This is a genomic window from Micromonospora sp. CNZ303 (genome assembly GCF_004345505.1).
On record NZ_SLVT01000029.1, the window covers coordinates 1 to 57671 of the forward strand.

Sequence of the window (57671 nt, forward strand, 5' to 3'; positions counted from 1 at the left end):
CGGCGAGGCGCCGATCTTCGAGTTGGCCGACTTCGGTGTGGTGGGCGACCTGTTCAAGATCGTTCCGCAGGCCGCCGACGAGATCCGCAAGCGCACGTGACACGGCAGTGTCGATGATGCCTACGACGGATCCCTCCCACCCGCTCGTCATGAGGCATCGGGAAAGAACCTGATCGCGGCGTAGCGCGCGACCGGGTGCGGAAGCTGTACGGGGATGCCGAGAATATGGGGGCCGTTCCCCGTACCGGTCGCCGCAGGCGCGGTGACATTCTCGTTGCCGTCCGTCAGCGACGAGTTTCCTGGAGTGGTGCGCATGGACGAGCAGGTACGGGTGCAGGTCATCGCCGCCGACCCGGCGGTACGGGTCGGTGTCGACGAGATGGTGCGGGTGTGCCCGGAGTTGACCGTGGTGGTCGACCGGCCGGACGTGGTGCTGGTGGTGACCGACGAGGTCGGCGACGCGGTGCTGGTCCTGTTGCGCTCGCTGTCCCGCGCCGGCCGGCGGGTGCTGCTGGTGACCGACACGTTGCGGGAGTCGGACGTGGTCGAGGCCGTGGCGGCGGGTGCCGGCGGGCTGCTGCGCCGTTGCGAGGTCCGCCCGGACCGGCTGCGTCCGGCGATCCGGGCGACGGCCGAGGGCAGCTTCACCGTGCCGTCGGACCTGCTGGGGGACCTGCTGACCCGGGCCGACGAGCGGGCGCCGCAACGGCCGGCGGCCCGGCAGCTCACCACGCGGGAGCGGGCGGTGCTGCTCATGCTCGCCGACGGGCACGAGACCGAGGAGATCGCCCGCTCGCTGGCCTACTCGGTCCGCACCGTGACCGGAATCGTGCACACGATCACCCACCGGTGGCAGGTGCGCAACAGGGCGCACGCCGTGGCGTGCGCCCTGCGCGAGGGGCTCATCTGAGCCGGACGCGCCGGGTCAGATCAGCCCCTGCCGGATGGCGTACGCGGTCGCGTGGACCCGGTTGGAGACCTGCAACCGGGCCATGAGGTCGTAGATCATGTTCTTCACGCTGTGTGGTGAGCAGCGCAGTTCCCGCGCGATCCCCGCGTTGTCGTACCCCTCGGCGACGAGTTCGAGCACCCGGAGCTGCTGGGCGGTGAGTACGGGCTTCGACGCGTTCCTCATGATCGTCTCCTGGGCCGTGTGGTGGTGACTACCGACCCAGGCTAGGAACGGCTCGTCGCTCGCTCATCGGGCCGCCGCACCCAGATTGCCGGCCGCCGCCCCCGCATTTTCCGCACCGGCGCCCACGACCCACTGCCGGGCCAACCGCCCGACCGGCTCCTCGGGACGACGCACCGCCGCGGCGAGGGTCCCGCTGAAGCCGGCGGCGAACGAGGCGGCGCGGTCGGCGGTGAACAGCTCGTCGTGGTACTGGAGGCACCCGCTCAGCCGCGTTCCTTCCCCCCGTACGGTGAGCAGCAGGTCGAAGGGGGAGCCGCCCTGGCCGTGCCGGAACGGCTCGGCGGTCACCCCGGGCAGCCGGAGCCGGCCGGTCAGGTCACCGAGAGTCTGGAAGGCGACCTGGACCAGTGGGTTGCGGCCCAGGTCGCGCTTCGGACGCAGCGCCGTCACCAGCCGGTCGAAGGGGAACCCCTGGTGCCGGTACCCGGCCAGCGCCACGTCACGTACCCGCAGCAGCAGGTCGGTGAAGGCCGCCTCGGGCGGGCAGGGCACCCGCAGAGCGAGGGTGTTGGCGAACATCCCGATCCCGTTCTCGGCCGCCTCCGTGTCGCGGTTCGCGGCGAACGTGCCGACCACCAGGTCTTCGCGGCCGGCGAGCTGCCCGATCAGCGCGGTGAACGCGGTGAGCAGCACCATGAACGGCGTCGAGCCGGTGGCCCGGGCCAGCGTCCGCACCGCGGCGGTGGTCTCCGCCGACAGGCCGAACCGGACGGTGGCCCCGCTCTGCCGCAGCCGCGGCGGTCGGGGCAGGTCGGTCGGAAGGTCCAGGGCGGGCGGCGCGCCGGCGAGGTGCCGACGCCAGTAGTCGAGGTCGGCCGGGTCGGTCGCCGGCAGCGGGGCCGACGGCAGCGGCTCGGCGGCCACCGTGTCGCCCCGGCGGCGCCGCACGTACGCCTGGCAGAGGTCGCGCCACAGCACGTCCATCGACCAGTCGTCGGCGACGATGTGGTGGACGATGGCGGACAGGACGTGCTCCTCGGGGGCCAGCCGCAGCAGGGTGACCCGGAGCAGCGGCCCCTCGGCGAGCGCGAACGGCACGGCGGCGAGCCGTTCGACGGCGGCCCGCGCCTCGGCGAGGTCGGCGACGGTGCGCACCTCGACCGGCACCCGGGCGTCCGGCCCGACCTCCGCGTACGGCACGCCGCGCCGGGACCCGAAGGTGGTCCGCAGGGCCGGGTGCCGGCGCACCGTCTCCGCCAGGGCGGCGCGCAGCGCGTCGACGTCGACCCGTCCGCGCAGGCGGTAGGACTCCGTGATCGTGTAGGTGGTCGATCCCGGATCGAGCTGGTCGGCGAACCAGATCCGGTGCTGGGCGGCGCTGAGCGCCCCGGTGGTTGGCCGGTCGGCGTCGGCGTCCGGTGCGCCCGGCGGCTGGCTCTCCCCGGCTGCGGCACCGGTGCCGGCCGCCGCCCGGCCAGCCCCGACGAGGTCGGCCACGGTGGCGGTGAGCACGTCGGCGGGGGAGAGCGACCGGCCCCACAGGTGGCGCAGGCGGGAGCAGACCCGGGCGGCCGCCAGTGAGTCGCCGCCCAGCTCCACGAAGGTGTCGTGCACCCCGACCGGCCCGGCGCCGAGCACCTCGGCCCAGATGCCGGCGAGCCGGCGCTCGTCGTCGGTACGCGGCTCGACCCGCTCGCCGTCGGCGAGCCGGTGCCCGTCGGGCGCGGGCAGGGCCGCCCGGTCCAGCTTGCCGCTCGGGCCGACCGGCAACGCCGGCACGGCCACGAACGTCGACGGCACCATGTGCCCGGGGAGCCGTTCGGCGAGGTGGGCCCGGAGCACCCGGACGCCGGGGACGGCGCCGGCCACCACGTACCCGACCAGCTGCCCGGCGTGCACGGCGGTGGCGGCGGCCCGCACCCCCGGCACGGTACGCAGCGCCGCGTCGATCTCACCCAGCTCGACCCGGTGGCCCCGGATCTTGACCTGGTGGTCGATCCGGCCCAGGTAGTCCACCGCCCCGTCGGGCAGCCGCCGGGCCAGGTCCCCCGTGCGGTACAGCCGGGAACCGGGCGGGCCGAACGGGTCGGGGACGAACCTCTCGGCCGTCAGCCCGGGCCGGCCCAGGTAGCCCCGGGCGAGCTGCACCCCGGCCAGGCAGAGTTCGCCGACCTCCGCCGCCTCGCCGCGCTCGTCCAGGACGTGGGTGCGGGTGTTCGCCACCGCGTGGCCGATGCTGACCGGCTCACCCGCCCGGCAGCGCGACCCGGTCACCTCCACCGCCGCCTCGGTCGGGCCGTAGAGGTTGAGCAGCTCGCAGCCGATCAGCTCGTCGGCCTCGGTCACCAGGTCACCGGTGAGCTCCTCGCCGCTGCACACGATCCGGCGCAGGGTGGGGAGGCGGGCGCCGGTGTCGCGGACCTCGGCGAGGAACGCCCGCAGCATCGACGGTACGAAGTGGATGGCGGTGATCCCGTACCGGCGGATCGTGTCGATCAGGTAGGCCGGGTCGCGGTGTCCGCCGGGGCGGGCCATCACCAGCCGCGCGCCGGCGGCCAGGGTGCCGAAGATCTCCGGCACCGAGACGTCGAAGCCGTACGGGGTCTTCTGGAGCACCCGGTCGTCGGGGCCCAGCGGATGCGCGTCCAGCCCCCAGCGGACCCGGTTGACGATGGCGCGGTGCGGGATCACCACGCCCTTGGGCCGACCGGTGGATCCGGAGGTGTAGATGACGTACGCCGGATGATCCGCGTCTACGGTGACCCGCGGTGCCCGGGCCGGCCGCCCGGGGGTCTCCCGACCCACCGGCAGGGTGGCGACGCTGCGGCCCGCCTCGGCGAGGGCTGGCAGGCCCGGGTCGGCCACCACGGTGTCCAGCCCGGCGTCGGCCACCAGGAGGGCGATCCGCCGGGCCGGGTGCTCCGGGTCCAGCGGCACGTAGGCGGCTCCGGCGGTGAGGACGCCGAGCAGGGCCACCACCAGGTTGCCGCTCCGGGGCAGGCACACCCCGACCCGGGACTCGGGGCCGACGCCCCGGGCGACCAGCAGGTCGGCGAGCCGGTCGGCCCGCCCGACCAGCTCGGCGTAGCTGAGCTGGTCCCGCTCGGTGACCACCGCCACGGCGTCCGGGGTGCGCGCCGCCTGCCCGTGCACCAGCTCGTGCAGGGCCGGCTGGCCCGGGTAGCTCCGGGCCGTGTCGTTCCAGGGTGCGACGCCTGGCTCAGTCGGCATCCGGGTCCTCCGGCGGGGTGGTCAGGAAGTCCGGCAGCCGGGTGCCGAGGCCGTCGCGTTCCGCGGCCCGCCGCACCAGCTCGGCCACGGCGAGGTCGAGCACGCCCAGGCCGAACGGCGAGTAGACGGTGACCCGTTCCGGGTCGTGCCGCCAGCCGGCCCCGTCCAGGATCTCGCCGATGCCGGCGGCGATGAAGTCGCGGTTGCCGGTCTCCTGCTCCGCCAGGTGCAGCGAGGTGGCCGCCCGGCAGACGTGGTCGGCGTCGTCGACGACGTTGACCGCGGTGCGGACGTCCGCCGGGAAGATGTCCCGCAGCGACAGGTGCAGCACGAGTGCCCCCGGCCGGCAGCGCGCCAGCCCCAGGTGCGGTACGCCCGCCGTCGTGGCCAGGCAGACCAGCGGGTGGGCGCCGAGCGCCTCCTCGACGCCGCCCGCGACGCGCACCTTCAGGTCCCACCGCGCGCAGCGCCGGGCGAACGCGGCGGCCCGCCCGGCGTCCAGGTCGAAGACGGTCACCTCGGTCAGGCCGGGCAGCGCCGCGCGGAGGAACCGCAGCACCTCGAAGTTGATCACGCCGCAGCCGATCAGGGAGACGCCACCGGCCGGCGGGGCGAGGGTACGGGCGGCCAGGGCGGCACTGGCGGCCGTCCGCCGGGCGGAGATCGTGGCGCCCTCGATCAGCGCGACCGGGTGGCCGTCGGTCATCGAGTTCACGACGATCGCGGCGGAGGCGCGGGCCAGCCGGCGGTCGACGTTGCCGGGGAACGACGAGATCCATTTCATGCCGGCGACCGGGGAGACGTCGCCCAGGTACGCGGGCAGTCCGATGATCCGGTTGCGGTCGTCCTCGGGGAAGCGCAGGAACACCGAGTGCGGCAGCACCGTACGCCCTCGTGCGTGCAGCACGTAGGCGCGGCGGACCGCGTCCAGGACGGCGTCCTCCCGGTCGGCCAGGATCTGCCGGACCTCGCCGGCGGACACGATCAGCATGACGGCACGTCCATGGTCCGGTCCCTCCACAGGTGGGTGACGTCGCCGAAGTGCCCGGTCACCCAGTCGTCGTCGTAGATCGTGTTGAGGTAGCGCTCACCCCGGTCGGGAAAGATCAGCGCGCAGGTCGCCCCGGCCGGGATCAGGTCGCGAAACTGCTCCAGGGCGGCCACCACCGCCCCGGACGAGCCACCGGCGAGGATGGCCTCCCGGCGCGCCAGCCGGCGGCAGCCGACCACACAGTCCAGGTCGTCGACGTGCATCACCTTGTCGGCCAGCCCGTCCCGGTAGAGCTTCGGCCGGATCCCCGCGCCGTGGCCGGGGATGAGCCGCTTGCGCGGGGGGTGGTCACCGAAGATCGCGCTGCCCGCGGCGTCCACCGCGACGATGGTCAGCGCCAGCTCGTGCCGGCGCGCGTAGTCGGCACAGCCGCGCAGCGTGCCGCAGGAACTGGTCGCGCAGAACAGGAAGTCCAGCGGGGCGGGCACCCCCTCGACGATCTCCCGCATGGTGGTCTCGTGGGCGCGGGGGTTCAACGGGTTGCCGTACTGGTCCGGCCACCAGGCGTTCGGGATGGTCGCGACCAGCTCCTGGACCCGGCGGATCCGCTGCGGCAGGTACTCGCCCGTGGCCGGGTCGGTGCGGGTCACCACCTCCACCTCGGCGTCGAACGCGCGCATGACCGCGATGTTCTGCGCGTTCGTGCGGGGGTCCACCACGCAGATGAACCGGATGCCGAAGTAGCGGCACACCTGGGCCAGCCCGATGCCGAGATTGCCCGAACTGGACTCGACCACCACCGACCGGCCGGGTTGCAGCTGCCCGGCCCGCAGCCGGTCGATCAGCATGCCCAACGCCGAGCGGTCCTTGATGCTGCCGCCCGGGTTGTGCGCCTCCAGCTTCGCCCACAGGGTGAACGCGGCGTCCGGCATGAGCTTGTCGAGCCGGACCAGTGGGGAGCCGCCGATCGTGGTCAGCACCCCGCCGACGTCGGTCTCATCGGCCCGCATGTTCACTCCCGCTACGGGGATCCGTAGCGGCCCGCAGGGTGTTACCGGGAACGGTCGCAGTGCCGGGGATCGCCTCGGCCGGGTCGTCGGTGGTGCCGAGCATCCGGTTGGCCTCGTCCACCATCACCACCCGGGGCGAGTACCCCTTGGCGTCCGGGTCGGCCATCGCCGCGTAGCTGATGATGATGACCAGGTCGCCGGGGTGGATCAGCCGGGCGGCGGCCCCGTTGATCCCGATGACCCCGCTGCCGCGCCTGCCGGCGATGACGTACGTCTCCAGGCGGGCGCCGTTGTTGATGTCCACCACGTGCACCTGCTCGCCGGCGAGCAGGTCGGCGGCGTCCATCAGATCCTCGTCGATGGTCAGTGAGCCGACGTAGTGCAGGTCGGCCTGGGTGACCACCGCGCGGTGGATCTTCGACTTGAGTATGGTGCGCAACACCTTCAGCTCCTCCTTGAGGGCTCGATCGGCAGAAAGTCCGCTCGACGAATCGAGCGGCTGAGCGTCGCCAGGGCGGCGAGCAGGACCATCCAGACGGCCATCGACCACGCGGCGGGTGCCGCCCCGAGCGACTCCAGCAGGAAGCCGCCGACCAGGGAACCGAGCGCGACCGCGCCGTTGGCCAGCAGGCTGACCGCGCTGAGCACCCGGCCCTGGATGCGGTCGGGGGTGATGGCCATCTGGTACCCGGCGACCGCCACGTTCCAGATCGGCCCCACGAACCACATCAGGGCGTACGCGGCGCCGATCAGGTAGCGGTCGTCGGTGAGGGCGATGACGACGGTCATCAGCGCCCACACCCAGTTCGCGGCGATGACGATCGCGCGCATCGGGAACCGCCCGGCGCACCACGTCGCCACCAGTGAGCCGAGCACCCCGCTGGTGCCGGCCACACCGAGCAGCAGGCCGATGGCGGCCGGGGCCGCCCCGGCGGCCTCGAACGCCACGATGATGATCAGGAACAGGACGCGGAACAGCAGGTTGCTGCCGGCGACCAGCAGGGTGGCCGTGCGCAGGAACGGCTGCCCCCACAACCACCGCAGCCCCTGCGTGAGTTCGGCGGCCAGCTTCCCGGGACGGGTGTCGGGGTCGGTCGCGTCGCCCGGTGCGGCCTGGAAGTCGCGGCGGATGAACAGCAGCGTCACCAGGGAGACCAGGTAGGAGACGGTGTCCAGCACGAACGGCCAGATCCGCCCCAGCCCGAACAGCACGCCGCCGAGCGGGGTGCCGGCCATCACCGCGGCCCGCTCCCGTGCCTCGTTGCGCGACAGCGCCGTGGTCACCTGGCTCGGGTGCACCACGTTCGGGATCGCCGCGCCGGCCGCCAGCTCGTACCCGACCGACAGCGTCCCCTCGACGAAACCGACGGCCAGCACGTGCCACAGGTGCAGCTCGTCGACGGCGATCGCGGTCACGATGCTGCCCACCCCCAGGGCCCGCAGCACGTCGCACCAGATCATCACCCGCTTGCGGTCCCACCGGTCCACCAGCGCTCCGGCCGGCAGCTGGAACAGCAGCGTCGGCACCAGCGCCACGAAACCGGCCAGCCCGGCGGCGCCCGGCGAGCCGGTCAGCGCCAGCACCAGCAGCGGGTACGCCACCAGCGACGCGGTCGAGCCGAGCATGGAGACCGCCGAGCCGCTCCACAGCAGCAGGAAGTCCCGGTTGCGGTGCAGCGGCGGGATCCGCTCCCCGACGACCGGAGCGTCGACCCGGCTCACCGGTCGCCACCGATCCGGCGGCGACCGGCGGGTCCCCCGCGCGCGGTCACCGGGCACCCCGGCGGGCGGCGACGTCGGCCAGTCGGCTCCGCGCGGTCAGCCTGGGGACCGCCGGCCGGTCGTCCAGCTTCGGGTAGCCGGGCAGCGCCCCGACCAGCCGGGCGACGGTCGGGTGGTCGAACAGGGCCCGGACCGGCACGTCGACGCGGAGCAGGTCCCGCAGTCGGACCGCGACCCGGGTGGCGAGCAGCGAATGCCCGCCGACCTGGAAGAAGTTCTCGTGCACGCCCACCTCGCCGGTGCCGAGCACCTCGCCCCACACCTGCGCGACCGTCCGCTCGTCGGCGGTGCGCGGCGCCACCCGCACGGGTTCCCGCCGCCCGCCGGCACCGGGTCGCGGCACCGGCAGGGCGTTGCGGTCGACCTTGCCGGTCGGGGTGAGCGGGAAGGCGTCCAGCGCCACGTAGGCGGCCGGGCACAGGTAGTCCGGCAGCGTACGGAGCAGGAACTCGCGCAGCTGTTCGCCGGTCGGCACCGGGTGCCGCCCCCCGCCGACCAGGTACGCGACCAGCTCCTGCTCCCCGCCGTACCGCTGCGGGTGCACCACGGCGGCCCGGACGTGCTCGTGGGCCAGCAGCGCCGCCTCGACCTCGGCCGGTTCGATCCGGTGCCCCCGGATCTTCACCTGGTGGTCGACGCGGCCGAGGATCTCCAGGTGCCCGTCGGCGTGCCAGCGGGCCAGGTCGCCGGTGCGGTACATGCGCGCGCCCGGCGCCGTGGAGTGGGGGTCGGGAACGAACTTCTCCGCCGTGAGGGCGGGCCGGCCCCGGTAGCCCCAGGCCACCCCGTACCCGCCGATGTGGATCTCACCGGTGACGCCGACCGGTACCGGCTCCAGCCGCTCGTCCAGGATGTGGAGCCCGGCGTTCGGGGCCATGCCGAAGTCGACGGGTCGGCCGTCGGGGGCCAGCCGGGTCGTGGTCGACCAGACCGTGGTCTCGGTCGGCCCGTAGATGTCCCACACGGTGGCCCCGGTCGACGCGAGTCGCACCGCCAGCTCGGTCGGCAGCTTCTCGCCGCCGCAGAGCACGGTCGCACCGGCCGGCGGGGACCAGCCGGAGTCCAGCAGCATCCGGTACGTGACCGGGGTGGCCTGGAGCACCGTCGGCCCGGCGCGGTCGATCAGCTCGGCCATCCGCTGCGGGTCGCGGGTCTGCTCCGCGTCGGCGATCACGACCCGGCCGCCGACCAGCAGCGGCAGGTACAGCTCCAGCACCGAGGGGTCGAACGACACGGTGGTCAGGCCGACCACGGTGGCCCCCGCCGGCAGACCCGGCCGGTGCCGCATGGCGGCGAGGAAGTTGCCCAGCCCCCGGTGGTCGATCATCACCCCCTTCGGGGTGCCGGTCGATCCCGAGGTGTAGATGACGTAGGCCAGGTCGTCGGCGGACGGCCGGTCGGGCAGCCGCCGCTCGGGGCGGGTGGCGATCGCCGCCCGCTCGGCGTCCAGCAGCACCGTCCGGATCCCGGCGGTGTCCAGCCGCCCGGCCAGCGCGGTCTCGGTCACCATCACCTGCGCGCCGGCGTCGGCCAGCATGAACGCGGTCCGCTGCGCCGGGTAGTCGGGGTCCAGCGGCAGGTACGCGCCACCGGCGGTCAGCACCGCGAGGAACGCCACGACCAGGTCCGCGCCGCGGCCCAGGTGCACCCCGACCAGGGTCCCCGGCCCGACGCCCAGCTCCCGCAGGTGGTGGGCGAGGCGGTTGGTCCGGCGGTCCAGCTCGGCGTAGCTGAGCACGTCGGCGCCGAAGACCACCGCGTCCGCGTCCGGGGTGGCCGCCACCTGCCGGGCGACCCACTCGGGCAGCGTCCCGTCCGGGACCGGTCGCGGTCCGCCGGCGCCGAGGTCGAGCAGGGCGCGCCGGTCGGGCTCGGGCAGCCCGCACCGGCGCGGGTCACCCGTCGGGTCGGCGACCATCGCCTCCAGCACCCGCCGGTAGGTCCGGGTGAGCAGGTCCAGGTGGCCGTCGGAGATCCGGTCGGTGCCGGCCTCGATGATCAGCTGACCGGGTTCGCTGGACACCGAGAGGCCGAACTCGTTCGGGGTGGTGTCGGTGATCGCCGACCGGTCGATGCCGTCGAGGTCGAGCACGTGCATGTCGGTGTAGTTGAAGAAGACGTCCACCAGCGGCTTCTGCTCGCCCCACTCGCGTTGCATCGCCGGCAGCGGGTAGTGCCGGTGCGGCCAGAGCGCGACCTCCCCGGCGAAGACCCGGCGGGCCTGTTCGGCCCAGGTCGACGCGGTCAGCTCCACGGCGAACGGCACGGTGTTGAGGAACATCCCCCGCACCTGGTCGCCGTCGGTCAGCTCGGGCCGTCCGTTGCAGACCAGCCCGCTGTGGAAGCGCCGCTGCCCGGTCACGACGCCCAGCACGGCCAGGTGCGCGGTGAACAGCAGGCTCTTCAGCGGTACGTCCGCCGTCCGGGCCAGCTCCCGCAACCCCGGCATCAGGTCGGCGAAGGGCAGCCGCACCGCCCGGTACCGGGCCCCCGCACCCGCCCACGCCGCCGGCACGCTGAGCCGCTCGTGGGTGCGTACCCGCGACGCCCAGAACTCCCGGTCCACCCCGGCGGCCACCGCGCGCCGCTCCAGCGCCACCGCGTCGGCGAACCGGACGGCCGGCACCGGGGCGGGCCGGGGATCCTGCCCGTCCCGGATCCGCCGGTGGTACGCCAGCAGCTCCGGGACCAGCGAGTTCTGGCTCCAGCCGTCCAGGACGGCGTGGCTGTAGCTGACCAGCAGCCGCCACCGGTCCTCGGCCAGCAGGTAGGCGTGCAGCCGCAGCAGCGACGGCGTGCCCAGGTCGAAGCGGTCCCGGCGCTCCTCGGCGACCAGTCGGGCCACCGTGGTCTCCACCTCGGCGGCCGGCAGGTCCCGCAGGTCGGTGTGGCCGACCCGGATCTCCGCGCCCGGGTGGATGAGCTGGAGCGGCTCGCGGTAGGAGGTCAGGTCGATCGAGGCCCGCAGGATCTCGTGCCGGTCGGCGAGCAGCCGGGCGGCGGCGCGCAGGGCGGGCAGCGAGAACGCCTCGCCCTCGACCGGGTAGCAGAGGCTGTTCAGGTACAGCTCGCCGGTCGGGTCGGCGAGCATCTCGTACGCCATGCCGGCCTGCGCCATCGACAGCGGGTACGCGTCGACGACGCCCTCGGGCAGTCGGGCCCGGTCCTCCTCGCCGATGAGCGCGAACCGCTCCACCAGGCGGGTGGCTTCGGCCGGCAGCCCGCCCTCCCGGGCGTCGACGGCCGCGGCGAGCTCGGCGACCGTCCGGTACCGGAAGAGGTCCGTGACGGTGAGGTCGAGCCCCTGGTCGCGGAGGTTCCCGACGACCCGGATGGCGCGGATGCTGTCGCCGCCGATGTCGAAGAACCGGTCGTGGATGCCGATGGGTCCGCCGTTCCCGGCGAGGGCCCGGGCGTAGGCGGCCACGATCAGGTGCTGGGTGGGGGTGGCCGGTGGGGTGTGCCCGCCGCTGCGCGCGGCGTGCGTGCCGGGCGGGGGGAGCGCGTTGCGGTCGATCTTCCCGCTGCTGGTCAGGGGGAGTTCGGTGAGCGTGGTCCAGTGGGTGGGGACCATGTATTCCGGCAGCCGCGCGCGCAGGTGGGCGCGCAGCGTGTCGGGGTCGGCGGGGTGGCCGTCGGCGGCGACGAGGTAGGCGGCGAGTTGCCGGTCGTCGCCGGGGCCGTGCGGGTGCACGACGGCGGCGCGGACGCCGGGGTGGTCGGCGAGGGCGGCCTCGATCTCGCCGAGCTCGATGCGGTTGCCGCGGATCTTCACCTGGTGGTCGAGGCGGCCGAGGTACTCGATCGTGCCGTCCGGGCGCCAGCGGGCCTGGTCGCCGGTGCGGTAGGCGCGTTCCCCGTCGCCGGCGGGGATGAAGCGTGCGGCGGTGAGCGCCGGCCGACGATGGTAGCCGCGGGCCAGCTGCACGCCGGTGAGAAGGAGTTCTCCGGGTACGCCGACGGGGACCGGGTTGCCCCACGGGTCGTGGATGTGGGCGCCGGTGTTGGCGACGGGGCTGCCGATGGTGACGGTCTGCCCGGGGTGGACGCGGGCGGCCGTCACGTCGACGGCGGCCTCGGTGGGTCCGTAGAGGTTGTGCAGCTCGACGTCGAGGTGGGCGTGCACGGCGGCGGCGAGGTCGTCGGGCAGCGCCTCGCCGGAGCAGACGACGCGGCGCAGATCGGGCAGGGCGGTGCGGGTGGCGGCGAGGTGGGCGGTGAAGGCGCGCAGCATCGAGGGGACGAAGTGGACGGTGGTGACCCGTCGCCGGTCGATGGTCTCGGCGAGGTAGGCGGGGTCGCGGTGCCCGTCGGGGCGGGCCATGACGAGGGCGGCGCCGGTGGTCAGGGGCCAGAAGAACTCCCACACGCTGACGTCGAAGGTGTGCGGGGTCTTCTGCAGGATCCGGTCGGTGTGGTCGAGCCGGTAGGTGTCCTGCATCCAGCGGAGCCGGTTGACGATGGCGCGGTGGTCGACGAGGACGCCCTTGGGGCGGCCGGTGGAGCCGGAGGTGTAGATCAGGTACGCGGGGCTGCGGTCGTCGGTGGTGACGCCGGGTCGTCCGGCGGGTTCGTCGGCGAGCGTCGGGTCGTCGAGGTGGACCCGTGGGCCGGGGGACCAGTCGTGCTGGTCCGGGGCGTCGACCAGGGTGACGGGGTCGCCGGCGTCGGCGAGCATCCAGCGCAGCCGCTCGACGGGGTGGCCGGGGTCGAGCGGCAGGTAGGCGGCGCCGGTCTTGAGCACGGCGACGAGGGCCACGGCGAGGGCGACGCGGCGACGCGCGCTGACGGCGACGATCCGTTCGGGTCCGGCGCCGAGGGCGATCAGCCGGTGGGCGAGCTGGTTGGCGCGGGCGTCGAGTTGGGCGTACGTCAGCTCCTGGTCGTCGTCGAGCACGGCGACCGCGTCGGGCGTGGTGTCGGCCTGCGCCTCGATGAGCCGGTGCAGCAGGGTGTGGCAAGGGTGCTCGACGGCGGTGTCGTTCCAGGCCGCGAGCTGGGCGGTCTCGGGGTCGGTGAGCATGGGCAGCCGGGTGACCGGGGTGTCCGGGCCGGCGGCGACGGCCGTCAACAGCCGCCGGTAGTGCCCGGCCAGCCGCCGCGCGGTCGCGTCGTCGAACAACGCCGTCGCGTACTCGACGACGGCGGAGAAGGAGCCGTCCGTCTCCTCGGTCACCTGCACGGTCAGGTCGAACTTGGCGGTGTGCCAGAGCGTCGGCACCTGCCGCGCGCGCAGCCCCGCCCCGGCGAAGTCGGCCGCCGTGGCGTTCTGCATCACGAACATGGTCTGGAACAGCGGGTTGCGCGACAGGTCCCGCTCCGGCGACAGCGCGTCCACGATCCGCTCGAACGGCACGTCCTGGTGCGACTGCGCGTCCAGCACCGTCTCCCGGACCCGGGCCAGCACCTCGACGAAGGTCGGCTCGCCGGACAGGTCGGTGCGCAGCACCAGCGTGTTGACGAAGTACCCGATCAGGTCCTGGACCTCGGGGCGGGTACGCCCGGCGACCGGGGTGCCCACCGCGACGTCGGTCTGCCCGGTGTAGCGGGCCAGCAGCACCTGGAACACGGCCAGCAGCACCATGAACGGGGTCGCCCGGTGCCGGCGCCCGATCGAGGCGAGGGCGCGACCGAGGTCGGCCGGCACGGTGAACGGCAGCGTCGCGCCCCGGGGGTCCTGCACGGGCGGGCGGGGCCGGTCGGTCGGCAGCTCCAGCGGCGTGAGGCCGGCCAGCCGGTCGCGCCAGTGGTCGAGCTGCCCGGTCAGGCCGGCCGCCCGGTCGCGCTGCCGCACCGCGAAGTCCGCGTACCGGCTCGGCAGCGGGGCGAGCGGGGACGGCTCGCCGGCGACCAGCGCCGGGTAGAGCGCGCCGAGTTCCCGGGCCAGCACGCCGACCGACCAGCCGTCGAACGCGATGTGGTGGGCGACCAGCACCATGACGTGCTCGTCCTCGGCGAGCCGGACCAGCCGGACCCGCAGCGGCGCGTCCCGACCCAGGTCGAACGGGGTGTTCGCCTCGTTCCGGATCAGCGAGTCCAGCCGCTCCCGCCGCTGCGCCGCGACGCAGCCGGTCAGGTCGACCACCGGCAGCTCGACCGGCTCGGGCGGGCCGACCACCTGGCTCGGCCGGCCGTCCACGACCCGGTAGCGGGTCCGCAGCACCTCGTGCCGCCGGACGACCTCCCGCCAGGCGTCGCGGAGGGCCACCGGGTCCAGCGGGCCGGTCAACCGCCAACTGAACGGCACGACGTACTCCGCGCCGCCGGGCCGGATCTGGTCGAGCAGCCACACCCCCTGCTGCGGGTAGGACAGCGGCAGCGGGCCGGTCAGCCGTTGCGGCGCGCTCGGGGTGGCCGGCGACCGGTCCGGGGCCCGCCCGGCCAGCAGCGCCTCCACCAGCGCCCGACGACGGGCGTCGGTCGAGGTCGGGGACGGGTCCTCGGGAGTCGTCATTCCTTGCCCACCTGCGCCAACATCGTCTCCAATTCGGACTCGGTCATCCCCGCCACCCGTTCCTCGACAGCCCGCTGGAGCACCGTCGCCAGCTCCGCCACGGTCGGTGCCTCGAAGACCGCGCTGACCGGCAGGTCGACCGGGAACCGTTCGTGCAGCAGCGCGACGACCTGGGTGGCCAGCAGGGAGTGACCGCCGAGGTCGAAGAAGTCGTCGTGTGTCCCGCAGCGGTCGACGCCCAGCACCTCGGTCCACACCTCGGCGACCGCCCGTTCGGTGGGGGTACGCGGCGCCACCGCCGGTCCGTCGGTGACCGGGCCGGGCGGGGCGGGCTCCGGCAGCCGCCGGCGGTCGACCTTCCCGCTGCCGGTGAGGGGCAGCTCGTCGAGGGTCACCCAGCTCTGCGGGACCATGTGCTCCGGCACCCGCTCGGCCAGGTACGCGCGAACCGCCCGGTGGTCGGCCGGCTCGGTTCCGGCCGGCAGCAGGTACGCGACGAGCTGCGGGCCGCCGACCGCGCCGTGGTGCACGTCCACCACGGCGGCGCGGACGGCGGGGTGCTGGCCGAGCACCGCCTCGATCTCGCCCAGCTCGATCCGGAAGCCCCTGATCTTCACCTGCTGGTCCCGCCGGCCCAGGTACTCGATGCTGCCGTCCGGCAGGTACCGGGCCCGGTCGCCGGTGCGGTACATGCGCTGTCCGGGCCGGTCGGCGAACGGGTCGGGGACGAAGCAGGCGGCGGTCAGTCCCGGCCGGCCGAGATAGCCCCGGGCGAGCTGGATCCCGGCGAGCACCAGCTCCCCGGGCGCACCGACCGGCACCGGCCGCAGCCCGCCGTCCACGATGTACGTGCGGGTGTTGGCCACCGGCCGGCCGATGGTCACCGCCTCGCCGGGCAGGCAGCGGGTGCTGGTCACCTCGACCGCCGCCTCGGTCGGCCCGTAGAGGTTGACCACCTCGCAGTCGAGCCGGTCGTGCGCCGCGGCCACCAGGTCGGCGGGGAGCGCCTCGCCGCTGCACAGCACCCGCCGGATCGACGGCAGGCTGGTCCGGCCGGCGGGCAGCACGTCCAGGAACGCGCGCAGCATCGACGGCACGAACCGGATCGAGGTGACCCGCCGTTCGGCCACCACCCGGGCCAGGTACGCCGGATCGCGGTGCCCGCCGGGACGGGCCGTCACCAGCGTCGCCCCGGTGGTCAGCGGGGAGAAGAGCTCACACACCGAGACGTCGAAGCCGTACGGCGTCTTCTGGAGCACCACGCCGCCGTCGGCGCCACGGGCGTCCGGCATCCAGCGCACCCGGTTGACGATCGCGCGGTGCTCCACGACCACGCCCTTCGGGCGGCCGGTGGAGCCGGAGGTGTAGATGACGTAGGCGGCGTTGGCCGGACCCACGACCGGCTCCGGAGCGCCGTCCGGCAGCCCCCGGTGGTCGTCGTCGATCCGGATCGGGGCGCCGGTGGCGGCGGCCAGCGGCTCGTGGTCGACGCCCGGGCCCGTGACGACGGTCGTCGCCTTCGAGTCGGTCAGCAGGTAGCGGATCCGGTCAGCCGGCTGGTCCGGTTCCACCGGGAGGTAGGCGCCGCCGGCCTTGAGCACCCCCAGCAGCGCCACCACCAGGTCGACCCCCCGGTGCAGGCACACCCCCACCACCGACTCCGCGCGCACCCCGGCCGCCCGCAGCCGGCGCGCGAGCCGGTCGGCCTCGCGGTCCAGCTCGGCGTAGCGGACGGTCCGCTCGTCGGACACCACGGCGATCGCGTCCGGGGTACGCCGTACCTGCTCCTCGAACAGCTCGTGCAGGCACGGGTCGGTCGGGTACGCGACCTCGGTGTCGTTCCACCCTGTCGGGACCCGGTGCCCGTCGGCCGCGGTCAGCTTCGCCATGGCGGTCACGACTACCGGCCCGCCGCCTGCTCCATGCGCCGGCGCAGGCTGAGCGGGCGCATGTCGGTCCACACCTCGTCGATCCGCTTCAGGCACTCCTCGCGGGTGCCCTCGGTGCCCTCCGCGCGCCACCCCAGCGGCAGCTCCCGATCGCCCAGCCAGATCGAGTACTGCTCCTCGTCGTTCACCACGACCCGGTACGCGCGCTCATCGGTGTTCTCGTCGGACATGCCGGCTCCTCCTCGGGAAAGGGCAGCCGTGTCGTACGACACGACACTGGTCCCACTGCCGGTCACACCCTGCCGGGACGCCGATCGCCGTACGTAGAGAAGAACCGGCAGAAAAACGCGTACGAGCCTTGCCGGGGATTCTCTTTCTGACCCGTGCCTCAGCGGAGAGGCTGAGCCGTGCCGCGTGACCGGCAGCCCAGAGGCCGACAGGAGAAGCGATGAGTACGCCCCGGATGACGGTGCCGCCGCTGCCGCGCGGGTCGGCCGAGAAACCGCTTCCGTTCGTCCTGACCGCCGGTGCACCGGGGGAGCCGATCGGCGGGCGGCTGGCCGCCGACCGGGCCGCGATCCGGGCCCGGCTGCGTGAGCACGGGGCCGTCCTGCTGCGCGGGTTCGACGTCGGCGGGGTGGCCGGCTTCGAGGGGGTGGTCCGTGCGCTCTCCGGTGAGCCGCTGGACTACGCCGAGCGCTCGTCGCCCCGCAGCACCATCCACGGGCGGGTCTACACCTCGACGGACTTCCCGCCGGCCGAGGAGATCTTCCTGCACAACGAGAACTCCTACCAGGCCGACTGGCCCATGGCGCTCTACTTCTACTGCCTGCGTGCGCCGACCACCCTGGGCGCCACCCCGCTCGCCGACACCCGCCTGGTGCGCCAGCGCATCGACCCGGCGGTGTGTGCCGAGTTCGTCGCCCGGGGCTGGCTGGTGGTGCGCAACTTCCACGAGGGCTTCGGCGTGCCCTGGCAGCGGGCGTTCAACACCGACGACCGGGACGAGGTGTCGCGCTACTGCGCCCGCAGCGGCATCGAGGTGGAGTGGACCGGCTCGGGGCTGCGTACCCGCGCCCGCCGCGACGCCGTGCACCGGCACCCCGGCACCGGCGAGCTGCTCTGGTTCAACCACGTGACCTTCTTCCACGTGACCACGCTGGCCGAGGAGGTCTGCGCCGGGCTGCGGGAACTGTTCGACGAGACCGAGCTGCCCACGAACACCTACTACGGCGACGGCGGGCGCATCCCCGACGACGTGGTGGCCCACCTGCGGGACTGCTACCGGGCGGCCCAGCGGCGCTTCGACTGGCAGCGCGACGACGTCCTGGTGGTGGACAACATGCTCGCCGCGCACGCCCGGGAACCGTTCACCGGCGACCGCAGGATCGCCGTGGCGATGGCCGAGCCGTACCGCGCGGCGCTCGCGGCGGCCGGCGCGGCCCCGGGGTGACCGTCGGCGGTGTGCCCGGGACCCTCGCGCACACCGAACCAACTCCCCACGGCATCGCAGCGATGCCCGGCCCGGACACGGAGGCGAAGGACCCATGGCAGACGGCGACAGCCGGTACGTCGGCACCGGCGGGGCGGTGCTGTCCGATCACGAGGGCGGCCACGCCGTGTCGTCGGCGCAGGAGCAGCTCTGGTTCGTCGACCAGCTGCGCTCCGGTGCCAGCGAGTATCTCCTGCACCAGGCGGTACGGGTGCGCGGCCCGCTCGACGCCACGGCGCTGCGGGCCGCGCTGAGCGGGATCAGCGCCCGTCACGAGATCCTGCGGACCCGGTACGACACGGTGGACGGACGTGCCGTGCAGGTGATCGACCCGCCCGGCCCGGTCGACGTCGACCTCGTCGACCTGGGCGACTCGCCGGCCGGCGACCGGGACGGCCGCCTCGACGAGGTGCTGGAGGCCACCCTCGACGCCCCCTTCGACCTGCGCAAGGACGCACCGCTGCGGGCCCGGCTGATCCGCTGCGCGACCGACGACCACGTCCTGCTGCTGGTGGTGCACCACATCGCCTTCGACGGCTGGTCCTGGGGCGTGCTCGCCAGGGAACTGCACACCCTCTACGGGGCGTTCGTCGCCGGCCGGCCCGACCCGCTGCCGCCGCTGCCCGTGCAGTACGCGGACTTCGCCGCCTGGCAGCGCGAGAACTGGCTGTCGGGGCCGCACGTCGACGCCCAGGTCGGCTACTGGCGGGAGCGGCTGTCCGGGCTCGGCCCGCTCGACCTGCCGACCGACCGGCCCCGGCCCGCGCAATGGCGGGCCGCCGGCGACGGCCTCACCTTCACCGTGCCGGCGGACCTGGCGACCGCCCTGACCCGGCTCGGCGCGGACCGGGGCGCCACCCCCTTCATGGTCTTCCTCGCCGCCTTCCAGCTCCTGCTCGGCCGGTACGCCGGTCAGAGCGACGTGGCGGTCGGGGTGTCGGTGGCCGGGCGGCACGAGGTCGAGCTGGAGGACCTGATCGGCCTCTTCGTCAACACCGTCGTGCTCCGCGCCGACCTGGCCGCCCCGGCGTGCTTCCTCGACCTGCTCGACCAGGTCCGCGGCACCACCCTGGACGCCTACGACAACCAGCAGGTGCCGTTCGACCGGATCGTCGCCGAGCTGTCCCCGGAGCGGGACCTGTCCCGCAACCCGCTGTTCCAGGTGGGCTTCGGGCTGCACAACGCCGACCGGGCCGCCTTCGCCCTGCCCGGCCTGACCGTCACCGAGCAGCCCACCTCGTGGACCTCGGCCGCGTTCGACCTCTCCCTGCAACTGGTGGGACGGCCGGACGGCTCGTACCACGGGGAGGTGGTCTTCCCCACCGCGCTGTTCGACGGCCCCCGGGCGCACCGCATGGTGGCCAACTACCTGCACCTGCTGGCCGCCGTCGTCGCCGCCGGCCAGGCCCCCCTGGACGAGCTGGACCTGCTGGCCCCCCGGGAGCGCCGCGAGGTGCTCGGCGAGTGGGGCCGGGGCGCCGACCGGCCCGCGGGCCCGGGGCTGCCGGAACTCTTCCTCGCCCAGGCGGCGGCGACACCCGACGCGACCGCGCTGGTCGCCGACGACGGCACCGAGATCGGCTACGCCGAGCTGGCCGGCCGCGCCCGGCAGCTCGCCGCGCACCTGCGCACCGTCGGCGTTGGCGTGGGCGCCCCGGTCGGGGTCGCGGTGCACCGCGGACCGGACCTGGTGACCGCGCTGCTCGGGGTGCTGCTCGCCGGCGGCGTCTACGTGCCCCTCGCCCCCGACCAGCCGGTCGACCGGCTGGAGTTCATGGCGGCCGACGCCGGGGTGTCGGCGCTGGTCACCGAGTCGGCCCTGCGGGGCCTGCTGTCGGCCCACGACGCCCCGGTGGTGCTCGTCGACGCCGCTTACGACGCCGAGGGCGGCACCGCGACGGTGTCGCTGCCGGCCACCGACCCCGACGCCGCCGCCTACGTCATGTACACCTCCGGATCGACCGGCCGGCCCAAGGGCGTCGTGGTCACCCACGCCGGCATCCGCAACCGGGTGCTGTGGTCGGTCGAGCAGTACCGGCTCACCGCCGCCGACCGGGTGCTCCAGAAGACCGCCCTCGGCTTCGACGCCTCCATGTGGGAGTTCCTGGCGCCGCTGGTCAGCGGCGGCGCGGTCGTCCTGGCCGCCCCGGACGCCCACCGCGACCCGGGCGCGATGCTGCGGGCGATGCGGGCCCACGACGTGACGGTGCTGCAACTGGTGCCGTCCGTGCTGCGGGTGCTGCTGCACGAGACCGACCTGTCGGGCTGTGCCGCGCTGCGGCTGGTCTGCTCCGCGGGGGAGCCGCTGCCGGCGGCGCTCTGCGAGCAGCTTCGGGCCCTGCTGCCCGTGGAGGTCTGGAACACCTACGGCCCCACCGAGTGCGCCATCGACGCCACCGCCTGGCGTTACCGGGGTGACGAGGGGACCGGGACCGTGCCGATCGGCCGGCCGCTGCCCGGCTGCGGCGTCCTGGTCCTCGACGCCGACGACCGGCCGGTGCCGGTCGGGGTGGCCGGCCAGCTCTGCCTCGGCGGGGTCGGCCTGGCGCGGGGCTACCTGGACCGGCCCGCCCTGACCGGGGAGAAGTTCACCCCCAACCCGTACGGCGGCCCGGGGGAGCGCCTGTACCGGACCGGGGACCTGGCCCGGTGGCGCGACGACGGCAGCCTGGAGTACCTGGGCCGCCTCGACCACCAGGTCAAGCTGCACGGGGTACGCATCGAGCCGGGCGAGGTCGAGGCGGCCCTGCGGCGGCACCCGAGCGTCGACGCGGCGGTGGTGACCCTGCACCGGCCGCCGTCGGGCGACGCCGAGCTTGTCGCGTACGTGGTCCCCGCCGCCGGTGCCCGAATCGATCAGGACGGGCTGCGCGACGCGCTCGCCGACCGGCTGCCCGCCGCGCTGGTCCCCTCCACCGTGATCAGCCTGGACGCCCTCCCGCTGACCGCGAACGGCAAGCTGGACCGGACGGCGCTGCCGGCGCCCGACGGCCCCCGCCCCGGCGCCGACCGGCGGTACCTGCCGCCGGTCACCGACACCGAGCGGACCGTCGCCGGGATCTGGGCCGAGCTGCTCGGCGTCGAGCGGGTCGGCCGGGACGACAACTTCTTCACCCTCGGCGGCCACTCCCTGCTCGCCATCCGGGGCGTGCTCCGGGTGCGCCGGGCACTCGACGTGGAGCTGACCGTCGGGCAGCTCTTCACCGCCCCCACCGTCGCCCAGCTCGCCGCCCTGGTCGACGAGGCCCGCCCCGGCGCCGGGTCCACCGACGAGCCGGCCGACGCGGCGATCCGGCCGGTGGCGCGGGACGGGAAGCTGCCGCTCTCCCTCGGCCAGCGCCGGCTGTGGTTCCTGGACCAGCTCGAACCGGGCAGCCTCGAATACCTCATCCCGATCTCGATGCGGCTGACCGGTCCGTTGGACGTGGCGGTGTTCCGGCGGGCGCTGGACGAGGTGGTCAACCGGCACGAGATCCTGCGTACCCGCTACCACTCGGTCGACGGCGAGCCGGTGCAGGTGGTCGACCCGCCGGGACCGGTCGCGTGGGAGCTGGTCGACCTCAGCGGCGCCCCGGACGTCGTCGACGGTGCCGAGGTGCTGCTGCGGGTCGCGGCCGGCCGGCCCTTCAACCTGGCCACCGAACGCCCGATCCGGGCCCAGGTGATCCGGGTCGCCGCCGACGAGCACCTGGTCGCGCTGGCCATGCACCACATCGCGTTCGACGTCTGGTCGATGGACATCCTCCTGCGCGAACTCGACACCCTCTACCGCAGATACGCGCGGGGCGGCGCGGCCACCGCACTGCCCGACCTGCCCGTGCAGTACGCGGACTTCGCGGCCTGGGAGACGGCCCGCCAGGACAGCCCCGAACTGGACGCGCAGCTCGCCTACTGGTCCCGGCAACTGGCCGGGTCCACCCCGCTGGAGCTGCCCACCGACCGGCCCCGCCCGGCGCTGCGCGACCCCGCCGGCGACAACGTCGTCGTCGACGTGCCGACCGACGTCGGGCGGGCGCTGGCCGAGCTGGGCAACCGGGAGGGCGCCACCCTGTTCATGGTCCTGCTGGCGGCCTTCCAGGTCATGCTCGGCCGGTACGCCCGGCAGCACGACGTGGCCGTCGGCACCCCGGTCGCCGGCCGGACCCGGCAGGAGACCGAGGATCTGCTCGGCTTCTTCGTCAACAACCTGGTGATGCGCGCCGAGCTGGTCGACGACCAGCCCTTCCCGGTCCTGCTCGACCAGGTGCGCCGCACCGTGACGGACGCGTTCCGCAACCAGGACGTCGCCTTCGAGCGGCTGGTCGACGCGCTGCGACCGGACCGGGACCTGTCCCGCAATCCGCTGTTCCAGGTGATGTTCGAACTGCAACACCTGGAGCGGATGACCGCCACCCTCGGCCCGACCACCATCGCGCACGTCGACAGCTCCTTCCCGGTGGCCAAGTTCGATCTCACCCTCTCCGTGGAGCAGCATCCGGACGGCCGGCTGCGCTGCTGGTTCGAGTACGCCACCGCGCTCTGGGACCGTCCCGGCATCGAGCGGATGGCCGGGCACTACCTGCACCTGCTCGCCCAGGTGGCGACCGCGCCGGGAACCGCCCTGCGTGACCTGACCCTGCCCACCGCCGCGGAGCGCGCGTACCTCCTCGGGCCGTTGGCCGGCGAGCCGGTCGCGCCCGCCGGGCCGTTGCGCGCCGCCGATCCCGCCGGGTCGTTGCGCGCCGCCGAGGCCGCCGGCGCCGGCGTGGTGGAGCGGTTCGGTCGGCGGGTCCGGCAGCACCCGGACGTCGTGGCGGTGGAGTTCGACGGCCGGCGGCTGACCTTCGCCGAGCTGGACACCCGGGCCAACCGGCTCGCCCACCACCTGCGCGGGCTCGGGGTGCGCCCGGAGGTCCCGGTCGCGGTCTGCCTGGAACGCGGCCTGGAGGTGGTGGTCACGCTGCTCGCGGTGCTCAAGGCGGGCGGGGTGTACCTCCCGGTCGACCCGGACCACCCCACCGAGCGGCTGCGGTTCATGCTCGCCGACGCGGGGGCCGCGGTGGTGGTCACCGAGCAGGGCTTCGCCGACCGGGTCGCCGCCGACGGGGTGACCGTGGTCGCCGTGGACGCCGACCGGGCGGTGATCGCCCGTCGGGACGGCACCGCGCCGGACCCGTCGACCGGAGCGGACGACCTCGCCTACGTCATCTACACCTCGGGCTCCACGGGGCGGCCCAAGGGCGCGATGATTCCGCACGGCGCGTACGCCCACCACTGCGAGGTCATCGCCCGCGCGTACGACATCGCACCCGGCGACCGGGTGGTGCTGCTCTCCGCGCTCACCTTCGACGTGGCGATGGACGGCATGATGGCCACCCTGCTGGCCGGGGCGACCCTGGTGGTCAGCGACCCGGTCTTCTGGAGCCCGTCCGAACTGCCGGACCGGCTCGCCCGGCACCGGATCACCCACATGGAGATCACCCCCGCCTACTACCGGGAGGTGATGGACGCCCTGCCGGCCGGCGACGACCGGCTGCGGCACCTGAAGCTGATGAACGTCGGCAGCGACGTGGTCACCGTCGCCGACGCCCGGCGCTGGGCGGGCACCGGGCTGCCCGGCCGGTTCCTGGTCAACTACGGCCCGACCGAGGCCACCGTCACCTGCCTGCTGCACCCGGTCACGGGCGACCCGCCCGGCGAGCGGAACGAGGCCCTGCCGATCGGCCGCCCGGTCCCCGGCACCCGGACCTACGTGGTCGACGAACACCTGGACCCCGTCCCGGTCGGGGTGCCCGGCGAGCTGCTGCTCGGCGGGGAACGGCTGGCCCGGGGCTACCTGGGCCGGCCCGCACTGACCGCCGACCGGTTCGTGCCCGACCCGTTCGGTGACGGCCCCGGCGGACGGCTCTACCGCAGCGGCGACCTGGTCCGGTACCGGCCGGACGGGACGATCGAGTTCCTCGGCCGGATCGACCAGCAGGTCAAGATCCGGGGCTTCCGGATGGAACTCGGCGAGATCGAGTCGGCCCTGGCCGAGCACCCGGCGGTCCGCGCGGTCGCGGTGGTGGCCCGCGAGACCCAGCCGGGGGAAAAGTGCCTCGTCGCCTACCTGGTCTGCCGGCACGGCACCCCGCCGGCGGTCGGCGAACTCCGGGCCCACCTGCGCGACCGGCTGCCGGACTACATGGTGCCGGCCCAGTGGATGGTGCTGGACGCGCTGCCGTTGACCACCAGCAAGAAGGTCGACCGCCGGGCACTGCCCGCCCCGACACCCGTGCGCGCCGACCCCGGCCGGGCGTACGCGGCACCCCGTACCCCGTTGGAGGAGGCCGTGGCCGACATCTGGGCCACCGTGCTGGAGGTCGACCGGGTCGGCGTCCACGACGACTTCTTCGACCTCGGCGGTCACTCGCTGCTCGCCACCCGGGTGCTCGCGCACCTGCGGCAGGGCTTCGACCTCGACCTGCCGCTGCGCCTGCTGTTCGAGCGGACCACCGTGGCCGACCTCGCCGACGCGGTGCAGACGGCCATCGAAAACGAGATCTCACGGCTTTCCGACGCCGAGGTGGCGGAACTGCTGAAGGAGGGCAACCTGTGACCGCCAGCCACACCCCGAGCGCGTCCCCGCGACAGGAACTGCTCCAGCGGCGCCTGCGTGGTGCCGGTCGGGCCCGCCGCGCCGACACCATCGCCCCGGCGCCCCGCACCGGCCCGCTGCCGCTCTCCTTCGGGCAGCACCGGCTCTGGGTGCTCGACCAGTTGCAGCCCGGCGGCACCGGCTACCTGATGTCCGTCGGCCTGCGGCTGCGCGGCACGCCGCACGTCGACGCGCTGCGCCGGGCGTTGACCGAACTGGTCGCCCGGCACGAGATCCTGCGGACCCGGTACGTCGTCGTTGACGGCGAGCCGGCACAGGTCGTCGACCCGCCCGCCCCGGTCGAGGTGACGGCGACCGACCTCGGCCACACCGACCGGGAGACGGCCCGGCAGCGCCTCACCGCGCTGCTCGGTGCGCCGGAGCCGGTCGACCTGGCCGCCGGCCCGGCGCTGCGGGCCCGGCTGGTCCGCCTCGCCAGGGACGAGCACGCCCTGGCGCTCACCATGCACCACATCTCCTCCGACGGCTGGTCCGAGGGGATCATCCTGCGCGAACTGGCCGCCCTGTACGACGCGTTCGTCGCCGGCCGGCCCTCCCCGCTGGCCCCGCTGCCCATCCAGTACGCGGACTTCGCGCTCTGGCAGCGGACCCGCTCCGCCGAGGAGCGGCTGGACCGGCAGCTCGACCACTGGCGGGACCGGCTGGCCGGGCTGACGCCGCTGGAACTGTCGACCGACCGGCCCCGGCCACCGGTGTGGAACCCGGACGGCGGGCTGGTCACGTTCACGGTGCCGGCCGCCCTCGCCGGCCGGCTGCGTGACCTGGGCCGGGCGTCGAACGCCACCCCGTTCATGGTGCTGCTGGCCGCGTTCCAGGTGCTGCTGGCCCGCCACACCGGGCAGACCGACGTCGCGGTGGGCACCCCGGCCGCCGGTCGGGACCGCCTGGAGACGCACGGCCTGGTCGGGCTCTTCCTCAACACGCTGGTGCTGCGGACGGACCTGTCCGGCGAGCCGACCTTCGTCGAGGTGCTGGCCCGGGTCCGGGAGGCGGTGCTGGACGCGCAGTCGCACCAGGACGTGCCGTTCGAGCGGATCGTGGACGCGCTGTCCCCGGAGCGGGACCTGTCGCGCAACCCGCTGTTCCAGACCATGTTCCTCTTTCAGGAGAGCGGTTCGGCCGGCTTCGAGGCGGGCGGCCTGGTGGGGGAGGAGCTGTCCGTTGGCCCGATTACGGCGAAGTTCGACCTGACGCTCGGGCTGACCGAGGAGGCGGACGGCTCCCTCTCCGGCGGGGTGGACTTCCCGACGGCGTTGTTCGACGACGCGACCGTGCGGCGGCTGGCCGGGCACTACCAGCGGTTGCTGAGCGCCGTCGCCGCCGACCCGGACGCCCCGGTCACCCGGCTGCCCCTGCTCACCGACCCCGAGACCGCCCAGCTCGCGGCCTGGAACGACACCGCCGTCGAGTATCCCCGGCAGACCCTGACCGGTCTGCTGGACGCGCAGGCGGCCCGTACGCCCGACGCGGTCGCGCTGCGCTTCGACGGCGCGGAGCTGACGTACCGCCGGCTGCACGCCGAGGCCGCCGCCCTCGCGCGGCGCCTGCGCCACGCCGGGGTGGGACCGGAGTACCTCGTGGCCGTCTGCCTGCCCCGCGGCCTGGACCTGATGCGGGCGCTGGTGGCGGTCCTGAAGGCCGGCGCCGCCTACCTGCCGCTGGACCCGGACCTGCCGGCGCGGCGGCGCGCCTTCATGGTGCGCGACTCCGGTGCCCAGCTCGTGATCGACGAGGACTTCCTGGCCGCCGAGGACGACACGTCCGCCGACGGCGACCCGCAACCGTCGGCGGAGATCACACCCGGGCACGCCGCCTACCTCATCTACACCTCCGGGTCGACCGGCCGGCCCAAGGGCGCCCTGATCGAGCACGGCGCGATCGTCAACCGCCTGCGGTGGATGCAGGACGCCTACCGCCTCGACGCCTCGGACCGGGTGCTGCAGAAGACGCCGGTCGGGTTCGACGTGTCGGTGTGGGAGCTCTTCTGGCCGTTGATCACCGGCGCGACGCTGGTCCTCGCCCGCCCCGGCGGGCACCGCGACCCGGCGTACCTGGCCGACGTGATCCGTACGGAGGAAGTCACCACCGTCCACTTCGTACCGTCGATGTTGCGGGCCTTCCTGGCCGAGCCCGTCGGCGCGCTGCCGTCCCTGCGGCGGCTGATCTGCAGCGGCGAGGCGCTGCCGCCCGACCTGGCCGAGCGGGCGCACGAGCGGATCGGCTGCGAGCTGCACAACCTGTACGGCCCCACGGAGACCGCGGTCGACGTCACCGCGACCCGGTGCGAGCCCGGCGAGCCGGTCACCATCGGCCGCCCGATCGCCAACACCACCGCCCACATCGTCGACGCCGCCGGTCAGCCCGTCCCGGTCGGCGTGCCCGGCGAGCTGCTGATCGGTGGCGTGCAGCTCGCCCGGGGCTACCTCGGCCGGGCCGCGCTGACCGCCGAACGGTTCGTCCCCGACCCGTTCGGCGCCGCGCCGGGGCGGCGCCTGTACCGCACCGGTGACCTGGCCCGCTACCGTCCCGACGGCAGCATCGAGTACCTCGGCCGGATCGACCACCAGGTGAAGATCCGCGGCCAGCGCGTCGAGTTCGGCGAGGTCGAGGCCCTGCTGTACGAGGCTCCCGGCGTCACCGCGGCGGCGGTGGCCGTCCACGACGAGCAGCTCGTCGGCTACCTCGTCGGGCCGGAGACCGTCGAGCGGGTGCGCGCGTACCTGGTCGACCGCCTGCCGGACGCGATGGTCCCGGCGCGCTGGACGATCCTGCCCGCCCTGCCGCTGACCGCCAGCGGCAAGGTGGACCGCCGCGCCCTGCCGGCACCCGACCCGGTGCCGGTGGCGGGAGGCGGCGGCCACGTCGCCCCCCGCGACGGGACCGAGGAGCGGATCGCCGACGCGTTCGCCGTGGCGCTCGGCCTCGACACGGTCGGCGTGACGGAGAGCTTCTTCCTGCTCGGCGGCGATTCGATGCGGGCGATCCGGATGGTGGGGCTGCTGCGCGCGGCCGGCCTCACCGTGTCGGTCCAGGACCTGTTCACGCACCAGAGCGTGGCCGAGCTGGCGGGCGTGGCCGCGCGGACCGGGCCGGGCGAGGAGACCGAGCCGACCGTCGGCCGGTTCGCGCTGGTGGGCGACGCCGACCGCAGCCGGCTGCCGGACGGGCTCGTCGACGCCTATCCGATCACGCAGAACCAGGCGGGCATGCTCTTCGAGATGCTCTCCGGCGGCGACCGGCCGGTCTACCGCAACGTCTCCTGCTACGCGATCACCGACCGGCAGCCCTTCTCCCTGGACGCGCTGCGGGAGGCCGGCCGGCTGCTCACGGACCGGCACGAGATCCTGCGTACGTCGTTCGACCTGTCCCACTACTCCGAGCTGATGCAGCTCGTCCACGCGTCGATCGACCTGCCCATCGGCTACGACGACCTGCGCGGGCTGCGGCCCGACGAGCAGGAGGAGGCCGTACGCGCACACCTGCGGGCCGAGCGCGTCCGGCCGTTCGACATCACCACGGCGCCACTGCTGCGCTACCACGTGCACCAGCTCGGCGACTCCGAATGGCGGCTGACCCACTCGGAGAGCCATGCGATCCTCGACGGCTGGAGCCACACCTCCACGGTGGCGATGCTGATCTCGCTGTACCGGACGCTGCGCCGGGGCGAGCGGCCCGCCCTGCCGCCACCGCCGGCGGTGCGCTTCGCCGACCTCGTCGCCCGCGAGCGCGCGTCCCTCGCCTCGGCGACGGACCGTGGCTTCTGGGCGGCGACCGTGGCCGGGTCGGACCGGCTCGAACTCCCGCCGGAGTGGGGCACCGGGTCGGACGCGCCGGCGAACGTCGTCGAGGTGCCGTGGGCCGACCTGCGTCCCGCACTGCGCCGGCTCTCCGCCGCCGCCGGCACCTCCCTGAAGAGCGTGCTGCACGCCGCGCACCTCAAGGTGCTGAGCATCGTCACCGGCCGGCAGCGCTTCTTCACCGGCCTGCTCTGCAACGGCCGGCCCGAGCGGCTGCGCGGCGACGAGGTCTTCGGCATGTACCTCAACACCGTGCCGTTCGCCGCCGACACCTCCGCCCGCACCTGGCGCGCCCTGGTCCAGGCCGTCTTCGCCGGCGAGGCACGCCTCTGGCCGCACCGCCGCTACCCGCTGCCGGCCATGCAACGCCAGTGGGGAAACGGCTCGCCACTGCTGCGGGTCGGCTTCTCGTACCTGGACTTCCACGTGCTCGACGGCCCCGCCGAGTCGGTCGAGATGGTCGACGACTTCAGCCCGAGCAGCGTCGGGCTGGACGTGTGGACCTTCCCGGGGGTCCTGCGGCTGGGCGCCCGGCCCGCCGACATCGACCGGCCGTACCTCGAACTGCTGGCCCGGACCTACCGGCACGTGCTGGAGGCGATGGCCGCCGACCCCGACGGCGACACGGACGTCGGGCTGAGCGCCGCCGACCGGGCCTGGGCGGTCGAGGCGTACCAGCCCGTCGAGCCGTTCCCGGCGACCCCGTTCGTCCACGACCTCGTCGCCGGTCGCGCGGCCGCCGCGCCCGCCGCCGTGGCGGTACGGCACGGCGACGCCACGCTCACCTACGGACAGCTCGACGACCGGTCCGACCGGCTCGCCGCGCGCCTGGGAGAGCTGGGCGTCCGGCCCGACACGGTCGTCGGCATCCACCTGCCCCGCGGGATCGACCTCGTCGTCGCGATGCTGGCCGTCCTCAAGGCCGGCGGGGCGTACCTGCCGCTCGATCCGGCCTATCCCGCCGAGCGGGTCGGCGACATGGTCCGCGACGCGGCGCCCGTGGTCGTGCTGACCGACGGCGACCTGGCCCCGCGCCTGCCGTGCACGACCGCGACGGTGCTGGTCGCCGACCTCGCGAACGGCCGGCCCCGGGCGGCCTACCCGCCGGCGGTACGGCTCAGCGGGGACAACCTCGCCTACGTCATCTACACGTCGGGCTCCACCGGACGACCCAAGGGCGTCGCGGTCACCCACCGCGCCGTGCTCAACTTCTGCCACGCCCAACGGCGGGTCCTGCAAGCGCGGCCCGGCGACGAGGTGCTCCAGTTCGCCTCGCCCAGCTTCGACGCGTCGGTCTGGGAGATCCTGCTGGCCCTCGCCAACGGCGCGGCGCTGGTGCTGCCCCCGCCGGACGCCGACCCCGGCGACCTGCGTCGCCACGCGGCCGAGCTCACCCACATGACCCTGCCGCCGCCGCTGCTGGACCGCCTCGACCCGGCCGACTTCCCGCGCCTGCGGGTGCTGGTCACCGGTGGCGAGGCGTGCACGGCCGAGCAGGCGGCGCGCTGGGCCGACCGGGTCCGCGTCCTGCACGCGTACGGGCCCACCGAGACCACCGTGGTCGCCACCATCGCCGAGCTGCGGGCCACCGACACGGCGCCGCCGCCAATCGGGCTCCCGCTGGACAACGTGCGCGCCTACGTCGTCGACGACGAACTGCGCCTGCTGCCCCCCGGCGTACGCGGGGAACTGGTCCTCGGCGGGGCGGGCGTGGTGCGCGGGTACCTGAACCGGCCGGCGCTGACCGCCGAGCGGTTCGTGCCGGACCCGTACGCGTCGCGACCGGGCGAGCGCGTGTACCGCACCGGTGACGTGGTCTCCCGGGACCCCGACGGCACCCTGCACTTCCACGGGCGCCGGGACCACCAGGTCAAGGTCCGCGGGTTCCGGATCGAGCTCGGCGAGATCGAGCACGCCCTCGCCGCCCACCCGGCGGTCGCCGCCGCCGTGGTCGCCGTGCACCGGGCCGGCACCCCGGACGCCTCGCTCGTCGCCTACACCCGCCCCGCGGCCGGGACCGCGGCGTCCCCGGCCGAGCTACGCGACCACCTGCGGGAGCGGTTGCCGCAGCACCTCGTCCCGCACCACTACCTGGCCGTGGACGACTTCCCGTACACCCGCAACGGCAAGGTCGACCGGGCCGCCCTCCCGGCGCCGGACGGCTCGCGGCCGGTGACGGACGTCGAGTACGTCGCGCCGCGCTCAGACGTCGAGAGGCACATCGCCACGGCCTGGAGCGAGGCGCTCGGCATCGAGCGGATCGGTGTGCACGACGACTTCTTCGCCCTCGGCGGTCACTCGCTGGCGATGATGCGACTGACCGCGACACTGCGCAGCCGGCACGGCTACGAGCTGACGTTCGGCTCGTTCGTCGAACACCGCACCGTCGCCGGGTTGGCCGCGACACTTCAGGACCCGGCGGCGACGGCCGGCGCGATGATGTGGCTGCGGCGCGGCGGCGACGGCCGGCCCCCGCTGTTCTGCGTGCACCCCGGTGGCGGCAGCGCCCACTGGTACCTGCGCCTGGCCCCGCACCTGCCCCCGGAGCAGCCGGTGGCGGCGTTCGAATGGCCGGGCCCGCACCCGGGGGACACGCCCACCACGGCGCAGATCGCCGAACGCTACGGCGACGAACTCCGCCGGGCTCAGCCGCACGGGCCGTACCGGCTGTTCAGCTGGTGCGGCGGCAGTGGCATCGCCAGCGAGATGGCCCACCGGCTGGTCGAGGACGGGCAGGAGGTGACGCTGATCCTGCTCGACCCGGGCCTGGACATCCACACCCGCGCCGACGCCTGGAACGAGCTCGCCCTGATCCGCCGCCTCGAACTGCTGCTGCACGAGGTGGGCGCCGGTGGCGACGGGGCCGACACGCCACAACGCCGCCGGGAGATCCTCGACCTGCTCGAACACCTCGTCGACGACATCGACGAGGAGACCGGCATCGCGCTGCCCGAGCGCGGCGTGGGGGACTCGTGGCCGCGCCAGGTACGGATCTGGCGCGAGGTCATGGAGGTGGACGTCGAGTACCGGCACCGGCCCTGGCCGGGTCGGCTGGAACTGATCGTCAGCGACGAACTCGCCGACGGCCAGCACGAGGTCACCTCCGGCCAGAGCTACCCGGACTACCTGGCGCGCTGGGAGGAGCTCTGCACGGGCGGCGTGCGGGTGCACCGGGTGCCGGGCGACCACTTCAGCGTCATCAAGCCGCCGCACGTCACCACGCTCGCCCGCGTCATCGCCGACGTGCTGGGTGAGGGCTGACCGTCTGTCACGGATGCCGGCCGCGCCCGCCGTGCGCGGCCGGACGAGAGGAAGAACTGGATGAGTACCCACACGAGCCCGCCACCCCTACGGGTAGCCATCGTGGGCACGGGCAACATCGGCACGGACCTGCTGTTGAAGGTCGAGGCGTCCCCCCTGCTGGAGTGCGTCCTGTTCGCCGGGCGCCGCGCCGGATCGCCCGGGATCGAGCTGGCCGAGCGGCACGGGGTGCCGACCAGCGTGGACGGCATCGACGCGGTCACCGCCCGCGCCGAGCACATCGACCTGGTCTGCGACGCGACCTCGGCCGACGACGCGACCCGCCACTGGTCGGCCCTCGCGTCCACCGGGCTGCCGTTCGTCGACCTCACGCCGGCGCACCTCGGGAAGTTCTGCGTACCGGCGCTCAACCTGGACGACTGCCTCGACGAGCAGTACCTGAGCATGGTCACCTGCGGGGGACAGGCGGCGGTCCCGATGGCCCACTGCATGGCGGAGGCCGCGGACGGCATCGACTACCTGGAGATCGTCTCGGCCAGCGCCTCGGCCACCGTCGGGCCCGCGTCCCGGGCCAACCTGGACGAGTACGTGCACACCACCGAGCAGGCGACCATCGAGTTCTGCGGCGTGCGACGCACCAAGACCGTGCTGGTCATCAACCCCGCCGAGCCCGGCATCGTCATGCGCAACTCCATCGCGGTGACGACCGCCGAACGGATCGACATGGACGCCCTGCGCGCGTCCGTCGCCATGATGGAGAAGCAGATCAGGTCGTACGTCCCCGGCTACCGCGTCGTCGTCCCGCCGGTGGCCGTCGGGGACCGGATCACGATCACGGTGGAGGTCGAGGGCCGGGGCGACTGGTTCCCGCGCTACGCCGGCAACCTCGACATCATCACCTGCGCCGCCCTCGCGGTCGCGGAGGCCCGGGCGGAACGGCGGCGGTCATGAGCGGCGCACCGAAACTCAGCATCTGCGACACGACCCTGCGCGACGGCAACCACGCGGTCGGCCACCAACTCGGTCGCGCGGACATCAGCGCCTACGCGCGGGCGGCGGAGGCGGCCGGCGTGGACGTCGTCGAGGTCGGCCACGGCAACGGCCTCGGCGCCTCCTCCATCCAGGTCGGCATGGCCGCGCTCAGCGACGCCGAGATGCTGCGGGCCGCCAAGGCCGAGCTGCGCACGGCCCGCCTCGGCGTGTTGTCCATCCCCGGGTTCGCCAGCGTCGAGCGCGACCTCAAGCCGGCGCTGGACCACGGCGTGGACGAGGTCCGGGTCGGCGCGCACTGCACCGAGGCGGACGTCACCCGGCAGCAGGTCACGATGCTGCGGGCGATGGGCGTCGCCGTCAAGGGGATGCTGCTGATGAGCCACATGGCCTCCGCGGCGAAGCTGCTGGAACAGGCCCGGCTCATGCAGGGCTACGGCGCCGAGGCGGTCATCCTGATGGACTCCGCCGGCGCGTACACGCCGGAGAAGGTCCGCGAGAAGGTCGGTGAGCTCGTCGAGCACCTCGACATCGCGGTCGGTTTCCACGCGCACAACAACCTCGGCATGTCGGTCGTCAACAGCATGACGGCGATCGAGGCCGGCGCCACCATCGTCGACGTCACGGCGCGCGGCTTCGGCGCGGGCGCGGGCAACGCACCGATCGAGCTTGTCGCGGCCAACCTGCACGTCGGGCAGGTCGAGACCGACATCCAGCTCTTCGGCGCGCTGGACGCGGCCGACGTGGCGCAGGAGCGGTTCGTCAAGCACGTGCCCACCAACGACAGCGTCACCATCGCCAGCGGTATCGCCGGCGTGTTCTCCGGGTTCGCCGCGCCGGTGCGGCGCGCGAGCGCCCGCTTCGGCGTCGACCCCCGCAGGATCCTGCTGGAGCTGGGCAACCGCCGGGTGGTGGCGGGCCAGGAGGACACCATCATCGAGGTCGCCATGTCGCTGGCCGCCGAGCAGAGCCATTGAGCCGGTACGCGCGCCCCTCCGGGCCCGTATCACCTGACGTAGGAGGACCAATGCAACGCCATTCCTCGCTCGACGAGGCGGCCGACCTGGCCGGTGTCGCCGCGCTGCTGCAGATCGGCGCGGAGATCGGGGTGGACCGGCTGCTGGACTCGGGCGCCACGTTCGACGCCGCCGAGCTGGCCAGGACCGCCGACCTCCCGCGGGCCGGCGTGGAGGACTACCTCGCCGCGCTGGTCGCCGCCGGGCTGGTGGTCGGCACGGACGTGCCGAACCGCTTCCGGGCGGCCGAGGACTACCCGGACCGGCGGTACGCGGCCGGCTACGTGTCCTGGGCCATGAGCGCCAACGGGCCGTTCCTCGCCAACGCCCGGGAGTTCCTGACCGACCGCGACGCGGCGGCCCGGGTCCACCGGCGGAACGGACGCCGGGTGGCGGTCAGTTCGAGGTGGATCGGCGAGCGGGCGTTCTATCCGCCGATCGTCGACCGGGTCGCCTCGGCCGGCGCCTCGCACGTGGCCGACCTGGGCGCCGGCGCCGGCGGGCTGCTCATCGAGCTCCTGGGGCGGGACCCGGGGCGTACCGGCGTGGCGCTCGACAGCAGCGGCGCCGCGTGTGAAGCCGCGCGGGAGGCCGCCACCGCCGCGGGGGTGGCCGACCGGCTGCGGGTCGTCGAGCGTACGGTCCAGTCCCTGGCGGACGATCCCGGCCCGGTCGAGGGCGCGGACGCCGTGCTGGCGTGCTTCGTCATGCACGACATCGTGGCGGACGAGTCGGTGGCCAAGGACGTGCTGGGCGCCTGCCGCGACGCGCTGGCGCCGGGCGGGTTCATGGCGGTCGCCGACGCGGTCTCCTACGCGCCCGACCCCGCGGAGCGGAGGTTCAGCGCGCTCTTCACCTACCTGCACGCCAGCTTCATGCGGGTGACCCTGCCGACCGAGCGGCAGTGGCTGGACACGTTCCGGTCCGCCGGCTTCTCCGAGACCGCGTGCGTACCGCTCGGCGTGCCCGGCGGTCGGCTCTTCGTGGCGGCCAGGTAGTGGCCACCACGCTGTCGCTGCACCGCGCGCTCGCGGGGGAACTCAGGACGGCGGCGCGGACCCTGCGCGCCGTGCCGCCGATCTCGGCCCGGCATCCGCAGCTCGACCTGGCGGACGCCTACGCCATCCAGAGCGAGCTGCGCGAGATGGACCTGGCGGACGGCGCGGTCCTGGCCGGGCTGAAGATCGGTGCCACGAGCGAGGCGATCCAGTCGATGTTCGGCATCGACCATCCCGACTTCGGCTACCTGACCGACCGGATGGTCCTCGACGACGGTGCCGACCTCGACCTGGGCCGGTTCATCGCGCCGAAGGTCGAGGGCGAGATCGCGTTCCGGTTCGCGCAGGACGTCGCCGGCCCGACCGTGACCGCGCACGACGTGCTGGCCGCGACCGCGGAGGTCCTGCCGGCGCTGGAGGTGCTCGACAGCCGGATCCGGGACTGGCGGATCGGCCTCGTGGACACCGTCGCCGACAACGCGTCGTCGGCGTTGGCCGTCCTCGGCGCCGGCGTGCCGCCCGGCACGACGGACCTGGCCGACGCGTGCATGGAGCTGCGTAGCCGCCACGGCGTGCAGGCGGGTCGGGGCTCGGCCGTGATGGGCCATCCGGCCGAGTCCGTGGCCTGCCTGGTGCGCATCCTGTCCGGGTTCGGCACCGGGATCAGGGCCGGGCAGCTCGTGCTCTCCGGTTCCTGGGCGGCGGCGGTGGACCTCGTGCCGGGGGACACCGTGCGGGCCTCCTTCGGCCCCCTGGGTCAGGTCGCGCTGACCACCCGCGGCTGACGTGCCCCCAGGCCCCGGCACCGCCCGCCGGTCGGGGAGCACGCACCCGACCGACCTGTTTCGACGACGAGACGACTACGACCGAGGAGACCCCGGACCGATGACCATGCTGGTGGACGAGACGGTACCGCCGCACAAGGCGGCCTACGACTTCTCCCTCTTCGAGGCGATGGAGTCGGAGGTGCGTTACTACTGCCGTAAGTTTCCGGTGGTGTTCGACCGGGCCCGGGGCGCCGAGCTCTACGCCGAGGACGGTCGGATGTTCACCGACTTCTTCTGCGGCGCCGGCACCCTGAACTACGGCCACAACCATCCCCACCTCAAGCGTCGCATCACGGAGTACCTCGCGAGGGACGGCGTGATGCACGGCCTGGACATGTACACCGTGGCGAAGCGGACCTTCCTGAGCCGGCTCCGCGAGCGGGTGCTGGCCCCGCGCGGGCTGGACCACAAGGTGCAGTTCTGCGGGCCGACCGGCACCGACGCGGTGGAGGCGGCGCTGAAGGTGGCCCGCCGGGCCACGGGACGCCGCGGCGTGGTCTCCTTCACCGGGGCGTACCACGGCATGTCCCGCGGGTCGCTGGCGGTCAGCGGTGGCCGCCGGGCCCGCGCCGCCGGGCAGGTGGGTACGGCGGACGTGACGTTCGTGCCGTACGAGGACGGTCCGGCGGGGCCGTTCGACTCGATCGGCTACCTGGAGCGGATGCTGTCCGACCCGTCGTCGGGGCTGGACCTCCCGGCCGCCGTGATCGTCGAACCGTTGCAGATGGAGGGCGGGGTGTACCCGGCGTCGGCCGACTGGCTGCGCCGGCTGCGCGACCTGACCACCCGGTACGGCGTCCTGCTCATCTTCGACGAGATCCAGTCCGGGTGCGGACGGACCGGCACGTTCTTCTGCTTCGAACACGCCGACGTGGTGCCGGACATCATCACCGTCTCCAAGGCGATCGGCGGGTACGGGCTGCCGCTGTCGATGGTGCTGTTCCGGCCGGAACTCGACGTCTGGTCGCCGGGGGAGCACACGGGCACCTTCCGGGGCAACCAGCTCGCCTTCATCGCCGGCGCCGCCGCCTGCGAACTCTGGGGCCAGGACGGTTTCCGGACCACCGCCGCGGTCGGCGCCCGGCGCCTGGAGCGCTTCGGCGCCGACCTGCGCGACAGCGAACCGGCGCTCGCCGTCCGGGGCCTGGGCATGGTCCTCGGCATCGACCTGCGGGCGGCCGGCGGCGCCGAGCGGGCCGACCGGATCCAGCGGCGCTGCTTCGAGACCGGGCTGATCGTCGAACTCTGCGGACGCGACGACGAAGTGATCAAGGTGATGCCGCCGCTCACCATCGACCTCGCCCGGCTGGAGCGGGGCCTCGCCGTCCTGCACCGGGCCATCCGGGCCAGCTGACCGCCGCCCGCCGCCGCGACCGTTCCTGGAGGAACCCGATGGACCGTCGTCCCCGCCGTCACCTGCTGTCCATCAAGGACCTGAGCGACGCCGACCTGCGGCACCTGGTGGCCCGCAGCGCCGACCACGCCGCCGGCCGGGTCGGGCCCGCCGACCAGTTGCGCGGCCTGGTCACCGCGGTCTACTTCCGCCGCACCTCGACCCGGACCCGTACCGCCTTCTCCAGCGGAGCCCTGCGGCTCGGCTCCCAGCTGATCAGCTACGGCCCCGGGGACCTGCAACTGAACACCGGCGAGACGGTCGAGGACACCACCCGGGTGCTGTCCGAGATGGTTGACCTGTTCGTCGCCCGGACCGCCGACCCGGTCGCCGAGCTGCGGGCGTTCGCCGGGCAGGACCGGATGGGGGTGATCAACGCGATGAGCGCCGAGGAGCACCCCACGCAGGCGCTGGCCGACCTGAGCACCATGACCGAGCGGTTCGGCCGGGTCGACGGGCTGCGGGTGCTCTACGTGGGGGAGGGCAACAACACCGCCGCCGCGCTCGCGCTGGCCCTCAGCCGGTTCACCGCAACGCGGCTGCACCTGCGCACGCCGCCCGGGTACGGCCTGGACCCGGACGTCCTCGCCGCCGCCCGGGCGGCCGCCGCGCGGACCGGCTCGGCGGTCGCCGAGGCGCACCACATGGCGGACCTGCCGGAGGTCGACGTCGTCTACACCACCCGCTGGCAGACCACCGGCACCACCAAGCCGGACCCGGACTGGCGGCGCGTCTTCGCGCCGTTCCGGGTCGACGGGGCGCTGCTGGCGGCGAGCCCGGAGGCGGTGTTCATGCACGACCTGCCGGCGCACCGGGGCGAGGAGGTCACCGCCAGCGTGCTGGACGGTCCCCGCAGCATCGCCTTCGCACAGGCCAGGCACAAGATGTCCAGCGCCCAGGCCGCGTTGGAGTGGTGCGCCGGGTGAGCCGCGTAGCGGATCGTCCCAGGTCACCGGCGGTGCGCCGGCGCCGCCGAAATATGGGTACCGGTTACCCATGTGACCCCCTGCGGGCCGCCGGCACGATATCGGCGTGGACAGATCGGGGACGCGAAATGCGGCGGCGGCGGGCGGTGCGGGCGACGCCTGGTGGGCGCCCGGCCTCACGCTGGCCGAACGGGTACGGGCAGCCGACGACGGCGGGTCCGTCGTCGCCGGCCCCGGGTCCGAGCACGCCGTGCGGCGGTTGCAGGACTGGCGTTCGGCGTACGAGCTGGGGACGACGGGTCAGTTCGCGCACCGCCTGGCGGCCCTGAGGATCGACGAGCGGCAGTTCCTGGCTCTCCTCGACCGACCGCCGGCGGCGCTGGCGGCCGGGGCGGCGGCGCCGGGCTGGGCCGAGTTCACCGAAAGGGTGCTCCGCCTCGCCCCCGACGGCGCCTCCGAGCCGACCCCGGGCGCCCCGTGGTCCGACGCGTTCGCGGGCGTGCTGGCGCCGTTCGTCGCGGCGGCCTGCGCCGACCTGCGGCAGCGGGTACGGGCTCCCGGGACGCCCACGGTGGTGGACCTCGCCGCCGTGTACGCCGGTTTCGCCGACGCGCTACGCGCCAGGCTGGTCGCGGTGGCGTCGCGTACCTTCGTCCTGGAACTCAACGTCGCCCGCGCCGCCGGCCGGCTGGCGGGTCCCACGCCCGAGCACCGGTTCGCCGCCTTCGTGGCCGACCTCGCCCAGCGCGAGCGGCTGACGCGGGTGATGACGGACTATCCCGTGCTGGCGCGGATCCTGGCGACCGCCTGTCGGCACGCCGTCGAGGCGGCGGCCGAGTTGCTCGACCGGTTCGTCGCGGACCGGGCGGAGATCGTCCGGCGGTTGTTCGACGGCCGCGATCCGGGCCCGCTGGTCGGGGTGGACGTGGCGGGGGACTCGCACGGGCACGGGCGGGCGGTGGCGCTCCTGCGCTTCGCCTCCGGCGCCCGGGTGGTCTACCGGCCACGCTCGGTCGCGGTCCACGTGCACTTCAACGAGGTCCTGGACTGGCTCAACGGGTTGCTGCCGGAGCTGGAGCTGCGCACGTTGACCGTGCTCGCCCGGGGTGGCTACGGGTGGATCGAGGTCGTCGACCGTGCCGCCTGCTCCGACGCCGCCCAGGTGGGCGCGTTCTACCGCCGGCAGGGGGTGCTGCTCGCGCTGCTGTACCTGCTGGGCATGACGGACATCCACCACGAGAACCTGATCGCGTGCGCCGACCAGCCCGTCCTCGTCGATGTCGAGACGCTGCTGCACCCCGACCTGCCCGTGCCGACCGCCGCGCCCGATCCCGCCGCCCGGGCGCTGCGGACGTCGGTGTACCGCACCGCCCTGCTGCCGCAGCCGCTGATCGGCGAACGCGGCCTGCTGGACATCTCCGGCCTGGGCGGCGACCCCGGCGCGCAACAGCTCCGGGAGGTCGTCGAGTGGGCCGCGGCCGGCACCGACACGATGCACCTGGTACGTGGTGCCGCGCCCGTGCGGGCGGCCGAGAACCGCCCGACGCTGGACGGCGTCCCGGCCGACGCCGCCGGGTACACGGGCGAGCTGCTCGCCGGCTTCCGCGCCGGGTACCGCGCCATCGCCCGGCGGGCCGGCGACCTGACCGGCCCGGACGGCCTGCTCCGGCGGTTCACCTCCGACGAGCTGCGGGTCATCGCCCGGTCGACGCGGACCTACACCGTGCTGCTGAGCGAGTCCACCCATCCCGACGTGCTGCGTGACGCGCTCGACCGTGACCAGATCTTCGACCTGCTCTGGGCGGCCTCGGTGGACGACCCGGTACGCAACCGACTGGTGTCCCGCGAGATCGAACAGCTCTGGGACGGCGACGTCCCCCTGTTCACCTGCCGCCCCGACGACCGCGACCTGACCGGTGGCGACGGCTTCGGATTCGTCGACGTGCTCGACGAACCGGTGCTGACGACCGCGCTGCGCAGGATCGCCGCCATGGGTGCGGTCGACCAACGCGACCAGGAGTGGATCGTCCGGGCCGCGCTCGCCGGCCGGCTCGGCGGGGCACGCCACGAGTGCGCGGAGCCGGTCCCCGTCCGGTGGGAGGCCACGGCACCGGACCCGGGCAGGCTGCTCACGGTCGCCTGCGGGATAGCCGACAAGATCATCTCGGACGCCTACGACGACGGCGTGTTCGCCAACTGGCTCGGCCTCGAACCGGTGGACGGCGGGCACAGCACGATCATGCCGCTGGGCGCGGGGCTGGGAAACGGATACCCGGGCACCGCCCTCTTCCTCGCCGAGCTGGCCCGGCTGACGGACGTCGACCGCTACGCCGAGGCCGCCCGCCGGGCGGTGCGCCAACTTCCCGTGCTGCTCACCGCGATGCAGGCCCGGCCGCACCTGGCGAACACGGTCGGCAGCGGCGGGTTCACCGGCCTCGGAGGGATCGCCTACGCGGCGGCCCGGCTCGCCGACCTACTGCGGGACGACGCGCTCGGCGACTCCGTCGAGCCGGCGGTACGCCTCGCGGCGATCGCCGCCGCGACGGACCCCAACCCGGGCGTGCTCGACGGGCTGGCCGGCTGCCTCGCCGCGATGCTCGCCGTCAACGAGCTGACCGACCTGCCGCTCGCCGCCGAGACGGCCCGCGACTGCGCGAAGCGGCTGCTGGCGGCCGTCCCCGCGCTGCCCGCGCAGCCCGGCTTCGCCACCGGTACGGCCGGGATCGGCTGGGCCCTGCTGCGGTTCGCGCAGGCGGAAGGCGACGAGCGCTACGCCGAGGCCGGCAGCGCGATGCTGGCCCGTGCCGCCACCGGCCCGGTCCCGGACCCGTCGGCGCACTCGTGGTGCCACGGCGTCCCCGGAATAGCGGTCGCCATCGCCGACCAGGGCCGGCTGCTGGCAGACCCCGCGCTGGCCGCCTTCGTGGACCGCGCGGCGGCCGCCGTGTCGAGATCCGGGCTGGTCGACGACCACAGCCTCTGCCACGGGGAGCTGGGCAGGCAGGAGATGCTGTCGGTCGCCGCCGCGCGCGGTCGCCGGGCCGCCGCCAGCGTCCGCTCCGACCAGACCGGACAACTGGTCGCCGCGCTGGACCAGGCCGGCCCGAGATGCGGTGCCGCCGGCGGCGTGAGCGTCCCCGGCCTGCTGGACGGCCTGGCCGGGATCGGCCACGGACTGCTCCGTATCGGCTTCGCCGATCGAGTGCCCTCGGCACTGCTGCTGCATGCCGAGCCGACGACATCCGACGCGGTGTCGAGAACCAGATAGGGGGAAGATATGCGGAACGACCTGACTGTTCCTCGACCGGCGGGGGCGGCCGAGGAACCCGAGCCGGCCGACACGCACCCGGCGGGCGACATCAAGTTCAGCTTCCTGTGGCACGTCGGGAGGCGCTCGGGCATCCTGACCGGCCTGATGATCGCGGCGCCCGCCATCGCGGCCATCATCGACACCGGTGGCACGGGCGGTCACTCGTCGGAGTGAGCCCGGTCGGGAGCGGCACCCTTCCGTGTCGTTTCATCGACAGCGGGCGCCCGTGTTCGACGCGGTAACGCGGGTGCCGCTCACGTTAGCCTGCGGGCATGCGCTTCTCCTCGCCGGTGGTGATCGGACGTGACGCCGAAATCCGCGCCGTCAACGCTCGACTGACGGCCACGCGGTCCTCGTCCGGCGGCACGGTCTTCCTGATCGGCGAGGCGGGGATCGGCAAGACCCGGCTCGCGGAACACTGCGCGCACGCGGCGGCGGAGGCCGGTATGGAGCTGCTACGGGGCCGTAGCAGCTCCACCGGCCCCATCGTCCCGTTCCGCCCGTTGACCGAGGCGATCTTCTCGCTGTCGCGTACGGGCCGGCTGCCGGACAACACCGAGCTGGCGCCCTACCGCCCGGCCCTCGCCCGGCTCGTCCCCGAGTGGCGGGACCCCGCGGTGCCGGAACGGGTGGCCTCGATCGTCGAACTGGCCGAGGCGGTCCTGCGGCTCGTCACCGCCGTGGCCGACGGCCGGGGCTGCGTCCTCATCCTCGAGGACATCCACGACGCCGACGCCGAGACCCACGCCGTCGTGGAGTACCTGGTCGACAACCTCGCCGACCTGCCCATCCTGCTGGTGGCCACCATGCGGCCGGGCAGCGGCCCCGCGACCGAGCTGGCCTGGGCCGCGGCCGTGCGTCGCTCCGCGACCGTCGTCGAACTCCACCCCCTGGCCGACCAGGAGGTCCACGAACTCGCCGCCGCCTGCCTCAACACCGACGCCCTGCCCGCCGAGCTGACCGACCGGCTGGTACGCGACAGCGAAGGCAACCCGTTCGTCGCCGAGGAACTGCTCAACAGCATGATCGGCGCGCGCGCACTGGTCCGCGACGGCGACGGCTGGCGGTTCACCGACGACCCGGCCATCGCGTTGCCGAACACCGTCACGCTCAGCGTGACCCGCCGGCTGGCCGGCCTCGATCCGCAGGCGCGGACGCTGCTGCACACCGCCGCGGTGCTGGGTCGGCGCTTCCCCGTGGCCGCGCTGCGGGCGGCGACCGGTCTCGACGAGCGGGCCATGCTGAGCCATCTGCGTTCCGGCGTGGACGTCGAGGTCGTCATGCCCGACCGGTCGACGCCCGACTGGTACTCCTTCCGCCACGCGCTGACCGCCGACGCGATCCTGGCCACCCTCACCCCCGCCGAACGGTCCGCGCTGGCCAAACGCGCCGCCGACGCGCTGGAGTCGGCGTACGCCGGGCTGCCCGGGCACTGGTGCCAGCTCGCGGCCGAACTCAGGCAGACCGCCGGGGACAACCACGCCGCGGGCCTGTTGTTCGCGGAGGCGGGCCGGCGGGCACTCGGCGACGGCGCCACCACGTCGGCCGTCACCCTGCTCGACCGCGCGTACCAGCTGATGTCCGACCCGCCCGACCCCGAGGCGCGCGCCGGCATCCTCGAGTCGCTGCTCAACGCCCTGGCCGAAGCCGGCCACGCGAACCGGGCGTTCGCCCTGGTCGACGACGCGACCTGGGTGAACGCCGTGACGCTCGGCGTCGAGCAGCACGTCAGCATCCGGACCCGGCTCGCCTGGGTCGCGGTCACGACCGGGCGGTGGGCCGACGGCGCGTCCCAGGTGCGCATCGCCCGGGCGGTCCTCGGCAGCAGCCCGCCGCCGGAGCCGGCGGCCCGGGTGGACGTGGTCGAGGCGCACCTGATCTTCGGCGACGGTGACGGCTGCGGCCGGACCACGCAGGCCGAGCAGCTCGTCCTCCAGGCCCTGGCGGTGGCCGAACGGGTGCCGATGGCGGAGACGGCGTGCCAGGCGCTGCAACTCCTGGCCATGATCGCCCGGAGCCGGAGCTTCGACGAGGCGGAGTCCTACCTGACCAGGATGCTGGCGATGGCCGAGGAACACCGCCTGCCCCTGTGGCGCATCAACGCGCTGTTCCGGCTCGGGGTCAACCAGAGCATGCGCACCGGCGAGCAGACGCTGCTGCGCCAGGCGGAGCAGGCCGCGCAGCTGTCCGGCGCCATCATGATCGGGCAGAGCATCGAGGGCGTGTACGCGATCCGGGCCGTGATGCAGGGCGACTACCCGACGGGCGACGAGCTCGCCGCCCGGTGCGCCGCGGCGACCGCCCGGCTGCGTAACATCGACGACCAGCAGTTCGCGCTGGTGACGGCCGCCGCCTCCGCCGCCCACCGGGGACGGCGGCGACTGATGGAGCAGCGGCTGGAGGAGTTCCGGGCGGTCGGTGGGGGAGAGTCCGGGCACGTCCCCCTCGCCTACGGCTTCTGTGAGGCCGTCTGCGCGCTGCTGGAGGAGGACCGGCCGGCGGCGATCCGGGCCCTCGACCTGGCGCGCGCGTGGGAGGACGACCACCCGAACACCTACTACATGACGGGCCGCTTCGGACTGCGACCGCTGCTCGACGCGCTGGCCGGGTCGCTGGACCGCACCGGCATGGAGGCGGTGGCGCTGGCCCCGGGCGCGACCCTGCGCTGGAACCGGCAGTTCCTGCACCTGGCGAAGGCGGTGGTGTACGGGCGTGCGGGGCAGCGCGAGCGGGCCGACACGGAGGTCGCGCTGGCCCTGGAGGCCGCGGCGCCGTACCGCATGTCGTACCACCTGGGGCTGCGTCTGGTCGCCGAGGCCGCGCTCGCTGACGGGTGGGGCGAGCCCGTCGCCTGGCTGAGGGCGGCGGAGGACCACTTCCACAACGTCGACGCGCCGGTGATCGCCGGGGCGTGCCGGGGCCTGCTCCGTCAGGCCGGCGCGACGCTCGGGCAGCGGCGCTCCGGCCACGACCGCATCCCGGCCCGGCTGCGCGCCGTCGGGGTGACCGTCCGCGAGCACGAGGTGCTCGTGCTGCTCGCGAAGGGCCACGACAACCAGGACCTGGCCTCGCTGCTGCACCTCTCGCCGCGTACGGTCGAGAAGCACGTCGCCAGCCTGCTGCTCAAGACCGGGCACGCGAACCGCAGGATGCTGCGCGACAGCGTGGACGAGCTGCTGCGGCCCGACAGCCGCTCCGGGAGCAGTCGGTGAACGACCCCGACCGCCCACCGGACGGCCGGGGCCGCGTCGGTCGAAGGTACGTGGGTTGAACCTCAGAAAAACTTGATCCGTTCCAAAATACTGGACTATGTTCGACACGTGACGCCCGACTTCGAGACCCAGCTGCGGGCGGTCTCGTTGCGCGTGACGCGGCCCCGGTTGGCGGTGCTCAGGGCGCTGCGCGACCACCCGCACGTCGACACCGACACGGTGATCGCCCTGGTGCGGGCGGACCAGCCCACGGTCTCCCACCAGGCGGTCTACGACGTGCTGCGCGCGCTCACCGACGCCGGCCTGGTGCGGCGCATCCAGCCCGCCGGGGCGACCGCCCGCTACGAGTCCCGGGTGGGCGACAACCACCACCATGTCGTGTGCCGCTCCTGCGGCGCGATCGCCGACGTCGAGTGCGCCGTCGGCCATGCACCCTGTCTCACCGCCTCCGACGACCGTGGCTTCGTGGTCGACGAGGCGGAGGTCGTCTACTGGGGCACCTGCCCCGACTGCGCGACCGAACGCACCGTTCAGTGAACCGCCGGTCCGGAAGGAAGCAGATGAGCGACACCCAGGACAATGGCCCCGTCAGCGCGCAGGGCGTGGACAAGAAGGAGGCGGCCGGTTGCCCGGTCGCGCACGACTCCGTGACCGCGCACGGCAGCGAGAGCGAGAACCCGGCGATCGACTCGCCGACGCCGAAGACCGGAGGCCGTCCGCGCACCAACCGGGACTGGTGGCCCAACCAGCTCGACCTCTCGGTGCTGCACGCCCACTCGTCCAAGGGCAACCCGCTGGGGGAGGACTTCAGCTACGCCAGGGAGTTCGCCAAGCTCGACGTCGAGGCCCTCAAGCAGGACATCGTCAAGGTCCTCACCACCTCGCAGGACTGGTGGCCGGCCGACTTCGGCCACTACGGCGGCCTGATGATCCGGATGAGCTGGCACGCCGCGGGCACCTACCGCATCCACGACGGTCGTGGCGGCGCCGGCGACGGCGGCCAGCGGTTCGCCCCGCTCAACAGCTGGCCGGACAACGCCAACCTCGACAAGGCCCGCCGGCTGCTGTGGCCGGTGAAGCAGAAGTACGGCCAGAAGATCTCGTGGGCCGACCTGCTCGTGCTCGCCGGCAACGTGTCGCTGGAGTCGATGGGCTTCAAGACCTTCGGCTTCGCCTTCGGTCGGGAGGACGTCTGGGAGCCCGAGGAGATCTTCTGGGGCCCGGAGGACACCTGGCTCGGCGACGAGCGCTACGTCTCCGAGAAGGAGATGGCGCCGGAGGTCGGGGCGACCGAGATGGGCCTGATCTACGTCAACCCGGAGGGCCCGAACGGCAACGCGGACCCGCTCGCCGCGGCGCACTTCATCCGCGAGACCTTCGCCCGGATGGCGATGAACGACGAGGAGACCGTCGCCCTCATCGCCGGCGGCCACACCTTCGGCAAGACCCACGGCGCCGGCATCGCCGACGACCACGTGGGCCCCGAGCCCGAGGGCGCCCCGCTGGAGGCGCAGGGCCTCGGCTGGCTGAGCACCTACGGCAGCGGCAAGGGCGCCGACACGATCACCAGCGGCCTGGAGGTGACGTGGACCGACGTGCCCACGCAGTGGAGCAACCGGTTCTTCGAGATCCTCTTCGGCTACGAGTGGGAGCTGACCACGAGCCCCGGCGGCGCGAAGCAGTGGGTCGCCAAGGACGCTGAGGCGATCATCCCGGACGCCCACGACCCGTCGAAGAAGCACAAGCCGACGATGCTCACGACCGACCTGTCGCTGCGCGTCGACCCGGCGTACGAGAAGATCTCGCGCCGTTTCCTGGAGAACCCCGACGAGTTCGCGCTGGCGTTCGCCAAGGCCTGGTACAAGCTGCTGCACCGCGACATGGGGCCGGTCGAGCGCTTCCTCGGGCCGTGGGTCCCGGAAGCCCAGCTGTGGCAGGACCCGGTGCCTGCCGTCGACCACGAGCTCGTGGGCGACGCCGACGTCGCCGCCCTCAAGGCGAAGGTCCTCCAGTCCGGCCTGACGACCGCCCAGCTGGTCTCCACCGCCTGGGCGTCGGCCGCCAGTTTCCGGTCCACCGACAAGCGCGGCGGCGCCAACGGCGCGCGGATCCGTCTCGAGCCGCAGCGCGGCTGGGAGGTCAACCAGCCCGAGCAGCTCGCGACGGTCCTGGAGTCCCTCGAAGGCATCCGGCAGGAGTTCAACTCCGCCGGCGGCGCGAAGATCTCGCTCGCGGACCTGATCGTGCTGGCCGGCTCGGCGGCCGTCGAGAAGGCGGCGCGCGACGCCGGCGTCGAGGTGACCGTGCCGTTCCGGCCGGGCCGCACCGACGCCACCCAGGAGCAGACGGACGTCGAGTCCTTCCGGGTGCTCGAGCCGCGCGCCGACGGGTTCCGCAACTACCTGCGTGCCGGCGAGAAGACCCAGCCGGAGGTGCTGCTCCTCGACCGCGCCTACATGCTCAACCTGACCGCGCCCGAGATGACCGTCCTCGTCGGCGGCCTGCGCTCCCTCGGGGCCAACGTCGGCGGCACGCGGCACGGCGTCCTCACCGACCGGCCCGGCGTGCTCACCAACGACTTCTTCGCCAACCTGCTCTCCCCGGGCACCCGGTGGAAGGCGTCGGAGTCCGCCGAGCACGTCTACGAGATCCGGGACCTGGCCAGCGATGAGGTGAAGTGGACCGCCACCGCGGTCGACCTCATCTTCGGTTCCAACTCCCAGCTGCGGGCCCTCGCCGAGGTCTACGCCAGCCAGGACGCGCGCGACAAGTTCGTCACCGACTTCGTCGCGGCCTGGACCAAGGTCATGGAACTCGACCGGTTCGACCTCGCCTGACCCTGCTCTGGACGACGAGCCCCGGTCGATCGCTGGTGGATCGACCGGGGCTCGTCCTCGTCGGGCCCGGTAGACCGGCGGGCGTCACCGCTGGTCCTGTCCCGTCGACGGCGGAGACCGGGCGGCCCCTAGCATCACGGGGTGCGTGTGAAGTCACTTGCCGCCCTGCTCGTCCTGTCCGTCGCCGGGGCGGGCCTGCCCGCCTGCGGCAACTCCGCCTCCGACGGCGGTGCGCCGCCAGTCCCGACAGCCGCGGCGACGCCGGCCGGTGGGGCCGAGGCGAGCAGCCCCGGGGCCGCCCCGACGGCCCGTTCCGGACTCGGCGGGCCCGCCGCGAGCGCCAGCCCGGGGCCCTCGACGAGGGCGGCGGCGCTGAAGGCCGGCAACCCGGACGGCGGCGCGGCCGTGCCGGCGGAGGCGCGCGCCGTCGACACGTCGCGGCGGACCCGGACGATCGGCAGTGGCACCGCCGCCAGCTGCACCTCGGCCGCGGTGGTGAAGGCGGTCGCGGCCGGCGGCGTCATCACGTTCGACTGCGGGCCGCAACCGGTGACGATCAGGATGACGGCCACCGCCAAGGTCCGCAACGCCAACGGGCCCAGGGTGGTGCTGGACGGCGGGGGCAGGGTCACCCTCAGCGGCCAGGGGCAGCGGCGGATCCTCTACATGAACACCTGCGACAGCGCGCAGGGCTGGACCACCTCGCACTGCCAGAACCAGGACCACCCCCAGCTCACCGTGCAGAACCTGACCTTCGCCGACGGCAACTCCACCGGCGAGCGCACCGAGGGCGGCGGCGGTGGGGCGATCTTCGTCCGGGGCGGCCGGTTCAAGGTGGTCAACTCGCGCTTCGTCCGCAACCGCTGCGACCGGACCGGCCCCGACCTGGGCGGCGCGGCCATCCGGGTGCTCAGCCAGCACGAGAACAAGCCCGTGTACGTGGTGGGCAGCACGTTCGACGGCGGCGTCTGCGCCAACGGCGGCGCGCTGAGCAGCATCGGCGTCACCTGGGCGGTGCTGAACAGCGTCCTGCGCGACAACCGGGCGGTCGGCACCGGGGCCAATCCGGCCAGGCCCGGCACACCGGGCGGCGGCAGCGGCGGGGCGATCTACTGCGACGGCAACGAGTTCACCGTCCGGATCGCCGGCACCATCATCGAGGGCAACGAGGCGAACGAGGGCGGCGGGGCCGTCTTCTTCGTCAGCAACGACCGCACCGGCACCATGCGGATCGAGGACTCCACCCTGCGCCGCAACCCGAGCAACGGCTTCGAGACGCGCGGCTTCCCCGGCATCTTCTTCCTCGGCGCCCGCAACCCGACGCTGACCGGTTCCCGGCTGAGCTGACCCCCACCGCTCCGGGCCGGTCGACGAGGGTGGGCACGGCGCGGGCCCGGTCCTAGGATCGGGTCATGGGACGGACCGACCGCGCCAGCCGGGTGATCGCGGCACCACCGGCAACCGTCTACGGCGCCCTGCTCGACCGGGAAGCGCTCGAGGCGTGGCTGCCGCCGGACGGCATGCGCGGGCGGATCGAGCGATGGGATCCCCGGCCCGGAGGCGGGTTCCGGATGGTCCTGACCTACCTCGACGCCGCCGACGGCCCCGGCAAGACGTCGGACGCGACGGACGTCGTCGACGTCGGGTTCGCCGCCCTGGTGCCACCCGAGCGGGTGGTGCAGCGGGCGGTGTTCGAGGCCGACGACCCGGCGTACGCGGGCACCATGACCATGACCTGGCACCTCGCCGCCACCGGTGCGGGGACCGAGGTGACCGTCACCGCCACGGACGTACCACGCGGTGTCGACCAGGCCGACCACGAGGCCGGGATCGCCTCCTCGCTGGCCAACCTGGCGTCGTACGTCGAAGCGGCTCACTGAGGTCGTCGCGGGGGAGGATCGCCGTGCTCGGTGCTCACCGGCCGGGTCGGTAGGCTCCGACAGTGGAGAGCAGTCGAGGGCGGAACGTGGTTCAGATGTTGTTGGATGCTGCGGAGAACGCCTCGCCGGTCGAGGCGGTGGAGGCGGTCACGCGGGAACTCGGCGCGGCGCTGGGGGCCCGTACCATCGCGTTCCTCATCGCGGACCTCAGCGGCCGGGCGCTGGTCCGGTTGACCCACGTGCCGCTCGACGGCGCCGGTGCGGGACGCCGGGACGGTGACGAGGCCGCCACGGTGGTGCCGTTCGACGGTGGCCCCGCCGAGCAGGCGCTGCGCACCCAGGCGGTGCAGGTCCTCGCGCAGCCCGACGGGTGGACGGTGCTGGCCCCGGTGACCGAGCGCGGCGAGGCGATGGGCCTGCTCGAGATGGTCCTGCCGGACGAGCCCGATGCGCGGACACTGGAGGAGATCGCCCGCACGGCGCACGTGCTGGCGTTCGTGGTGATCGCCAACCGGCGGTACACCGACCTTTTCGAGTGGGGGCAACGGACGACGCCGTTCACCCTGTCCGGGGAGATCCAGCGCCGCCTGCTGCCCGCCTCGTTCACGTGTGAGGCCAGCGCGTTCACCCTGTCCGGCTGGCTCGAACCCGCCGCCAGCATCGGCGGGGACACCTTCGACTACAGCCTTGCCCGGGATGTGCTGCACTTCAGCGTCACCGACGCGATGGGCCACGGGGTGGCCAGCGCGCTGACGGCCACCCTGGGCGTGGGCAGCCTGCGCAACAGTCGCCGCCGCGGGGCTGGTCTGGTGGAGCAGGCCGCCGCCGCGAACGCCGACGTGGCCGCGCACGCCAGCGTGCCCGGCAGTTTCGTCACGGCGGTCCTCGGCCGTCTCGACCTGCGCACCGGAGCGTGCGCGCTGCTCAACGCCGGGCACGTGCCGCCGCTGCTGGTGCGCGACGGGGACACCCGGGCGCTGTCGCTACCGGCCAACTTCCCTCTGGGGATGTTCGCCGAGACCGGTTACCGCGCAGGCGAGATCACGCTGCGGCCAGGCGACCGTCTGGTGGTGGTCACCGACGGCATGCGGGAGCGCGATGCCGCCAGCCTGGACCTTCCGGCCCTGTTGCGGTCGATCGCCGGTCTGCACCCGCGCGAGGCCGCCCGGGCATTGGCCGATGCCGTGCTCGAGGTCAGCGGGCCGACCCTGGCCGACGATGCCACGCTGTTCATCCTCGACTGGCACGGCGGGCACCGCGACGACCGGCGTACCAGCGCCGGCGCCGACCAGGCACGTGCCAGCGGCGCGCTGCCCGACTGACTACCGGCTCGTCGCGTCGTGCCCGGACGGCAGATCGGCCTCGGCCGCCTGCACGCTGTCGTAGATGTCGACAGCGCGGTCCACCGACGTGACCGTCAGGACGCTGCGCACGGCGGGCTGCACCGCGGCGAGGCAGAGCCGACCGCCGACGTCACGCAACGCCTTGAACATCACCACCAGCGCGCCCAGCCCGCTGGAGTCCATGAACCCCACCCCGGCCAGGTCCACCACCACCTGGCGGTCACCGGCGTCGACCAACCGTTGCAGGCCCTCACGCAACTGCGGGGACGTCGCCAGGTCCAGCTCGCCGCGCACCTCGAGCACGGTGCAACCCCGGCCCGGCCGGACCGACAACAGCAGTGCCACAACAGCCTCCCCACGCCGATGATCCCCGCTCACCCTATGCTGCCCAGGTACGGACCGCCGACGGCCGGCGTCCGTCGCGCCGACACGCCCGGCCGTTTCACCGCGGCCACTCCGGGTAGTGCTGATCACCACGGAAGCGTCCCGCCCCGAGATGTGGCACAGTAGTCCGGCGCGGTCACCCAGGGGGAGGAGGAACTGCGCGATGCGCGTTACCACGACGTTGTCACTCCCGCGTCGACCGTCCTCGGTGACCCGCGCCCGCCACGTACTCACCACCCTGCTGAGCCTCACCGACGCCGCCGAGGACTCCCGTGGTCACCTCGCCGTGCTGATCACCGAGGCGTGCACCAACGCGGTACTGCACGCGGATCCTGACAGCGCCGTCGACATCACCATCGTGATCGACGACGACGTCTGCCTGCTCGAGATCGGCAACCGCGGCAGCATCCCCGACGGCGCCGGGCTCGACGCCGCACTGCCCGCCCCGCTCACCGTCGGCGGTCGCGGACTGCCCCTGATCACCGCGCTGGCCGATACGGCCGCCTTCGTCGCCGGGCCGTCGGACCGGGTGCTGCTCCGCGTCACCAAACACCTCACCGGCGTACGGCCATCGCCGGTCCGGTGACCGTCGTCGACGGCCCGGCCGCGGCCCGCCGGATCGCCCGGGACATCGTCGACCGGCGCGGCCTGACCGTCGTGGGCCGGTAGGACCCGCCGTACGGGGAGGCCACGTCGGGTGGCGCCGGTCGGACCACCACGGGACGCGGACCGTCCCGACCCCGGTCGGGTTGGTGACCTCATGCTTGCCGTGCGTGACCGGATGGTCGAGGGTCGAACCCTGCTCACATCCGTCCACGTGTGCCCGAGGAGTCCCATGCAGCCGTTCGACCTGACCAGTGGCGACCAGATCCTCCGCCAGCCCGCGCTGGCGAACAACGTCAGCGGGATGAACCTCTCCGTACGCACCGATCTCGGCACCCGCGTGGAGGCGTGGCGGGCGGCGCCCACCGTCACCGGTGACCAGCGGTTCTTCTGCCACGGCTACTCGCTGGGCACCTTCGGGGCGCACAGGTACACCGTCTGGGGCGACTTCCTGCCGCAGGTGCTGGCCGACGAGTACCAGACACTCGGGCGGATCGACAACGCGCGCAACGTCGCGGCCAGGGACGTGCTGGTCTGGTGGCTGGGGGGCACGGACGCGTACCACTCCGCCGTGGTGGAGCAGCCGGCGTTCCTGCCCAGCGGCGCCCTGGACCCGGCGCACACGAGGGTCAGCTCGAAGACCGGCACCGGCCCGCTGTGGATCGGCGTGCTGGCCGACGACGTGAAGCAGCAGTACCGCTCCGCGGCGTACATCGAGGTGTACCGCCGCAACCAGTGAGGCACGGCGCGGGGCGGTCGGACCTCCGGCCGTTCCGCGCTCCTCGTCCAGATAGAGGTGCGCCGATTGACAAAGTTTGGAATCCAAACTTAATCTGCGGTTCGCGATCGGGTGCGGCCGCGTTCGTGGTGGCGCCCGCCGCGAGCCCGTCCCAGCGGCACCCCAGGCGAGGAGCGTCATGGCCGAGATGCGAGGCACGACGAGAAGACCCCGATGGCGGCTGAGCCTGTTCACCAGCGCCCTCACCCTGCTGTTGGTGAGCCTCGGGCTGACGTTCGCGGTCAGCGCGCACGCGGCGGCCGGCTGCCGGGTGGCGTACTCGGCCAACCAGTGGCCCGGCGGCTTCACCGCGAACGTGGCCGTGACCAACCTCGGTGACCCGATCAACGGTTGGCGGCTGACCTGGACGTTCCCCTCCGGGCAGCAGGTGACCTCGGCGTGGAACGCCAACGTGACCGCCGCCGGCGCCAACGTCACCGCCACCGACGTCGGCTACAACGCCGCCATCGGCACCAACGCCACGGTGTCCTTCGGCTTCAACGGCTCCTGGTCGGGCGCGAACACCGCCCCCACGTCGTTCGCGCTGAACGGCGTCACCTGCACCGGTGGCGTCGGCCCCACCACCGCGCCACCGACCACCGCTCCACCCACGACCCCGCCACCCACCACGCCGCCGCCGACCGGTGACCCGATGGCCTACGTGGCCGCGATGCAGCCCGGCTGGAACCTCGGCAACACCTTCGACGCGGTCGGCAGCGACGAGACGGCCTGGGGCAACCCGCGGGTCACCCAGGCGCAGCTGGACGCCATCCGGGCGCAGGGCTTCAACAGCATCCGGATCCCGGTCACCTGGAGCAACCACCACGGCCCCGCGCCGGCTTACACGATCGACGCGGCGTGGCTCAACCGGATCAAGGAGGTCGTCGGCTGGGCCCTGGACGACGGCTTCTACGTGATGATCAACATCCACCACGACTCGTGGCAGTGGATCAACGCGATGCCGACCGACCGGACCACCGTCCTCAACCGCTACAACGCGCTGTGGACCCAGATCGCCGCCGCGTTCCGGGACGCCTCGCCGAAGCTGCACTTCGAGAGCGTCAACGAGCCGCAGTTCGCCAACAGCTCCGGCGACGCCCAGAACGCCCAGCTGCTGCACGAGCTGAACACGTCCTTCCACCGGATCGTGCGGGGCTCCGGCGGCAACAACGCCACCCGGATGCTCGTCCTGCCCACCCTGCACACCTCGTCGGACCAGGCCCGCATCGACGAGCTGACCAGCACCTTCACCCAGCTGGGCGACCGCAACCTGATCGCCACCGTGCACTTCTACGGCTACTGGCCGTTCAGCGTGAACGTCGCCGGGGGCACCCGGTTCGACGCCACCACCCAGAAGGACCTGACCGACGCGTTCGACCGGGTGCACAACGCCTTCGTCGCCAAGGGCATCCCGGTGGTGATCGGCGAGTACGGCCTGCTCGGCTTCGACCGGCACACCGGCACCATCCAGCAGGGCGAGAAGCTCAAGTTCTTCGAGTTCCTCGGCTGGTACGCGAAGACCAGGAAGATCACCACCCAGCTCTGGGACAACGGGCAGCACTTCAACCGGCTCACCTTCCAGTGGAAGGACCCGGAGCTGTTCACGCAGATCAAGTCGAGCTGGACCACTCGCTCCGGCACGGCCTACGCCGACCAGGTGTACGTGCCGCGTACCGGCTCGATCACCGCCAGGACGCTCGCGCTGAACCTGAACGGCACCACCTTCCAGGGGCTCTACCAGGGCGGTACCGCCCTGGCGCAGGGCACCGACTACACCGTGTCGGGCAGCCAGCTCACGCTCACCGCGAGCGCGCTGACCAGGCTGGTCGGCAGCCGGGCGTACGGCGTGAACGCCACCCTGCACGCGCGGTTCTCCGCCGGGGTGCCGTGGCGGATCAACGTGATCACGTACGACCCGCCGGTGCTGTCGAACGCGACGGGAAGCACCACCTCGTTCGCCGTGCCGACCCAGTTCCGGGGCGACCAGCTCGCCACCATGGAGGCGAAGTACGCCGACGGCAGCAACGCCGGCCCGCACAACTGGACGTCGTTCAAGGAGTTCGACGTCGCCTTCGCCCCCGACTACGCCGGCAACCGCATCACGCTGACCGAGGCCTTCTTCGCGGAGGTCAACGACGGCGCCCGGGTGACCCTCACCTTCCACTTCTGGAGCGGCACGACCGTCACCTACCACGTCACGAAGTCCGGCAGCGGCGTCACGGGCGTCACCGCCGCCGCGGCCCGGGTGGGCTGACCCGGCAGCGGTCTGCACGCGCAGCGGGCCGTGGCCGCCAGGCGGTCACGGCCCGTTCCGCGTACCCGATGGGATCATCCGCTACGGTCCGCGCCGGCGGCGTGGGCACGGGCGGGGTCGCTGAAGGTGCTGACGCCGGGGACGAGCAGCGTGACGGCGCTGGCCGCGGCGGTCAGGGCGGCCGCCGCGACGAGGGTGGGCTGGATCCCGAACGCCGCGACCGCCGGCCCGGTGAGGGCGTAACCGACGGGCAGCAGGGCGAACGCGCTGAGCTGGTCCAGGGCGAGGGTCTTGCCCAGCACCTCGGCGGGGATCTCGCGTTGCAGGGCGGACAGCCAGTAGAGGAAGTAGATCTCCACGACGAACCCGCCGACCGCGAAGCAGAGCGCCGTGACGGGCAGCGGCAGGGCGAAGGCGAGGCTGGCGGGCAGGGCGGCGTAGGTGGTGAGGGCGAGCATGCTGACCGTGCCGGGCCGCCGGGGCCGCCATCGGCCGGCCAGCACGATGGCCGGCAGGGCGCCGGCGGCGGCAGCGGCGAGGACGAGCCCGTAGGCGAGTTCGCCGCCGAGGCGGTCCGCGGCGATCAGCGGCAGCAGCGTCAGGCTGGGTGCGGTGCCGGCGAAGAGCTGGACCGCCACGGCAGCCATGACGGCGGCGACCCAGGGGCGGCGCCGGACGGTGGCGATGCCGGCCGCGGCGTCGGCCAGGACGCTGGTCCGGGGCCGGTCTCCGGCGGCGACGTCGCGCACGCCCAGCACCGCGAGGGCGCCCGTCGCGAACAGCAGGGCCGCCAGGCCCAGCGCGGCGTGGATGCCGATGGCCGTGACGATCGCGGCCCCGGCGAGCGCACCGAGAAGGGTCGCGGAGCGCTGCACGGCGGAGACCATGGCGTTGCCGCGTTCCAGCAGGCCGGCGGGGAGCAGCGCCGGGACCAGGGAGCGCATCGCCGGCCGGGAGAGGGACTCGGCCACGCCGGACAGCGCGGTGACGACGCCGAGCGCGGCCAGGGGCAGGTCGTCGAGGGCGAACAGCGTGCCGAGGACGATGGCGGTGCGCATCAGGTCGGCGGTGAACAGGATCCGGGGCCGGGAGACGCGGTCGGCGAGGATGCCGCCGGCGAGCAGGCAGACCACCAGGGCGATCGCCCGGCCGGCGAGGATGACGGCGATGGTGCCGGCACCGGCCCCGCGCTGTACGGCGTACAGCGCGAACGCGACCGGCAGGATCTGGTCGGCGACGGCCCCGGCGGACTGGCTGGCCCACACCCGCAGGAACAGCGGATGCTGGCTCAGCTTCCGCCCGGCGACGGTGGCGGGGCTGGTGGGCGCGCTCACTCCGGGTCGGCGGTCGGGTCGGCAGGTGACCGGTGTGAGCTGGCGGCCAGGCGGAACGGCGGTGGATATCCCGGCCCGGTGGGACGGGTGCCGTCGTCGGGTGCGGGATTGCCGGCGGAGAGCAGGTAGGTGGCGAACTCGTGGTCGGGATCCACGCCGAGCATCGCCTCGACGCCGCTGTCGTGGAACGCCACGGTCTGGAACGGCGCCAGGCCGAGCGCCGTGCAGGTCAGCGCGAAGGTCTGACCGTAGTGGCCGGCGTCGAACATCCACAGCCGGTAGGCCCGGGGGTGGCGGTACTTCCAGGACAGGCGGGCGGCGACGGTGGTGGTGAGGCAGGTGAAGGCCCCCTGGTAGGAGGGTTCCTGCTCGTACGCCAGGGCGGCGATGCGCGCGCGGTCGACGGTGGCGTCGAGGAGTTCGAGGCGGTGCACCTCGGGCGCGTAGTGGTAGAGGCCGGCCGGGACGCCGGTGACGTCGTGGACGGCCACGTAGCACTCGACCTCGTGCCGGCCACCGGCGGAGGCGCTGACGCGTCCCTGCTGCGGGCCGAACGCGCCGCCGTCGAGGAACCGTTGGGGCGCGAAGGTGCAGGACAGGACGGTGGCGAGCGCGTCGATGCCGACCGGGGTGCCGGCGAACGCGCGGTGGGTGCGCCGAGCGGCGAACACCTCCTCCACGGGCGTACGCAGCGGCAGGGCACGTCGGGGAAGGTGCACGGCCGGGGCGTCCGGGTACCGCTTGAACGGTGCCGGAGGTGCGCCGTCGGCGGCGATCCGCGCGGCGGTGGCGTCGCGTTGCGGCGAATCCACGAGGTAGTTGGCGTCGCGGGCCTCGGTGTGCATGCGCGACGCGATCGGCCCCCAGTGCTGCCAGACGGGCGGGGTGCAGGCGTCGTCGGTGTCGGCGACGAGGATGCCGACCTCGCGGAGCTTGTGGACCGCCTGGACTGCGGCGTCGGCGGCCTCGCCCTCGAACTGGGCGGCGACCTCGTCGACGTCGGTGAAGTCGTCGAGCCGCTGCAACAGGCTCAGCAGGTCGGGGGTGACCCGCAACCACCGCCGTTGACCGGGCAGGGCGACCATCAGCGCATCGCTGTCCCAGCGGCAGACGAGCTGGTCGCGGCGACGTACCCGCATTCCGATGCCCTTTCCATGACGAAGCACGACGAACGGAATGGTGCCGGACCCGCACGCGGGTCCGGCACCGGGCGCGTCAGACGGCGCCGTGGTTCAGCACAACGTCGTTCGTCTCGACGATCACGATGTCGAAGGCCATGGCTCGTACCTCCTCTCCGGCGCGGTGGGCTCGGTGCACCCCTGGACGGGACCGTCCCCGCTGCAGCCGGGACGGGCGTTCGGGGGAACCTGGGTGCCGCGGAAACGCAGTCAGGATGCGCATCGGTCGGGCGGACGAGGCAGGAAAGTCGACTGCGGCGGGCGTCCGGGACTCCGAGACAGAAAATCGGAGACATTCTCCGAGCGGCACGCCGTCACGACAACTCCCTTCATCCGTTCCCGCTTGCGGCAATAGAGAAGGTAGCGAATGCGTCGACCCGCTGCCAAGGGGTCGGCGGCCTTTCTCGGGCCGTCTTACAGCGAGAATCAATGGAGATGCGAGGCGACCGCCAGGGCCGGCGGCGGCCGGGGCGCCGGGCACCTGGTCGACGGCGCGACGGGGCGGCCGTGCCGGCGGTCAGGTGGCGGGAACTGGCGTGCCGGCCAGCGGCTCGGCGCGGGCGTTCGCGCAGGTGGCGCCCTGTGTCGACCGGCACCCGCGCCCGCCGACGAGCGCTCGCCGGGCGTCCGGCTGGGTGGTCGGACCTTCCTCGGGTCCGGTGGGCCGCCGCGCAGGCCGGGCGGTCGGGCGATGCTCAACGGCGATGGGGAATCGCGTGTGCCGGGACG

At 73.8% G+C, this 57671-nt stretch carries 32 protein-coding genes and 1 pseudogene; 21 read left to right on the forward strand and 12 right to left on the reverse strand.

The genetic code is table 11. The features are described 5' to 3' along the window. Positions 1-313: 313 nt before the first annotated feature. Positions 314-910 carry a response regulator transcription factor gene (locus tag EV374_RS30220; RefSeq protein ID WP_165947942.1) on the forward strand — a complete coding sequence of 199 codons (597 nt, stop codon included), beginning with the start codon at positions 314-316 and terminating at the stop codon, positions 908-910. 15 nt (positions 911-925) lie between these two features. On the opposite strand, the gene EV374_RS30225 is transcribed toward EV374_RS30220, so the two are convergent. The 9 genes and pseudogenes from EV374_RS30225 to EV374_RS30265 form a co-directional block, all read right to left on the reverse strand. Continuing rightward, positions 926-1135: a helix-turn-helix domain-containing protein gene (locus EV374_RS30225; RefSeq protein WP_132240569.1), complete on the reverse strand. Its 210-nt coding sequence runs from the start codon at positions 1133-1135 to the stop codon at positions 926-928. Positions 1136-1198: 63 nt separating this feature from the next. Then, complete coding sequence (locus EV374_RS30230) at positions 1199-4366, reverse strand: non-ribosomal peptide synthetase (RefSeq protein WP_132240570.1); 3168 nt, start codon at positions 4364-4366, stop codon at positions 1199-1201. Then, a complete protein-coding gene (gene sbnB, locus EV374_RS30235; protein ID WP_132240571.1) occupies positions 4356-5357 on the reverse strand; it encodes a 2,3-diaminopropionate biosynthesis protein SbnB in 1002 nt (333 codons plus the stop codon). The genes EV374_RS30230 and sbnB overlap by 11 nt, the downstream gene beginning before the upstream one ends. Next, on the reverse strand, positions 5351-6367 hold the full coding sequence (sbnA, locus tag EV374_RS30240) for a 2,3-diaminopropionate biosynthesis protein SbnA (RefSeq protein ID WP_132240572.1): 1017 nt from the start codon (positions 6365-6367) through the stop codon (positions 5351-5353). Before sbnA ends, sbnB begins: the two co-directional genes overlap by 7 nt. Then, entirely contained in the window at positions 6354-6809 is a 456-nt protein-coding gene (panD, locus tag EV374_RS30245) for an aspartate 1-decarboxylase (RefSeq protein ID WP_132240573.1), read from the reverse strand. The genes sbnA and panD overlap by 14 nt, the downstream gene beginning before the upstream one ends. A 2-nt stretch (positions 6810-6811) precedes the next feature. Then, the gene (locus EV374_RS30250) at positions 6812-8089 is read right to left on the reverse strand and encodes an MFS transporter (RefSeq protein ID WP_132240574.1); all 1278 of its coding nucleotides are present in this window, start codon (positions 8087-8089) and stop codon (positions 6812-6814) included. Positions 8090-8135: 46 nt separating this feature from the next. Continuing rightward, entirely contained in the window at positions 8136-14603 is a 6468-nt protein-coding gene (locus EV374_RS30255; protein WP_132240575.1) for a non-ribosomal peptide synthetase, read from the reverse strand. 80 nt (positions 14604-14683) lie between these two features. Then, a pseudogene (locus EV374_RS30260) lies at positions 14684-16483 on the reverse strand (non-ribosomal peptide synthetase); the annotation flags it as partial. A gap of 20 nt (positions 16484-16503) precedes the next feature. Beyond that, entirely contained in the window at positions 16504-16722 is a 219-nt protein-coding gene (locus EV374_RS30265) for an MbtH family protein (protein ID WP_091630286.1), read from the reverse strand. Between the two features lie 218 nt (positions 16723-16940). Here EV374_RS30265 and EV374_RS30270 point away from each other — a divergent pair, with 218 nt between their 5' ends. From EV374_RS30270 to EV374_RS30350, 17 genes are all read left to right on the forward strand, one after another. Beyond that, positions 16941-17945: a TauD/TfdA family dioxygenase gene (locus EV374_RS30270; RefSeq protein ID WP_132240577.1), complete on the forward strand. Its 1005-nt coding sequence runs from the start codon at positions 16941-16943 to the stop codon at positions 17943-17945. A 139-nt stretch (positions 17946-18084) separates the two neighbouring features. After that, positions 18085-24561 (forward strand): non-ribosomal peptide synthetase, encoded by a 6477-nt coding sequence (locus EV374_RS30275; protein ID WP_132240609.1) that lies wholly within the window; start codon positions 18085-18087, stop codon positions 24559-24561. Continuing rightward, on the forward strand, positions 24558-31679 hold the full coding sequence (locus EV374_RS30280) for a non-ribosomal peptide synthetase (protein WP_132240578.1): 7122 nt from the start codon (positions 24558-24560) through the stop codon (positions 31677-31679). The genes EV374_RS30275 and EV374_RS30280 overlap by 4 nt, the downstream gene beginning before the upstream one ends. A 60-nt stretch (positions 31680-31739) precedes the next feature. Further along, positions 31740-32630, forward strand: a complete 891-nt coding sequence (locus EV374_RS30285; RefSeq protein ID WP_132240579.1) for an acetaldehyde dehydrogenase (acetylating) — start codon at positions 31740-31742, stop codon at positions 32628-32630. Continuing rightward, positions 32627-33646, forward strand: a complete 1020-nt coding sequence (gene dmpG / locus EV374_RS30290; protein ID WP_132240580.1) for a 4-hydroxy-2-oxovalerate aldolase — start codon at positions 32627-32629, stop codon at positions 33644-33646. Before EV374_RS30285 ends, dmpG begins: the two co-directional genes overlap by 4 nt. A 50-nt stretch (positions 33647-33696) precedes the next feature. Next, positions 33697-34683 (forward strand): methyltransferase, encoded by a 987-nt coding sequence (locus tag EV374_RS30295; RefSeq protein WP_132240581.1) that lies wholly within the window; start codon positions 33697-33699, stop codon positions 34681-34683. Beyond that, on the forward strand, positions 34683-35468 hold the full coding sequence (locus EV374_RS30300; protein WP_132240582.1) for a fumarylacetoacetate hydrolase family protein: 786 nt from the start codon (positions 34683-34685) through the stop codon (positions 35466-35468). The genes EV374_RS30295 and EV374_RS30300 overlap by 1 nt, the downstream gene beginning before the upstream one ends. A gap of 100 nt (positions 35469-35568) precedes the next feature. Beyond that, positions 35569-36864, forward strand: coding sequence for an aspartate aminotransferase family protein (locus EV374_RS30305; RefSeq protein WP_132240583.1), 1296 nt, complete (start codon positions 35569-35571; stop codon positions 36862-36864). 38 nt (positions 36865-36902) lie between these two features. Then, positions 36903-37829: an ornithine carbamoyltransferase gene (locus EV374_RS30310; protein ID WP_132240584.1), complete on the forward strand. Its 927-nt coding sequence runs from the start codon at positions 36903-36905 to the stop codon at positions 37827-37829. 106 nt (positions 37830-37935) lie between these two features. Continuing rightward, complete coding sequence (locus tag EV374_RS30315) at positions 37936-41097, forward strand: type 2 lanthipeptide synthetase LanM family protein (protein ID WP_165947943.1); 3162 nt, start codon at positions 37936-37938, stop codon at positions 41095-41097. A gap of 9 nt (positions 41098-41106) precedes the next feature. Further along, positions 41107-41313 carry a hypothetical protein gene (locus EV374_RS30320; RefSeq protein WP_132240586.1) on the forward strand — a complete coding sequence of 69 codons (207 nt, stop codon included), beginning with the start codon at positions 41107-41109 and terminating at the stop codon, positions 41311-41313. Between the two features lie 98 nt (positions 41314-41411). Next, the gene (locus EV374_RS30325; RefSeq protein ID WP_132240587.1) at positions 41412-44351 is read left to right on the forward strand and encodes a helix-turn-helix transcriptional regulator; all 2940 of its coding nucleotides are present in this window, start codon (positions 41412-41414) and stop codon (positions 44349-44351) included. Between the two features lie 108 nt (positions 44352-44459). Then, complete coding sequence (locus EV374_RS30330) at positions 44460-44888, forward strand: Fur family transcriptional regulator (RefSeq protein WP_132240588.1); 429 nt, start codon at positions 44460-44462, stop codon at positions 44886-44888. 23 nt (positions 44889-44911) lie between these two features. After that, positions 44912-47188 carry a catalase/peroxidase HPI gene (gene katG, locus EV374_RS30335; protein ID WP_132240589.1) on the forward strand — a complete coding sequence of 759 codons (2277 nt, stop codon included), beginning with the start codon at positions 44912-44914 and terminating at the stop codon, positions 47186-47188. 141 nt (positions 47189-47329) lie between these two features. Beyond that, positions 47330-48535, forward strand: coding sequence for a hypothetical protein (locus EV374_RS30340; protein WP_132240590.1), 1206 nt, complete (start codon positions 47330-47332; stop codon positions 48533-48535). Between the two features lie 65 nt (positions 48536-48600). Beyond that, positions 48601-49068 carry an SRPBCC family protein gene (locus EV374_RS30345; RefSeq protein WP_132240591.1) on the forward strand — a complete coding sequence of 156 codons (468 nt, stop codon included), beginning with the start codon at positions 48601-48603 and terminating at the stop codon, positions 49066-49068. A gap of 95 nt (positions 49069-49163) precedes the next feature. After that, positions 49164-50390: a PP2C family protein-serine/threonine phosphatase gene (locus tag EV374_RS30350; protein ID WP_132240592.1), complete on the forward strand. Its 1227-nt coding sequence runs from the start codon at positions 49164-49166 to the stop codon at positions 50388-50390. Here EV374_RS30350 and EV374_RS30355 read toward each other — a convergent pair whose 3' ends face one another. Continuing rightward, a complete protein-coding gene (locus EV374_RS30355; protein WP_132240593.1) occupies positions 50391-50756 on the reverse strand; it encodes an STAS domain-containing protein in 366 nt (121 codons plus the stop codon). Between the two features lie 202 nt (positions 50757-50958). Between EV374_RS30355 and EV374_RS30360 the strand changes: the two genes are divergently transcribed. From EV374_RS30360 to EV374_RS30370, 3 genes are all read left to right on the forward strand, one after another. Next, positions 50959-51381: an ATP-binding protein gene (locus EV374_RS30360; protein ID WP_165947944.1), complete on the forward strand. Its 423-nt coding sequence runs from the start codon at positions 50959-50961 to the stop codon at positions 51379-51381. Positions 51382-51630: 249 nt separating this feature from the next. Further along, complete coding sequence (locus tag EV374_RS30365) at positions 51631-52137, forward strand: hypothetical protein (RefSeq protein ID WP_132240595.1); 507 nt, start codon at positions 51631-51633, stop codon at positions 52135-52137. A gap of 178 nt (positions 52138-52315) precedes the next feature. Beyond that, a complete protein-coding gene (locus EV374_RS30370; RefSeq protein WP_486486043.1) occupies positions 52316-54430 on the forward strand; it encodes a cellulase family glycosylhydrolase in 2115 nt (704 codons plus the stop codon). 74 nt (positions 54431-54504) lie between these two features. On the opposite strand, the gene EV374_RS30375 is transcribed toward EV374_RS30370, so the two are convergent. Beyond that, a complete protein-coding gene (locus tag EV374_RS30375; RefSeq protein ID WP_165947945.1) occupies positions 54505-55764 on the reverse strand; it encodes an MFS transporter in 1260 nt (419 codons plus the stop codon). Then, positions 55761-56903 carry a SagB/ThcOx family dehydrogenase gene (locus EV374_RS30380; RefSeq protein WP_132240597.1) on the reverse strand — a complete coding sequence of 381 codons (1143 nt, stop codon included), beginning with the start codon at positions 56901-56903 and terminating at the stop codon, positions 55761-55763. Before EV374_RS30380 ends, EV374_RS30375 begins: the two co-directional genes overlap by 4 nt. Positions 56904-57671: the final 768 nt, after the last annotated feature.

What these genes read in the sequence shown, in the direction of transcription:
- sbnB (WP_132240571.1), bottom strand. Translation starts at nt 5,357, where the DNA reads ATGCTGATCGTGTCCGCCGGCGAGGTCCGGCAGATCCTGGCCGACCGG.
- EV374_RS30320 (WP_132240586.1), top strand. Translation starts at nt 41,107, where the DNA reads ATGCGGAACGACCTGACTGTTCCTCGACCGGCGGGGGCGGCCGAGGAA.
- EV374_RS30350 (WP_132240592.1), top strand. Translation starts at nt 49,164, where the DNA reads ATGTTGTTGGATGCTGCGGAGAACGCCTCGCCGGTCGAGGCGGTGGAG.
- EV374_RS30310 (WP_132240584.1), top strand. Translation starts at nt 36,903, where the DNA reads ATGGACCGTCGTCCCCGCCGTCACCTGCTGTCCATCAAGGACCTGAGC.
- EV374_RS30255 (WP_132240575.1), bottom strand. Translation starts at nt 14,603, where the DNA reads ATGACGACTCCCGAGGACCCGTCCCCGACCTCGACCGACGCCCGTCGT.
- EV374_RS30270 (WP_132240577.1), top strand. Translation starts at nt 16,941, where the DNA reads ATGAGTACGCCCCGGATGACGGTGCCGCCGCTGCCGCGCGGGTCGGCC.
- EV374_RS30225 (WP_132240569.1), bottom strand. Translation starts at nt 1,135, where the DNA reads ATGAGGAACGCGTCGAAGCCCGTACTCACCGCCCAGCAGCTCCGGGTG.
- dmpG (WP_132240580.1), top strand. Translation starts at nt 32,627, where the DNA reads ATGAGCGGCGCACCGAAACTCAGCATCTGCGACACGACCCTGCGCGAC.
- EV374_RS30305 (WP_132240583.1), top strand. Translation starts at nt 35,569, where the DNA reads ATGACCATGCTGGTGGACGAGACGGTACCGCCGCACAAGGCGGCCTAC.
- EV374_RS30345 (WP_132240591.1), top strand. Translation starts at nt 48,601, where the DNA reads ATGGGACGGACCGACCGCGCCAGCCGGGTGATCGCGGCACCACCGGCA.
- EV374_RS30380 (WP_132240597.1), bottom strand. Translation starts at nt 56,903, where the DNA reads ATGCGGGTACGTCGCCGCGACCAGCTCGTCTGCCGCTGGGACAGCGAT.
- EV374_RS30285 (WP_132240579.1), top strand. Translation starts at nt 31,740, where the DNA reads ATGAGTACCCACACGAGCCCGCCACCCCTACGGGTAGCCATCGTGGGC.
- EV374_RS30370 (WP_486486043.1), top strand. Translation starts at nt 52,316, where the DNA reads ATGGCCGAGATGCGAGGCACGACGAGAAGACCCCGATGGCGGCTGAGC.
- EV374_RS30265 (WP_091630286.1), bottom strand. Translation starts at nt 16,722, where the DNA reads ATGTCCGACGAGAACACCGATGAGCGCGCGTACCGGGTCGTGGTGAAC.
- EV374_RS30295 (WP_132240581.1), top strand. Translation starts at nt 33,697, where the DNA reads ATGCAACGCCATTCCTCGCTCGACGAGGCGGCCGACCTGGCCGGTGTC.
- EV374_RS30360 (WP_165947944.1), top strand. Translation starts at nt 50,959, where the DNA reads ATGCGCGTTACCACGACGTTGTCACTCCCGCGTCGACCGTCCTCGGTG.
- katG (WP_132240589.1), top strand. Translation starts at nt 44,912, where the DNA reads ATGAGCGACACCCAGGACAATGGCCCCGTCAGCGCGCAGGGCGTGGAC.
- sbnA (WP_132240572.1), bottom strand. Translation starts at nt 6,367, where the DNA reads ATGCGGGCCGATGAGACCGACGTCGGCGGGGTGCTGACCACGATCGGC.
- EV374_RS30220 (WP_165947942.1), top strand. Translation starts at nt 314, where the DNA reads ATGGACGAGCAGGTACGGGTGCAGGTCATCGCCGCCGACCCGGCGGTA.
- EV374_RS30230 (WP_132240570.1), bottom strand. Translation starts at nt 4,366, where the DNA reads ATGCCGACTGAGCCAGGCGTCGCACCCTGGAACGACACGGCCCGGAGC.
- EV374_RS30365 (WP_132240595.1), top strand. Translation starts at nt 51,631, where the DNA reads ATGCAGCCGTTCGACCTGACCAGTGGCGACCAGATCCTCCGCCAGCCC.
- EV374_RS30325 (WP_132240587.1), top strand. Translation starts at nt 41,412, where the DNA reads ATGCGCTTCTCCTCGCCGGTGGTGATCGGACGTGACGCCGAAATCCGC.